We start from the raw sequence: 57,539 nt of genomic DNA on the forward strand, positions 1-57,539 counted from the left end.
GGTGGTGGACGGTCAACCGGGTAGTGCCGCCGCCCTGGCGGAGGACACCACCTCGGCGACCATCCAGGCGCTGTTGTCTGGAGTCTCGCGACTGGTCAAGGCTGGCGCAGGTTCCGGTGAGTCTGTCCCTGCGGCGATGGTCTGACGGCCACCACCAGCCCCAATCCGGACGAGCCGAGCCTCTTCCATGAAAAAAGCCGGCAAATGCCGGCTTTTTTACCATTGCCCGTGAGGGGCATGGGGCGGAAGTCCGCACATAACCTTACACCGGGGTTACGTTTTCCGCCTGAGGGCCCTTCGGCCCCTGAGTAACGGTGAACTGCACCTGCTGTCCTTCGGCCAGGGTGCGAAAACCGCTTGCGTTAATAGCGCTGTAATGAACGAAAACGTCACTACCGCCTTCCTGAGCAATGAAACCAAAACCCTTGGCTTCGTTAAACCACTTCACGTGGCCAGTTTTTGTGTCAGACATCGATCTTTCCTGTATATCCGAAATGTATGCCCTCACGGGACCGTCCTATATTCCTTGCGGAATATGCGATGCTGAGAAATCCAGAGAGTACCGAGGAAGGAGCAACGAATCGCTTGCCAGCAGGACGTTGTAACGCTTTCACACAGACCGCTGTATTTTCACAGCAAATTCAGTATAGACCGAGATCGGAGGGCGTCAACGCCTTTTTTTTAACCAATTCGGTCATTTTTACAGATAAAAAACAACATCTTGTCATCGGGCTGTCACCGGCCGGCCCGCTTTTGCGATTTTTTCGAGGACCTGACGAGGGGTCAGCGAAACTGCCCCTCGATTTCCTCCAGGATGGTTGGATCGTCGATGGTGCTCGGTACGGTATAAGACTGGCCATCGGCAATCTGGCGGATGACCCGGCGCAGGATCTTGCCGGAGCGGGTCTTGGGAAGCCGCTCCACGACCATGGCCTGCCTGAAACAGGCGATGGCACCAATGCGTTCCCGCACCATCTCCACCAGTTCGTCCTCCAGTTCGTCGTGGGCGATGGTGGCACCGTCCTTGATCAGCACCAGGCCAATGGGAACCTGGCCCTTGAGATCGTCGTGGGCGCCCACCACGCAACATTCCGCCACCGCCGGGTGGGACGCGATGATCTCTTCCATCTCGCCGGTGGACAGCCGGTGGCCAGCCACATTAATCACATCGTCGGTTCGGCCCATGATGAAGACATAGCCCTCCTCATCCACGAAACCACCGTCCCCGGAGCTGTAATAACCCGGCAACGGAGCCAGGTAGGTCTTGCGAAAACGCTCGTCATCCCCCCACACCGTGGTCAGGCACCCGGGAGGCAGGGGCAGTCTGACGGCAATCTGCCCCTGCTCACCGGCAGGCAGGACGTGGCCTGCGGAATCGACCACCTGAACGTTGAAGCCCGGGGAGGGAAAGGTGGCCGAGCCCGGTTTGGGGTTGACCATTTCCAGGCCCACCGGGTTGCAGCAGATGGCCCAGCCGGTTTCGGTTTGCCACCAGTGGTCCAGGATGGGCAGATGGGTGTGTTCACTGAGCCATTCATAGGTGGGCGGGTCCAGTCGCTCGCCCGCCAGGAAAATCCGTTTCAGTGCGCTGATGTTGTATTTGCTGAGTTGGTCCGCCTCCGGATCCTCCTTGCGCACCGCACGGAATGCGGTGGGGGCGGTGAACAGCAAGTTGACCCGATGGTCCTGACAGACCCGCCAGAAGGCCCCGGCGTCCGGGGTGCGCACCGGCTTACCTTCGTAGAGTACGGTGGTACAGCCGGAAATCAGCGGCGCGTAGACGATGTAGCTGTGGCCAACCACCCAGCCCACGTCCGAGGCGGCCCAGAAAACGTCGCCGGGCTTGGCGTCGTAGACCAGCGACATGCTGTAGCGCATGGCAACCGCGTGACCACCGTTGTCGCGAACAACACCCTTGGGTTTGCCGGTGGTGCCCGAGGTGTAAAGGATATAGAGCGGGTCTGTCGCCTGCACTGGGGTGGGGTCGGCGGGGGCGGCGCCGGCGATCAGATCCTGCCAGTCCAGATCCCGGCCCTCGATCAGCTTGGCCTGCGCCTGGGGGCGCTGGTAAACGATGCAGCGCCCGGGTTTGTGTCTGGCTTCGGCAATAGCGCTGTCGACCAGTGGCTTGTACTCGATGATCCGGTCGATTTCGAGGCCGCAGGAGGCGGTGACAATGGCTTTGGGCTGGGCATCGTCGATCCTTACGGCCAGCTCGTGGGGGGCAAAGCCCCCAAAGACCACGGAGTGGATGGCTCCGAGACGGGCGCAGGCGAGCATCGCGATCACCGCCTGCGGGATCATCGGCATGTAGATGATGACCCGGTCGCCTTTGCCGATGCCCTGGCTGTCGAGGGCGCCGGCGAACAGCGCAACGTCCCGCGTGAGCTGATCGAAGGTAAAGGTCTGTTGGCTGTGGGTGACTGGAGAATCGTAGATCAGGGCGGCCTGGCTGCCTCGCCCGGCGCGGATGTTGGCGTCGAGGGCCAGGTCGGAGGTGTTCAGGACGCCATCGGGGAACCAGCGTCCATGGCCGTTGTCCGTCGCCTGCCAGATTGTCCGGGGAAACTGCAGCCAGTCAATCTGTTGGGCTTGCTCGCGCCAGAAATCCTCTGGCTGTTCCATCGAGCGTTTGAACTCAGTGTGGTAGATCATAAGCTCACCTAGTTCCCCATAACCGTTGTGATTGTTGTTTTGAGGGAGTCCCTGAAGAACCCCCTAACAGACTGTAGGCGCTCTGATGGTTTGCACCACTAGACCATCGGCTAAGAATCAGCCGGCAGCCTTTGCGTGCGATGAAGGCCGGAGACGAGCCGGTCATCGTTCGGGGTTCCTCGGGACGTAAGGGCCTGGGGGAAGAGGGTTGGGCTGGTGGGGGCTCAGTCGAAGCTGCTGTCGACGGTCGCCTTAATGGTGCCGCGGGCAAGTCGCGCCGTGATGTTGTCACCGGCGCTCAGTTCGCCGGCCTGTCGGACGATGTTCTGCCGGTCGTCCTGCACGATGGCGTAGCCGCGGCCCAGCGTGGCCAGGGGGCTGACCACATGCAGTGTCTGACCCAGGTGGGCCAGTTGGTCCTGACGCCGCTGAAGCTGTTTGACCATGCTGTGTTGGAGTCGCTCCTGCAGTTGTTGGATCAGGGTCTGGTACTGGCTCAGCTGACGGGTCGGGGACTGCAGAAGGAGTCGATTGGCCAGGTGGTCGAGGCGCGTCACCTCGGTCTTGGAGCGTTGGGCGATGGCGGCTTTTAGGCGGAGTTCCAGGTCGTCCAGACGCTGACCTTTGTCCTGCAGCTCCCGGCGCGGGTCCCGCAGACGGGCGGTCAGGTGCTCAAGCGAGGTTTTCTGGCGTCGGGTCTGGCGGAGTACCGCTTGGTGAAGTCGTAGGCGGAGCTCGTCGAGGCGCCGGAGCCACTCCTGCTGGTCTGGCGAAATTTTCTCGGCAGCCGCGGAGGGCGTAGGTGCACGCAGGTCGGCCACAAAATCGGCAATGGTGATGTCCACTTCATGGCCGACCGCACTGACGGTAGGAATTCGGCACTGGGCAATGGCCCGCGCCACCTTTTCCTCGTTGAAGCACCAGAGGTCTTCCAGGGAGCCGCCGCCGCGACCGATAATCAGTACATCGGCCTGGTTGTGGTGTTGGGCCGCTGCTATGGCCCGCACGATGTCGTCGGTCGCCGCCTGGCCCTGGACGGCCGTCGGGTAGAGGGTGACGGGCACCGCTGGGCAGCGTCGGGCCAACACCGTCAGGATGTCGTGAATGGCGGCGCCGGTGGGGGAAGTCACCACGCCGATATGGCGGGGCGGAAACGGAATCGGCCGTTTGTTGGCGGCATCGAACAGGCCTTCCGCACCCAGTTTCTGCTTGAGGGCCTCGAACGCCTGCTGCAGGGCGCCTAACCCTGCCGGCTCAATGTGTTCGACGATGATTTGGTAGTCGCCCCGGTTTTCATAGAGGCTGACCTTGCCGCGAATGCGTACCTGGTCGCCTTCCTTCGGTAAGGGGCGTATCCGCTGGTTATAGCCTCGGAACATGGCGCAGCGAACCTGGCACTTGCGGTCCTTGAGGGTGAAATACCAGTGCCCGGAGGAAGGGCGGGAGAAGCTGGACAGTTCACCCTCGACCCAGGCCTGCATGAAACTGGTTTCCAGCAGGTGGCGAACCTGGTGGTTGAGTTCGCTGACGGTCAACGCCCGGGGGCGGCTCGGCGTAATGAAATTATCCATGTAATCCTGAGACTTGTGTGGCCTTTTATACGTGAAACCCGAAAAAGCGCGGGGGTAAAAATAACGGAATTTCAAAAAGATGCAATGAAGAGTTCAGATCGGTGCAGTTTACTGTCCGTGCGCACGGTTTTATAATAGATCGATTAAGGATTTTGCTTTCGAGTGAATGCCGGTCTGTGCGATGCTGAATCGGCGGCAAATCCTCAACTTAGCACGTTCAAAAGGCGGGTCCCAATGCTGCGTATTGCCGAAGAAGCCCTCACATTTGATGATGTCCTGCTCGTCCCTGGACACTCCGAAGTTCTGCCCAAAGACGTCAGTCTGCAAACTCAGCTGACCAAAGACATCACCCTGAATATCCCGCTGGTCTCCGCTGCCATGGATACCGTCACTGAGGCCGATCTGGCCATCGCCATGGCTCAGGAAGGCGGTATCGGTATCATGCACAAGAACATGACCGTTGAGCAACAGGCAGCTGCAGTCCGCAAGGTGAAGAAGTTTGAAAGCGGGGTGGTCAAGGACCCCATCACCGTGACCCCGGACACCACGGTGCGTGAACTGGTGGACATCACCATGGCCAATAACATTTCCGGCCTGCCGGTGGTCGATGGCAAGGATCTGGTTGGCATCGTGACCGGTCGTGACATCCGCTTTGAAAGCCGTCTGGATACCCCGGTGTCCGAAATCATGACGCCCAAGGAAAAGCTGGTGACCGTTCAGGAAGGCGCCGACCTGGACGTGGTCAAGGAGCTGCTGCACAAGAACCGTATCGAGAAGGTGCTGGTGGTTAATGAGAATTACGAGCTTCGTGGTCTGATCACGGTCAAGGATATCCAGAAGGCCAAGGATTATCCCCTGGCCTGCAAGGATGAGCAAGGGCGGCTGCGAGTGGGTGCTGCGGTCGGTACCGGCGGCGACACCGAAGCCCGCGTGACGGCCCTGGTGGAAGCGGGTGTGGATGTGATCGTGGTGGATACCGCCCACGGCCATTCCAGCGGGGTGATTGACCGGGTTCGCTGGGTAAAGCAATCCTACCCGCAGGTGCAGGTGGTCGGTGGTAACATCGCCACCGCCGAGGCGGCCCTGGCTCTGGCCGACGCCGGTGCCGACGCGGTCAAGGTGGGCATCGGCCCGGGCTCAATCTGTACCACCCGTATCGTCGCGGGCATTGGCGTGCCTCAGATCACCGCCGTGTCCAACGTCGCCGCCGCCCTGAAAGATCGCGGCATTCCGCTGATCGCCGATGGCGGTGTCCGCTTCTCCGGTGACATCTCCAAGGCCATCGCAGCGGGCGCCTATTGCGTCATGGTGGGCAGCCTGCTGGCCGGGACCGATGAGGCACCGGGTGAGGTGGAGCTGTACCAGGGGCGTAGCTACAAGGCCTACCGTGGCATGGGGTCGCTGGGCGCCATGGGGCAGGGCTCCAGTGACCGTTACTTCCAGGATGCCAGTGAGGGAGTCGAGAAGCTGGTGCCGGAAGGGATCGAAGGTCGTGTTGCCTGCAAGGGCCCGATGCGGAACATTGTCCATCAACTGATGGGCGGACTGCGGGCATCCATGGGTTACACCGGCAGCGCCACCATGGAAGACATGCGCACCAAGCCCCAGTTTGTGCGGATCACCAACGCGGGCATGCGCGAAAGCCATGTGCACGACGTCACCATTACCAAGGAAGCCCCCAACTACCGCATCGGTTAATCCCCGCTGTTTCTGACCCGGGCTGGTCCAGGCCCGGGTCCCTTACTTCTGATTTGAGGCACTCATGGTTCAGAACATTCACGACCACCGCATCCTGATTCTTGATTTTGGCTCCCAGTATACCCAGCTGATCGCCCGCCGTGTCCGGGAAATCGGCGTGTACTGCGAGATTCGCGCGTTCGATATCACCCGTGACGAGATCAATGAATTCAGACCCAAGGGCATCATTCTGGCCGGTGGACCTGAATCGGTGACCCAGCTGGGCGGCCCCCGTGCTCCGGAAGGCCTGTTTGAAACCGGTATCCCCGTGCTGGGGATCTGCTATGGCATGCAGACCATGGCGGAGCAACTGGGCGGCAAGGTGGCCAGTTCCGACAAGCGGGAATTTGGCTATGCCCAGGTCAAGGTTCGGGCGGACGGGCCTTTGTTGGCCGATATCAAGGATCACCTGACCGCCAACGGCGAGTCCCTGCTGGATGTTTGGATGAGCCATGGCGACAAAGTGGTCACCCTGCCCGAGGGATTCGAGCTGTTGGCCTCCACCGAAAGCGCGCCGATTGCGGCCATGCAGGATGTCAGTCGTAACCTTTACGGCGTCCAGTTCCACCCGGAAGTGACCCACACCCTCCAGGGCAAGCGGATTCTGGAGCATTTTGCCCTGAACATTTGTGGCTGTGAGGCGCTGTGGACTCCGGCGAAGATCGTCGATGATGCCGTCAGGCAGATTCAGGAGCAGGTGGGCGACCAGAAGGTGCTGCTGGGGCTGTCCGGCGGCGTGGATTCCTCGGTAACCGCGGCGCTGCTGCACAGGGCCATTGGGGGCCAGCTCACCTGTGTGTTTGTCGACAACGGGCTGTTGCGGCTGAATGAGGGCGAACAGGTCATGGACATGTTCGCCCGTAACATGGGCGTGAAGGTCATCCGGGCCGATGCCGAAGAGCTGTTCCTCTCCCGGTTGTCCGGGGTTGAGGACCCGGAGCAGAAGCGCAAGATCATCGGCAACACCTTTATCGAGGTGTTCGATGACGAGGCGGCCCGTATCACCGACGTCAACTGGCTGGCCCAGGGCACCATCTATCCGGACGTGATCGAGTCCGCCGCCTCCAAGACCGGTAAGGCGCATGTCATCAAGTCCCACCACAATGTGGGCGGGTTGCCGGAGACCATGAAGCTTAAGCTGGTGGAGCCGCTGCGGGAGCTGTTCAAGGACGAGGTTCGCAAGATCGGGCTCGAGCTGGGGCTGCCTTACGATATGGTTTACCGTCATCCTTTCCCGGGGCCGGGACTGGGCGTGCGGATCCTGGGTGAGGTCAAGAAGGAGTATGCGGACATCCTCCGTCGTGCCGACGCAATTTTCCTGGAGGAATTGCACCGGGCGGATCTGTACCACAAGACCAGTCAGGCGTTTGCTGTGTTCCTGCCGGTCAAGTCGGTGGGGGTGGTGGGCGATGCCCGTCGCTACGAGTACGTCATTGCCCTGCGGGCAGTGGAAACCGTGGATTTCATGACCGCGCGCTGGGCGCACCTGCCTTACGAGTTGCTGGAAACCGCGTCCAACCGCATCATCAATGAGATCTCAGGGGTGTCCCGGGTAACCTACGACATTTCCTCCAAGCCGCCTGCAACCATTGAGTGGGAATAAGCCGGACCGGATTCCTGATATGCCGCCCATAACGGATGACGAACGATGGATGGGGCGGGCGCTTCAGCTGGCCGAGGCGGCCGCCGGCCGTGGCGAAGTGCCGGTGGGCGCGGTCCTCGTTCGTGACGGGCGGGAGATTGGGGCAGGCTCCAATTCCCCCATTGGAGGCTGCGACCCCACCGCCCATGCCGAGATCTGTGCACTCCGGGACGCCGCCAGGCGAACCGGCAATTACCGGTTGTCTGGCGCCACGCTTTACGTCACATTGGAGCCTTGCACCATGTGTGTTGGCGCCATTGTCCACAGCCGGGTGTCGCGAGTGGTGTTTGGCGCCCGGGAGCCCAAGGCCGGCGCCATCGTCTCAACCCGCCGCACTCTGGACGAGCCGTCTCTGAACTGGCGTGTTGAGGCGGAAGGTGGGGTATTGGCCGCTGACTGCAGTGCATTGATCAGTGGTTTCTTTGCGCGGCGTCGTGCGACGATTCGTCGTCAACGCCGGCAACAATCAGGGAAGGAGCAAAACGTATTATGAAAGTACTGGTAACCGGTGGGGCGGGATATATTGGTAGCCACGTGGTCCGGCAGCTGGGTGCGGCGGGTCACGAGGTGGTGGTGTTCGACAACCTCTCCACCGGGTATCGTTGGGCCGTCACCCACGGCGAGCTGGTGGTGGGGGATCTGGCCGATGAACAGGCCATCGAGGCGGTCTTCCAGGGCCATGGGTTTGAGGCCGTGCTGCACTTTGCGGCCAATATCGTGGTGCCGGAATCCGTTGCCAATCCGCTGAAATACTACAGTAACAATACCCGTAATACCCTCAACCTGTTGAAAGCCATCGAGCGTCACAGGGTGCCCAACCTGGTGTTCTCATCCACGGCCGCCGTTTATGGCATGCCGGCTCAGACCATGCTGACCGAGGAAATGCCGCTGGTGCCCATCAATCCCTACGGCGCCTCCAAGATGATGAGCGAGCGGATGATCATGGACCTGGCCGCAGCGTCGTCACTCAACTACGTCATCCTGCGCTATTTCAATGTGGCTGGGGCGAATCCGGACGGCCTGCTGGGGCAGGCCACGCCAGAGGCTACCCACCTGATCAAGGTGGCCTGCGAGTGCGTTACCGGTGCCCGCGACGGGATGAGCGTGTTCGGAACCGACTACGACACCCGCGATGGCACCTGCATCCGTGACTACATTCACGTCGAGGATCTGGCCAAGGCCCATGTGATGGCGCTGGATCATATGGCCCGCGGTGGCGGTTCGGACGTGTTCAACTGCGGTTATGGTCGCGGTTTCACGGTGCGGGAAGTGATCGATGTGGTGCGTGAGCAGTCAGGGGTGGCGTTTCCGGTGACCGAGACCGGACGTCGGGCCGGCGATCCCGCGGCGCTGATGGCGGACAACCAGCGTATAACAGAGAAACTGGGTTGGACTCCGGATTACGACAGCCTGGACGTCATCGTCCGCACCGCGCTGAACTGGGAGCGCATATGGCAGCAAAAGCGGGCTGGTGAGTAAATTGCGGTTCTTGATGAAACAGGGAAATTCAGAATGAAAATCACGATCTTCGGCACAGGTTATGTGGGCTTGGTAACGGGTGCCTGTCTGGCGGATGTGGGCCACGATGTGCTGTGCATGGACGTCGATCAGAATAAGATTGATCAGCTCAACAATGGCCAGATCCCCATCTATGAGCCGGGCCTGGAGTCGATCGTCACGCACAATGCCGGTGCGGGGCGCCTGGCTTTCACCACCGATGCCGCGCAGGCGGTCGAACACGGTGTCCTGCAGTTCATTGCCGTGGGCACCCCACCGGACGAAGACGGCTCCGCCGACCTGCAGTACGTGACGGCGGTTGCCCGCACCATCGGCCAGCACATGAACGACTACAAGGTGATTGTCGACAAGTCGACGGTGCCGGTCGGTACCGCAGACAAGGTTCGGGACGCGGCCCGGGCGGAACTCGACCGGCGGGACCTGGAGCTGGAGTTCGACGTGGTCTCCAACCCGGAGTTCCTCAAGGAGGGGGCTGCTGTTAACGATTTCATGAAGCCTGACCGCATCGTGGTGGGTACCGACAGCCAGCGGGCTCAGGAGCTGTTGCGCGAGGTGTACTACCCCTTCAATCGCAACCATGACCGGATGATTTTCATGGACGTGCGATCTGCGGAACTGACCAAGTACGCCGCCAATGCCATGCTGGCCACCAAGATCAGCTTCATGAACGAGATCGCCAACCTGGCGGAACGGCTGGGGGCCGATATTGAGGCGGTGCGTCGAGGTATCGGGTCGGATCCCCGTATCGGTTACCACTTCATCTATCCCGGATGTGGTTACGGTGGCTCCTGTTTTCCGAAGGACGTTCAGGCTCTTGCCCGTACCGCCCGCGGTTGTGATTACGAGGCCCGCCTGCTGAATGCGGTGGAAGAGGTGAACCGGGCGCAGAAGCATGTGCTGTTCGACAAGGTCAGCCATTACTTTCAGGGCCGGCTGCAAGGCAAGGTTGTGGCCCTGTGGGGGTTGGCGTTCAAGCCCAACACCGATGACATGCGCGAGGCGTCTTCTCGCACCCTGATGGAATCCCTGTGGAAGGGCGGCGCAACGGTGCAGGCGTTCGATCCCGAAGCGATGAAGGAGACCCAGCGGATCTATGGCGACCAGGAAGGCCTGACCCTCTGCGGCACCAAGGAACAGGCGCTGAAAGGGGCGGATGTGCTGGTCATCTGTACCGAATGGAAGGAATTCCGGTCACCCGATTTTGCCGGCATCGCCGAGGCCCTGCGTGAGCCGGTGATCTTCGATGGCCGGAACCTGTATGAGAACGAGATGCTCGACCGCTATGGCCTAATGTATTACGCCATCGGACGCGGCCGCAACCAGTTTCATTCGGGCTGAGCCATGTCCGGTTACCAGCTCCATCCGCGGTTGAGTGCCGATACCCGCTCCCTGGGAACCAGCAGGCTGTGCGATATCCGTTTAATGAACGATGTCGCCTGGCCGTGGGTGCTGCTGGTGCCCCGGCGATCGGGTGTTCGGGAGATCTATGAGCTCAGCGTGGACGACCAGGCGCAACTGTGGCGTGAGTCCGCCGTGCTGGGTGAGGGGATGATGCGGGTATTTGGTGGAGACAAGCTCAATGTCGCTGCCCTGGGAAACATGGTCCCCCAGCTGCACCTGCACCATATCGTTCGCCAGGTGGGCGATCCGGCATGGCCTGGCCCGGTTTGGGGCAGACAGCCGCCGACGCCCTATGAGCCCGCCGAGCTCGAGCATTGTCTGCAGGTGCTCGAGCCGGTTCTGGCTGCGGTGCGGCGCGTCTAGCGGCGTCCTGGCCTAACGGCAGGTTCGGCATTAAGTTTGTTCTCTAAGTCCATGTCTGGCGAGGGTTTGAGAGCCCAGGAGGATCATGCGTAGTTCGATCTTCAGCTTTTCCTTAAGGGCCTCTCGCTCTTTGGGCGTGGCATCCAGGGCCTCGGCACCCTGATTGAACACCAGGGTGACCATGGCCTCGGCCACCAGGCGCGCATCGGCGATGGGGCGACCTTGCTCCTCCGCGATGCGTCGCAAGTCGTCGGCCAGTTCGGTGACGAAGTGGTCGATTTCCGCCTTGATCGCTGTCCGAAAGGACTTCGAGACACCGGTGCGTTCTCGTAGCATCAGCCGGAACAGGTTGGCGTTGTTGCCCAGGTACTCCATGAAGGTCTCCACGGAAGTGCTGATGGCGCTGCCGTTGCGGGCGATGCGCTTGCGGGCCTGGCGCATCAACTGGCGCAGGGCGACACCGCCTTCGTCCACCAGTGCCAGGCCGAGTTCGTCAAGCTCCGAAAAATGGCGATAGAACGAGGTGGGGGCAATGCCTGCTTCCCGGGCCACTTCCCGCAAGCTGAGGCTGCCAAAGCCACGTTCTGCACTCAGCTGCGCCAGCGCGGCATCCATCAGCGCTCGACGGGTCTTCAGTTTCTGTTCGGCTCGGGACGACACTGGGTTGCTCCGGTCAGGGTCAGGTAGGCCCGCTATTCTAGCGGCCGTTGATCCCGTCGTCATCTTTGCCCCGGAGTGGACACGGAAGCCTGATTTTCCCCGGCATTGTGTTTATAATGTTCCGCTTTTCACGTAGGGTCCGCCAGAACCATCTGGTTAGCATGCAAAGCCTCCAGGCTCGCTGTTTCAGGGCGGTACCCGGCGATATGAGCAGGGCGGGTCCTCGCAGCACTGCGAGGGGTGCCGGTGTTGGTTATGTTGTGGGGTATTTGACGATGCCAATTTACGAATACGTATGTGACGCCTGTGGATTTGAGAAGGACGTTATTCAAAAGATGAGCGCTGAGCCGCTCAAGGATTGCCCAAGCTGTCAGGCGTCAGCGTTCCGCAAGCGGATATCCGCGGCCGGATTCCGCCTGGCCGGTAGTGGCTGGTACGAAACCGATTTCAAGACCGGTAGCAAGAAGAACCTGGTGGACAAGGGGCAATCCCCGAAGACCGAGTCAGCGGCGGGCTGAACCAACAAATTTCGCACACACAGAAAGAACGGGAATGGGTATGCGCAGTCATTATTGCGGTGGAATCAACGAGTCTCACATTGATCAGGATGTAACCCTGTGTGGTTGGGTCCATCGTCGTCGAGATCACGGGGGCGTTATTTTTCTTGATCTGAGAGACCGGGATGGTATTTCCCAGGTGGTGTTTGATCCGGATACGCCCGACAGCTTTGCGCTGGCGGAGAAGGTGCGCAGTGAGTTCGTCATTCAGGTTACCGGCCGGGTGCGCCGTCGTCCGGCGGGGACCGAGAACGACGACATGCCCACCGGTCAGGTCGAACTGCTTGGCCGCGAGCTCACCATCCTGAATGCTGCCGCGACACCGCCGTTCCCGCTGGATGAGCACGTGGATGTGGGGGAAGATGTCCGGCTGCGTTACCGCTACATCGACCTGCGTCGTCCCGAGATGCTCCAGCGTCTGCGATTCCGTTCCAAGGTGACCAGCTACATCCGCAACTTCCTCGACCGTAACGAGTTCATGGACGTGGAGACGCCGATCCTGACCCGCGCCACACCGGAAGGGGCGCGGGACTACCTGGTGCCGAGCCGGACTCACGGCGGGTCGTTCTTCGCCCTGCCGCAGTCGCCGCAACTGTTCAAGCAGCTGCTGATGGTGTCCGGGTTTGACCGCTACTACCAGATTGCCAAGTGCTTCCGAGACGAGGATCTGCGGGCCGACCGTCAGCCGGAATTCACCCAGATCGACATCGAAGCGTCGTTCATCAATGAAGACGACCTGATGGAGCTGATGGAATCGATGATCCGCAATCTGTTCAAGGACGTGTTGCAGGTCGAACTGCCGGAATTCCCCCGCATGCCCTACGAAGAGGCCATGCGCCGCTTCGGCAGTGACAAGCCGGACCTGCGGATTCCGCTGGAGCTGGTGGATGTGGCGGATCTGGTGGCCGACGTGGACTTCAAGGTCTTTGCCGGTCCGGCCAAGGATGCCAAGGGTCGTGTTGCCGCACTGCGCGTGCCCAAGGGGGGCGAGCTGACCCGTAAGCAGATCGACGAGTACACCAAGTACGTCGGCATATACGGTGCCAAGGGCCTGGCCTACATCAAGGTGAACGACCTCAGCAAAGGGGCCGAGGGCCTGCAGTCGCCCATCGTGAAGTTCCTCGGGGACGAGGTGGCGATGGCGGTGATCGAGCGGGTTGGTGCCCAGGATGGCGACATCGTCTTCTTCGGTGCCGACAAGCGTACCGTGGTGGATGAGGCCCTGGGGGCGCTGCGAATCAAGGTTGGTCACGACATGAACATGCTGACCGCCGAGTGGGCGCCGCTGTGGGTGGTGGATTGGCCCATGTTTGAGGAGACCCCGGAGGGTGGCCTGACCGCGCTGCATCATCCGTTCACTGCGCCGTCCTGCTCAGCCGAGGAGTTGGCCGAGTCGCCCACCTCCGCCCTGTCCCGCGCCTACGACATGGTGCTCAATGGCACCGAGCTGGGTGGAGGCTCCATCCGTATCCACGACGAGGCCATGCAGGAAACGGTGTTCCGGGTTCTCGGCATTGACGAAGAGGAAGCCCGCAACAAGTTCGGCTTCCTGCTCGATGCCCTGCAGTATGGTTGTCCGCCCCACGGCGGCCTGGCATTCGGCCTGGATCGTCTGATCATGCTGATGACCGGCGCCACGTCCATCCGCGATGTCATTGCCTTCCCGAAAACCCAGAGTGCCACTTGTCTGCTGACCCAGGCGCCGGGTACCGTGGACAGCAAGCAGCTCAAGGAGCTGAAGATCCGACTGGCCTGATTGGCTGGTCGGGGCGGTCGGCCCATCATCGCGTGAGGAGGCGAGCACAGCCTGAGTGTTGCAGTAGCTAGACGGAGTGATGCATGGCAGGACATAGCAAGTGGTCCAACATCAAACACCGTAAGGCAGCCCAGGATGCCAAGCGGGGCAAGATCTTTACCAAGATCATCCGTGAACTGACGGTGGCCGCTCGCCAGGGCGGGGGAAATCCAGAGGACAACCCCCGTCTGCGAGCCGTGATCGACAAGGCCCTCACTGCCAACATGAAAAAGGACACCATCGAGCGCGCCATCGAGCGGGGCGCCGGCGGTGGGGATGACGGCAATTACGAAGAGCTGACCTACGAGGGATACGGCCCCGGGGGTGTCGCGATATTGGTGGAAGCGATGACCGACAACCGCAACCGGACGGTGGCGGAGGTTCGTCACGCCTTCAACAAGTTTGGCGGCAACCTGGGCACCGATGGCTCCGTCGCCTACCTGTTCAGCAAGCAGGGGCTGTTTACCTTCGGCCCGGGCGTGGATGAAGAGAAGCTCATGGAAGCCGCGTTGGAAGCGGGCGCCGAGGATGTCGGCGAGCAGGAAGACGGCTCGTTTGAGTTGGTAACGGCTCCCGAACAGTTTTTGGACGTCAAGCAGGCGCTGGTGGCTGCGGGGCTGACCCCCGACAGTGGCGAGGTCACCATGGTGCCGTCAACGACAGTAGAGCTTGACCGGGACGGTGGCGAGACCATCCTGAAGCTGATCGATATGCTGGAAGACCTGGACGATGTCCAGAATGTGTACTCTAACGCGGATTTTCCCGCCGAGGTCATGGATGAGCTGGCCGGTTAACCCTTGGTCGCAGGAGGCCGGGTGGCAATCGTTCTAGGCGTGGACCCTGGCTCTCGGATTACCGGCTATGGCATTGTCCGTACCGAGGGGCGGCAGCTGGAATACCTCGATAGCGGGTGCATCCGTCTGGGTGAAAAGCCCCTGGCGGAGCGGTTGCAAGTGATATTTCACAGTCTGGCGACCCTGATCGGGGAGTACCGACCCGATGAGTTCGCCATCGAGCAGGTCTTCATGGCCCGCAACCCGGATTCCGCCCTGAAGCTGGGCCAGGCCCGGGGGGCTGCCATCGTCAGCGCCGCCAACAGTGGTTTGCCGGTCTTCGAGTATTCCGCCCGCCAGGTGAAGCAGGCCGTGGTGGGTAAGGGCGGTGCCGACAAGGCCCAGGTGCAGCACATGGTGCAGGCATTGCTGGGGTTGTCGCGCAAGCCCCAGGCGGATGCGGCCGATGCCCTGGCGATCGCGTTGTGCCACGCCCACATGAACCAAAGTATGGTGCGGGTTGGTACCGGGGCAGTAATGACAGGGGCAGGTGCCCGCGGCAAAGTGCGAGGCGGGCGTATCCGCTGACAACAATAATCGGCCAGGAGCCAGAGGAGACATCCCTTGATCGGTCGAATCCGAGGCGTGCTCATAGACAAGTCACCGGCCCAGGTCCTGGTAGAGTGTTCCGGACTGGGCTACGAGGTGGATATTCCCTTTACCACTTTCTTTCACCTGCCCGAGCCGGGCGAAGAAGTCACCCTCCATACCCATTTTTCCGTGCGGGAAGATGCCCAGAGTCTGTTTGGCTTTGCCGCCCGAATCGATCGGGACCTGTTCCGCCTGCTGATCAAGGTGAATGGGGTGGGTCCAAAACTGGCGTTGGCGATCCTGTCGGGGCTGGATGCGGATCAGTTTATTCGTTGCGTGGAGGCCAAGGACGCCAACTCGCTGGTGAAGCTGCCCGGTGTGGGCAAGAAGACCGCGGAACGCCTGTTGATTGAAATGGCGGATCGGATCGGGCAGTTGGAGGGGCAGTTTGCCGTCGCCGAGGCTCGACCGGCTTCGCCGGGCGGCGGCTCGGTCGCCGAGCCGCGAGCGGAAGACGAGGCGGAATCGGCACTGGTCGCCCTGGGTTACAAGCCCCAGGAGGCGGCCAAGGTGGTCAGTCAGGTTGCCAGTGACGGCATGACTCGGGAGGAGCTGATTCGCCAGGCCCTCAAGAGCATGATTCCTGCCAGTGCCTGAGGCTGCCTAAGCCCTTGTCTGTAGGCAGGGTTCCTGACATGCGCGTAACGTGACAGCCATAAGCGCGTTAGTACAATAGGGGCGATTTACGGGTCTGGCAGGTTGGGACCTGAGCGCCCGATAAACAACAGGCAGGTACATGATTGAATCCGATCGTCTGATCTCCGCACAGGGCGGACCGCACGAGGAAGTGCATGATCGAGCCATACGGCCGACACTGCTCTCCGAATACGTCGGCCAGCCCACGGTCCGTGAGCAAATGGAAATCTTCATTTCCGCGGCCCGCAGCCGACGTGAGGCGCTCGACCATGTGCTGATCTTTGGCCCTCCCGGCCTGGGCAAGACCACCCTGGCCAACATTATTGCCAACGAGATGGGGGTTGCCATCAAGACCACCTCCGGGCCGGTGCTGGAGAAAGCGGGCGATCTGGCAGCGATGCTGACCAATCTGGAAGAGGGCGATGTGCTGTTCATCGATGAAATCCATCGCCTCAACGCCGCGGTGGAGGAAGTGCTCTATCCGGCGATGGAGGATTACCAGCTCGATATCATGATCGGCGAGGGGCCCGCCGCCCGCTCGATCAAGCTGGATCTGCCGCCCTTCACCCTGGTCGGCGCCACGACGCGCGCCGGCCTGCTGACCTCGCCGCTGAGGGATCGCTTTGGCATCGTCCAGCGTCTGGAGTTTTACAACACCCGGGACCTGACTCACATCATCAGCCGTTCCGCCGCGCTCTCTGGGGTCCGGATCGACGAGGCCGGCGCCTTTGAAATTGCCCGGCGTTCCCGGGGCACCCCCAGGATCGCCAACCGTTTGTTGCGGCGGGTCCGGGATTTTGCGGAGGTTCGCCACGATGGCCATATCAGTGCCGGGGTTTCCGACGATGCGCTGAACCTGTTGAAGGTGGATAGCGAAGGTTTTGACCACATGGACCGTCGCCTGCTGCTGGCGTTGATCGAGAAGTTTGACGGCGGTCCGGTGGGGGTGGAAAGCCTGGCTGCGGCCATCAGCGAGGAGCGGGGAACCATCGAGGATGTCATCGAACCGTTCCTGATTCAGCAGGGCTTTATGGTACGGACGCCCCGCGGACGGATGGCGACGTCCAAGGCTTACCTGCACTTTGGCGTTACGCCGTCCGGTAGCCAACAGGAGGATCTCCTTGACTGACAGATTGCCGCCAGAACCGGCTTTCGAACTGCCGCTGAGGGTGTACATCGAAGACACCGATGCGGGCGGAATCGTCTTTCACGCCAAATACCTGCACTACATGGAGCGCGCCCGCACCGAATGGGTGCGAAGCAACGGCGTCGAACTGCGCGCCGGGCTCCAGGAGAATGTCAGTTACGTGGTGCAACGATTGTCCATCCACTACAGTCTGCCGGCACGATTGGATGATCAGATTGTGGTCACTGCCGAGCCGGTGGGGCATGGTCGGGTCTGGATGGACTTCCGTCAGCGGGTATTGAAGCACCCGGAACGCACCCTGTTGGCCGAGGCCACCGTCCGGGTTGCCTGTGTTTCGCTGGATTCCGGTAAGCCCCGTCGACTGCCGGACAACCTGGCGGAGCTTTTGCAGAACCCTTTCAACTTTCATCACCCATCTGAGTAAACCAGGAGTACAACGTGGAGACAGAAGTTTCTGTATGGTCACTCATCGCCAATGCAGGCCCCTTGGTTCAATTGGTCATGCTGTTGCTGATGCTGGCTTCTGTGGTTTCCTGGGCGGTGATCTACCAGCGCCTGCAGGTGTTCAAGAAAGCCAAGGCGGCGCAACTGGCCTTCGAGGAGCGGTTCTGGTCGGGGATGGACCTGGGGCAGCTGTACCGTGACGTCAATGCCAATCCGACCCCGTTTTCCGGAATGGAAGCGGTATTTCGCGCTGGCTTCAAGGAGTTTTCCAGGCTGCGCCAGCAGAGTCGGGACGCCGACGCGGTGATGGAAGGCTCACAGCGGGCCATGCGGGTTGCCTTTTCCCGCGAACAGGAACGGCTCGAGCTGCACCTGCCGTTCCTGGCGACGGTGGGTTCCACCAGTCCCTACGTGGGGCTGTTCGGTACGGTGTGGGGCATCATGAATTCGTTCCGGGGGTTGGCGCAGGTTCAGCAGGCCACCTTGGCAACGGTGGCTCCAGGCATCTCGGAAGCGCTGATTGCCACCGCGATGGGGCTGTTCGCCGCCATCCCCGCGGTGATCGCCTATAACCGGTTTTCGTCCAAATCCGACGCACTGCTGAAGAATTATGAAACCTTCGCCGAGGAATTCTCCAGCATCCTCCATCGGCGGGTACACAGCAGTGAAAGCGCGGCCAAGGCCTGATCGAAACAGCGGGGGAGAGTGATCATGAAAGGCATGGGAATGATGCCCGTCACGCGACGGAAGCCGATGTCAGAGATCAATGTGGTGCCCTATATCGACGTCATGTTGGTGCTGCTGGTTATCTTCATGGTAACCGCCCCCATGCTGACTCAGGGGGTCAAGGTGGAGCTGCCGGATGCCGTGGCGGATCCGATTCAGGCGCAGAAGGACGTCGAGTCCATCATTGTGTCGGTGGACAGTACCGGAGCGTATTACCTGGAGATCGGTGACAAGGGCAGCGACCCGATGTCACTGCCGGAGGTCCGGCGGCAGGTTGCGAAGATACTTTCGGAACGCAGAGACCGGCAGATCCTGGTGCGCGGTGACGAACACGTGGAGTATGGCCGGGTGGTTCGCTTGATGGCGGAACTGCAGGTCGCCGGAGCGACCAGCGTGGGGCTGATTACCGAGGCGCCGGCGGACAGTGGCTAAGGCGGGTGTTGCGTGAAGGGACATGAACGGGATTACACCAGCACCGGCCAGCCACCGTGGAAATCGCCGCTGGCGTTCTCGCTGCTGCTGCATGGGGCGTTGATCCTGGTTGCGCTGGTGGGCTGGCACTGGACCACGCCCAGCGAGGAGCTCCCGCCCCGCAGTATTGCCGCGACGCTGGTGGTGCAACAGCCCCAGGCCCCGCAGCCTGAAGCCGTGCCCCAGCCCGACCCGGAAGACGTCCGCAGGCGGCAGGAAGAGCAACGCCGCGAGGCCGAGCGCAAGGCGGCGGAAGCCGAGCGCCAGCGCGCGGAGGCGGAGCGGCAACGACGGGAGCAGGAGCGTCAGGCGGCAGCCGAGCGGGAGCGTCAACGCCAGGCCCAGGCCCGTGAGGCTGCCCGGCTAAAGGCTGAAGCCGAAGCCAGGGAGCTGGCCCGGCAGAAAGCCGAAGAGGAAGAGCGGCGGCAACAGGAGGAGGCGCGGGCCGCCGAAGCGGAGCGGCGCCGTCGTGAAGCGGAAGAGCGGGCGCGTAGGGAACGGGAAGAACAGGAACGGCAGGCGGCCGAAGAACGCCGTCGGGAGCAGGAGCGTCAACTCCGCGAACAGCAATTGAAGGCGCTGGCGGAGCAGGCGGACCGAGAGCGGGAACAAGCCCGGCGGCGCCAGGCGGAAGCCGCGGCGGCTGCCCGGGCCCATGAGCAGCAAATGCTCTCCGACCGGGACAAGTATCACCTGCTGATCAAACAGCGGTTGAATCAGGCCTGGTACCGGCCGCCATCGGCGACCGAGGGGATGGTGGCCCGCCTAAGAATTACCTTGCTGCCCAACGGGGAGTTAGCGTCCGTTCAGCTGATCCAGGGCAGTGGCAACACGGCATTCGACAATTCGGCCCTCAGCGCTGTCCGTAGCATCAGTCGTTACCCATTGCCGGATGACCGGGATACGTTTGAGCGTTACTTCCGACAATTTACCATCGAATTTACGCCGCAAGAGCTAAGGTAGGGAACATGCTGGCCAATACAGTCTGTCGCAATCGCAACAACCTCCGCAGAGCGGCTCACGCCGGCCATGGGATGGTCTGGTCCCTGCTGCTGGTGTTGCTAGCAGCGATGCCGGCGCAGGCGGAGCTGCTGATCCGCATCACCGAAGGCGTGGAGTCTGCGATCCCGGTTGCGGTGGTGCCGTTCAAGGAGTCCGGCTCTCTGCCAGCGGGGGACAAGGTGAGTGACATCGTGCGGACCGATCTCAACATCAGCGGCGAGTTCTCAACCCTCGCGCCGGAAAAGATGCTGAGTCTCCCGTCGCGGGGCGATGAGGTCTACTTTCGCGACTGGCGCTTGTTGGGGCAGCGTTATCTGCTGGTCGGGGAGATCCGCCAACTGGCGGACCGGGCCAGTGTCCGGTTCGAACTGTTCGACGTGACCAGTGAGAAGCGGATCCTGGGGGAAACCGCCGGCGCGCCCCTGAATAACCTGCGAAGCCTTGCTCACCACATCAGTGACAAGGTCTATGAGGCGATCACCGGTGTACCCGGTGTTTTCTCCACTCGTCTGGCCTATGTCACCCTTCAGTCGGCCAATGGCAAGCCCCTCTACAAGCTCCAGGTCAGCGATGTGGACGGTAAGCGGTCTCGGGTCCGGCTGGAGAGTGATGAGCCAATCCTGTCACCAGCCTGGTCACCCGATGGTCGGCGGCTGGCCTATGTATCCTTCGAGACCGGTAAGCCGGCGGTGTACATCCACGAGCTGGCCTCCGGCCAGCGGACCCGGATCGCCTCGTTTCCGGGCCTGAACTCGGCCCCGGCCTGGTCGCCGGACGGGCGCTCCCTGCTGTTGACCCTGTCCAAGGATGGCAATGCCGAAATCTATAAGATGGACATTGCCAGTCGCAGCCTCTCGCGGTTGACCGAACACTGGTCCATCGATACCGAAGCCAGCTGGGCGGCGGATGGAGAGGGACTGTTCTTCACCTCCGACCGCTCTGGTGGCCCGCAAATCTATTACAAGGAAAGCGAGCGGGCCGAACCCCGGCGGATTACCTTCGGTAGCCGTTATAACGCCCGGCCCAGGCCCAGTGCCGATGGTAAGTTTGTCTATTATGTGCATCAGCATAACGGGGCCTTTCAGATTGCCCGGACCAACCTGGAAACTGGACAGGAGACGGTACTCACGCGCACCCAGCTGGATGAGTCCCCCAGCGTGTCACCGAACGGGCGAATGCTGATCTATGCCACCAAGCAGGGTGGTCAAAGTGTCTTGACCGTAATCTCTTCCGAGAGCGGAGCGAGTTACACTCTGCCCGCGTCAGAAGGGGATGTGCGTGAACCTGCCTGGTCGCCGATCATTCGCTAAATACCATGTCCCCGAACGAAGTTAATGACAACAGAAGGAAATTGATATGAACATCTCCATGCATCACAAAGCATTCGCCCTGGTTTTGTCCCTGGGCCTGTTCGCCGGCTGTAGCTCTACCGGCGAAACGGTTCAGGATGAAGGTTACGGTACTGACGTTTCCACCGTAGACCAGACCGGTGGCAGCACCGTTTACGGTGGTGGAGAAGATGGTGGTGTGTCTTCCTCAGCGTTGACCGAGGCGGAACGTCAGCAGGCGCTTCTGGAGGCGGAGCAGGCGGCCGAAGCCGCGAAGCGCGACATTACCACCTTCTACTTCGATTTCGACACCTCCGAAATCAAGCCGGAAGCCCGCGAAGTGCTGATTGCCCACGCCCGTTACCTGGCCACCAACCCGGGTCAGAAGGTGCGCCTGGAAGGACACGCTGACGAACGGGGTACCAAGGAATACAACCTGGCCCTGGGTGAGCGCCGTGCCAATGCGGTGCAGCGTTTCCTGATCGTTAACGGCGCTTCCCGCGGCCAGCTGGAAACCGTGAGCTATGGCGAGGAAAAGCCGGCGGTTATGGGGTCTTCCGAGAGCTCCTGGGCACAGAACCGACGTGTTGAACTGATTTTCAAGTAATACAATACTGAAGATTATTTCAAGCAGGATGACCCATGAGACACTTACTCATGGCGACTGTCGCACTATCGCTTGCCGGTAGTGCGATGGCGCAATCGAGTTCAGCCGTATACCAGGACAATCGCTCGCAGGCACAGCGAGCGGCTGGCGGAAGTCAGGCCAATGCCGAGCTCTTCTACATGATTGAGCAACTGCAGGGGGAGGTTCGACAGCTTCGTGGGGAGCTGGAGGAGCAGCGAAATCAGCTGGAACGCCTCTCTCAGCAGTCCCGCAGTCGCTACATCGACCTGGACCAGCGGATTCTGAGTCTGTCGGAGTCCATCAACAGGCCCGCCGACACTTCGCCTGCGCCGGCCAGTGACGAACCGGAGGCAACACCCAGGCCGACCACCCGGGAATACCGCCAACCGACCGCCGAAGAGCGCCAGGCCTATCAGACGATTCAGAAACTGATACGGGAAGACAAGGATTACGACGCTGCCATCGGGGCGATTTACGATTTTATTGGCGAGTACCCGGAAGGGGACTTGACCGTAAACGCCTACTACTGGCTGGGAGAGGTTTATTTGGTCAAGCCACAGCTCGAGCAGGCCAAGCAGGCATTCACCATCGTGGCCAGCCGGTACCCGGATCATCGCAAGGCGCCGGATGCGGTGTACAAGCTAGGGGTTACCCTGGACAAGCTGGGAGAAGCCGAAGGGGCCCGGCAGCGGATGAACACCGTGGTGCGGGACTATCCGGAGTCTGATGCCGCCACACTGGCGCGACAGTTTCTGGGCTCTGAATAAATTCTGAAAATATTGCTGAAAAGGGGTTGAACGGCGCAAAAATATCAGTACTATATGCGCCTCGCTTGGGTCGTTAGCTCAGTTGGTAGAGCAGTTGGCTTTTAACCAATTGGTCGATGGTTCGAATCCATCACGACCCACCATCTTTCAGGGTGATGCGCTGTGAGCGGTTGCGTCATCCGGTGGGGTCACCAAGGCAGCCGGTGAGGTCCACAGACCGTTTACGGGTCGTTAGCTCAGTTGGTAGAGCAGTTGGCTTTTAACCAATTGGTCGATGGTTCGAATCCATCACGACCCACCAACAGGATCGGGCGCCGCAATCGGAGCCCGATCGGAAAAAAGAGCCTTCGGGCTCTTTTTTTTTGCCTGGGCGTCCATACCTATACCACAACGGAGCCTCAGGAATTGTTCAGATACTTCTGGCGAAGTCTTTTGTTAGCAGGTCCCTGTGACCTCCCCGTGAAAGCAGGGGGGCAAGTGGTATACTGAGGCCGGACCGATAAACGATGAGATGTAGGTAATGACACGATCTGTAGACCGTATCCTGGTTCAGGAGCATCTGGCCCATGAGGCTGAGCCCAAGGAATTGAGCGCGGACGAAAAGGCCGCGTTGGAATCCCGAATCCGTCAGGCTCTGATCGAGCAAGATGCGGTTCTGGTGGCTCACTACTACACAGATGCAGACATTCAGCGTCTTGCCGAGGAGACGGGCGGCTGCGTGGCCGATTCACTGGAGATGGCTCGCTTTGGCAATCAGCATCCGGCCTCGACGGTGGTGGTGGCCGGCGTTCGCTTCATGGGCGAAACCGCCAAGATCCTCAACCCGGAAAAGCGAGTCCTGATGCCCACACTGGAGGCCACCTGTTCGTTGGATGTCGGCTGTCCCGCCGATGAGTTTGCCGACTTCTGCGACCAGCATCCGGACCGTACCGTGGTTGTGTATGCCAATACCTCTGCCGCAGTAAAAGCCCGTGCCGATTGGGTGGTGACTTCAAGCTGTGCCCAGGCCATTGTCGAGTCCCTGGATGCCCGGGGGGAGAAGATTTTGTGGGCGCCGGACAAACACCTGGGACACTATGTTCAGAAGACCACGGGCGCGGATATGCTGCTGTGGGACGGTTCGTGCATCGTCCACGAGGAGTTCAAGTATCGGGGTCTGGAGGACCTGAAGGTCCTGTACCCGGAGGCGGCGGTGCTGGTGCACCCGGAATCCCCGGATGCGGTGGTGGAGATGGCGGATGTGGTTGGTTCGACCTCCCAGCTGATTCATGCCGTGCAGACGCTGCCCAACGAACAGTTTATTGTGGCGACCGACAACGGCATCTTCTACAAGATGCAGCAGTTGGCACCCAACAAGACCCTTATCGAGGCGCCGACCGCCGGTAACGGGGCGACCTGCCGAAGCTGCGCCCATTGCCCCTGGATGGCCATGAACGGCCTGGAGAATCTGCTTCACGTGCTGGAAAGTGGTGACCAGGAGGTGCTGGTGGACGACGCCCTGCGTGAGCGAGCCCTCGCGCCACTGGAGCGGATGCTGGATTTCACCGCCGGCATGAACCTCAAAGCGGCGGGCAATGCCTAGCGCTGCCGTGACAGGGCATTGGAAACTGCGTGCAGGCGTTCGGTAACCGTCTGATGAACCGGGCTCCCAGGGGCAACCTTGTCCTGGGCCTCCAGTAACTGGCGGCGGGCCGCCTGCAGATCGCCCATCAGTATTTCGTACTCGGCCCGGGCCCGATGCACGCCCACAATGTTACGGGCCTGGCCTTCCGCTTCTGCCAGCCTCAGCCATAGTTGTTCCCGCTCTGGAAATTGCCGGGTCAGGGTTTTCAGTGCTGCCGCAGCCGCGTTGGCATCGCCGCTGGCCAGTTCAGTCTGCGCCAGCATGTCGGTGATCGGGTAATTGTCAGGATTGCGTTTCAACGCTTGTTGCATCAGCGCGTTGGCCTCCTGCGGCTGCCCCGTTTTCAGCAAAGCTTGCGCCAGGGTGACCTGAAAGGTGATCCGGCCCGGGTGCTCGCTAAGCAGGCCTTTCAGCTCTTTGGCCGCCGGTTCAGGTTGCTGGTCAGCAAGATAGGCGACGGCGAGGCCATAGCGAATCGCTGGATTGTGCTCGCCTTCCGGCCGCTGTCTCAGTTCCAGAAACTTGCCCACAGCAGTCGCCGGTGGAACGGTGTAGTGTGCCTGCATGCGCGCCCGAACAAGGTGATACTCCAGGCTGTCGGGGATCTCGTTGTCGGGATACTGTTCAACCCGCGCCCAGGTGTCGGCGACCCGACTCTGGGTGAGTGGGTGGGTTGAAAGGTATTCCGGGACGTAATTTCCCTGCAGCCGGTTTTGCTCCATCATCTGTTCGAACATGGCCGGCATGCCCCGGGGGTCAAGGCCCGCATCGGCCATGATCTGCATCCCGATGCGGTCGGCCTCCTGCTCGTGGGCGCGACTGTACTGCAGCATGTTCTGGATGCTCAGCGCCTGGGTCCCGGCAATCGCCGCAACCCCTATGTCTGACTTGGTCACCGCGGACAACACGATACCGGCAATCATCCCGGCCAGTGCCATTGGTGCGGCACTTTCCTGCTGCTCCAAACGCCGGGCGAAGTGGCGTTGGCTCAGGTGCGCCAGTTCGTGGGCCATCACCGAAGCGAACTGCTGCTCGCTGGTGGAACTCAGGAACAGGCCGCCGTTTATGCCCACAACGTTGCCTGGCACCGCAAAGGCGTTGAGATTGGGGCTGTCAATGAGGATCACCGTCAGATCCCGGTCCCGAAGAGGTACGGAGGGCAGTAGTCGGTGCATCAGGGTGTAAACGTAATCGGTGGTGAGCGGGTCGCGGATCTGGGGCGCTGAGCGTCGCAGGGATCTGAGGACCTGTTGTCCGATCTCGAGTTCCTGCTGTTCGGAAATCAGGCCGCCACCGGGCCCCCCAAACGTTGGCAGAGGCTGCTCATTGGCCGCCGCAGGCTGTACCGAGAGGGGAAGAAGAGACGCTGCAGCGACGCCTCTTGCCCAGCGGCGGAGTCGGTGTTTCACGGGAGAGTCGATCATAGGGTTCCGGCTTTAGGCTTCCGGCAGGTAGAATAGTTCCAACTTGCTGTTAATAAAACAGGTTTTGTACGTGTTGTGAAGATTCACGGTTTGGTGCAATCCGGCTTTGGCAACGGCATAATGCAGCAGTGAAACGACAGCAGCATTCGGGACCGGAATGACAGACACCACAAAAATCCTGGACGCATCGGGTCTCCAGTGCCCCATGCCTCTTTTGAAGACCAAGCTGGAGCTGAACGCCATGAAGCCTGGGCAGCTGCTCGAAGTGGTTGCCACCGACGCGGGGTCCGCTCGTGATATCCCGGCCTTTATCAAGTTGTCCTGCCACGAACTGGTCAGTTGTACGGAATCCGATGGCTGTTACCGATTCGTGATACGGTGCGGTCAGCCTTAAGTTCCGACGGAGTTGTTAATGGTTAGAATTCTACGCGGTCTTGCCGAGAAATACTTTTCAGATGACGAAGCTGTCATCCTGCTGTTGCTGCTGGTGGTCGCTACCCTGGCCGTTGTGTTTTTCGGCGCCATGTTGGCCCCGGTGATCGCCGCCGTTATTGTTGCCTTCATCCTGCAGGGGCTCGTTGGCAAGCTCACGGGCTGGGGGATTCCGGAGTCCCTGGCCATCGTCGGGGTGTTCCTGGTGTTCCTGGGGGTCCTGGTTGGCTTCCTGTTCGGCCTGTTGCCGCTGGTGTGGACGCAGGTGACCTCGCTGGCCGGGGAGGCGCCGCGAATCTTCCGTGAGATGCAGAGTTATCTGGAACTCCTGCCCGAGCAATACCCCAGCCTGGTGTCCATTGAAGCGGTCAATACCGTATACCAGGAGGTCACCAGTGAGGCCGCCCGGATGACTCAGTGGCTGGTATCCTTCTCCCTGTCCAGTATCCCGGACCTGGTGGCTATCCTGATATACATGGTCCTTCTGCCCATCCTGGTGTTTTTCTTCCTCAAGGACCGAGCGTTGCTACTGGCCTCCATCGGCCGCTTGCTGCCCCATCAGCGACCGCTGATGGCCCATATCTGGGAAGAGGTTAACCTGCAGTGTGCCAACTATGTGCGCGGCAAGGCGGTGGAAATCCTGATCGTGGGCGGCTCGACCTACATCGCCTTCAAGCTGCTGGGGATGCCTTACGCGGCCCTGCTGTCCCTGCTGGTGGGGCTCAGTGTGGTGATCCCGTACATCGGGGCGGCGGTGGTCACCATCCCCGTGGCCATGATTGCCCTGTTTGCCTTTGGCTGGGGCAGTCAGTTCATCTGGGTAATGGTGGTCTACGGGGTGATCCAGGGTCTGGACGGCAACGTGCTGGTACCGGTGTTGTTCTCGGAAGTGAACAATTTGCACCCGGTGGTCATCATTGTGGCGGTGTTGTTCTTTGGCGGCATCTGGGGGTTGTGGGGCGTCTTCTTCGCGATCCCACTGGCCACCATGCTGAAAGCGATCTTCTCCGCGTGGCCGGTGAAGGAGGACCTTCCTCCACCGCCCAGGGCGGAGGAAGGCTGAGTTCAGGCAGTTGGGGAGAGTTCTACAGGCTGTTCACCGCTTCCAGCACCTCGTCCACATGGCCCTTGACCTTCACGGAGCGCCATTCCCGCCGTAGCACACCTTCCTTGTCGATCAGGAAGGTGCTACGGTCGATGCCCATGTATTCCTTGCCGTAGAGTTTCTTGAGCTTGATGACGTCAAAGTGCTTGCAAAGCGTCTCGTCCGGATCGGAAATAAGCTGAAACGGGAACTCGTGCTTGGCGCGGAAGTTGGTGTGCACCCTCAGGCTGTCCCGGGATACGCCAAAGATAACGGTGTCGTTGGCTTCAAATTCACTGATCCGGTCCCGGAAATCCTGGCCTTCGGTGGTGCAGCCGGGGGTGTTGTCCTTGGGGTAGAAGTAGATCACCAGATTTTTCTTGCCCTTGAAATCGGATAGCCGGACGGTTTGGTCCTCGGTGGCCTCGGCCTCGAAATCGGGGACGGGTTTATTCAGCTCTACTGCGGACATGGGTTCTCCTCTATTTCCCTTGTGTCAGTTCGCACCCAACATTACCATATCCGTTTTATTCGGACGGAGTCTTTATGATTACTGGTAGCCTCGTCGCTCTGGTGACGCCCATGCATCCGGATGGCAGCATCCACTGGGAGCATCTGGACGCACTGGTGGACTTTCATATCGAGAACGGGACCGACGGCATCGTGGCGGTGGGTACCACCGGAGAATCCGCCACTTTGGACCCGGAAGAACATTGCCAGACGATTGGCCACATCATCAAGCGGGTCAATGGTCGCATTCCGGTGATCGCCGGTACCGGTGCCAACAGTACCCGCGAGGCCATCGAGTTGACCCGTGAAGCTCACAAGCTGGGTGCGGACGCCTGCCTGCTGGTGGTGCCTTACTACAACAAGCCGAGCCAGGAGGGGCTGTATCAGCACTTTCGCGCCATCGCCGAGGCCGTTCCGGTGGACCAGCTCCTGTATAACGTCCCGGGCCGGACCGCCTGCGACATGCTCAATGAGACCGTGGAGCGGTTGGCCGACATCCCCAACATTGTGGGGATCAAGGATGCCACCGGCAATATCCCGCGCGGCACCGAGCTCATTGAGGCGGTCAAGGGCCGCCTGGCGGTCTACTCCGGCGACGACGCAACCGCGGCGGACCTGATGTTGGCCGGTGCCAAGGGGAATGTCTCCGTCACCGCCAATGTGGCCCCTCGTGGCATGGCGGAGCTTTGCCGCGCGGCCATTGCGGGTGACCGGGACGAAACCGCCCGTCTGAACGACCTGTTGATGCCGTTGAATCGCAAGCTGTTCCTGGAAGCAAACCCGATCCCGGTCAAGTGGGCGCTCAACCGGATGGGGCTGATCGGCGAGGGTATTCGGCTTCCGCTGACCGTGCTCAACGACAAGTTCCATGCCGAAGTTGAAGATGCGCTCAAGGCTGCCGGTGTTCTCTGAGGCCTTATCCCACTTGATTGACTGGAGAGCTCCAATGGAAGCCGAATCGTCCGCCAGACAGGGGCGTCGACGCCGTTCTTCCCGGTGTATGGCGGGGCTGGTCCTGACCGTCGCGGTGACTGGCTGCGGAATGATGGAAGACCGTTCCCTGCGGTACGTCGATGCGCCGGAAGGCGAGCCGCTCAACACCCTTGGCGAACGGCAGCGTGACCGAATGGGCAGTGCTTACCCGATCCGGGATCTGGAGAGTAGCGAGGGTGGCCGTATGTACGCCGAGGAGTTGCCCCCGCCACCGGACATGACCGCCGAGATCCTCGAGCAGAACTACCTGATCGAACAGCTGGACGACCAGGCCTGGTTGTTGATCAATGAGCTGCCCGGTCAGGTCTGGCCGGGGGTCACCGCCTATCTCAATGATCGCGGTTTCGGGGTGGCTTACGATAGTCCCCAACTGGGGCTGGTGCAGAGCGACCTGGTCAACTACAGCCGCCGGGCCCGGGAGTTGGTGGGGCTGGGCGATGACGGTGGCCAGGAGCCGAAGCTGCTGGTGCAGGCCAGGGTGGCGCCCGGGGTACGGCGCAAGACCTCGGAAGTCCAGTTGCGGCTTCGCGAGGTGCAGGGCCGTCCGGAACAGTTGATGTCCTGGCAGTCCTCAGCCGACCGCCTGGAGGCGGAGAAGGCGTTGCTCGAGGACCTGTCGAATTTCCTGCAGGCTCGGGCGGACACCAAGTCCTATTCGCGAGCGGCCTTGGGCATCACCTCCGAGCCCCGCGTGCGGCTGGTCTCAGAGGACGACCAGCCGGTGGCCATACGTCTGGATCTGGCATTCGACCGGTCCTGGGGGGAGGTAAAACGGGCATTGGATGAGGCAGGTGTCCAGGTGGTGGACCTGGACCGGAGTGCAGGCCGGTTCTATGTGGACTTCCGCTCCCGGAGCGAGATGGACACCGGCTGGTTCAACTGGTTTTCCGACGAGCCGGAACCGGTCTACACCTTCCACGTCCAGCTCCAGCGCCTCGAAGACGGCATCCTGGTAACGACTGGGCGAGCGCCGGATCATCAGGGCATTGACCGGTCCACGATGCTGTTGAGCCGACTTTTCGAATACCTGTATTAATCAGTAAAGACGGTCGCGGGCCGTTTTCGGAGAAATTAGATGGAAAAGCGTGAAGAGCTTTACGCAGGCAAAGCCAAATCGGTGTATCGGACCGATGACCCCGACCGGTTCGTGCTGGAGTTCCGGGACGACACCTCCGCCTTCGACGGCGAGAAAAAGGAACAGCTGAACCGCAAGGGGATGGTTAATAACCGCTTCAATGCCTTTATCATGCAAAGGTTGGAAGATGCGGGTGTGCCCACGCATTTCGAGGGTCTGCTGTCGCCCATGGAATCGCTGGTGAAGAACCTGGATATGATCCCGGTGGAGTGTGTGGTGCGGAATATTTCGGCGGGCAGCCTGTGCCGCCGCCTGGGCGTTGAGGAAGGCCAGACCCTGAATCCGCCGACCTACGAGCTATTCCTGAAGAACGACGCCTTGCATGACCCCATGGTCAACGAGTCCCTGGCGATCAGCTTCGGCTGGGCGACGGAAGCGGAATTGACCCGAATGAAGGAGCTGACCTACAAGGTCAACGACGTGCTCAAGAGCCTCTTTGACGATGCCGGCATGTTGCTGGTGGATTACAAGCTGGAGTTTGGTCGCGCTGGTGGCGAAGTCGTCCTGGGCGACGAATTCAGCCCCGATGGTTGCCGGATCTGGGATAAGGAAACCCGCAAGAAAATGGACAAGGACCGGTTCCGTCAGGGGCTGGGCAGCGTGATCGAGACCTACGAAGAAGTGGGGCGCCGATTAGGCATCGAGTTTGATTGATTAAGACCGAAAACAACAAACCTGGAAGGGTAATCTATGCGCAAATCTATATTGATGGTAGGCGGCACTCTGGCGCTGCTGGGTTCCTGGGCTCATGCGGATATAGTGGGTGTTGGTGCCAACATCAGCTACTGGAATTCCGACGTGTCCGGTGATGCCGCAACCAACGGCGATGCGGTGGATCTGGAGAACGACCTGGATCTGTCCAGCGACGACAATGCCAATATCAGCCTGTATGTCGAGCATCCGGTACCTTTGTTGCCGAACGTACGGGTCAACTACACCTCCCTGGAGATGGATGGTGAGGGGCAACTGAGCGCAAACTTCGACGGCATCGCCTTGGGGACAACCGTCCAGTCAGATCTGGAGTTGGATCAGCTCGACCTGACCCTGTACTACGAGGTGCTGGACAACTGGGTCAATCTGGACCTGGGGCTGACCGCCCGTGACCTGGATGGCGAACTGACAGTGCGTGATACCGCGGGCGTCTTCGCGGTCAGCGAGACCGAGATCGACGCCGTAGTGCCCCTGGCCTATGCGGCGGCACGCTTCGACCTGCCATTCACCGGCGTGTCTGTGGGCGGTGACATCAACGGCATTGCCTATGGCGGCGATGCCATCTACGACCTCACTGCCTACGGCCAGTACGAGCTGTCCCTGCTGCAACTGCGGGCCGGCTACCGTCAGATCACCATCGATTACGAGGATGGCGATGACACCCTGGATCTGGATATCGGTGGTCCCTTCATCAGTGCCGGTCTGGTGTTCTGACCCCTTCTCGGCCGTGAAGCCTTAAAAAGCGCCCGCTTGGGCGCTTTTTTTGTGGTCGCCGGACCGCCTTTGCCGGTACCTCCGCTGGCCAGGATTCGATACACTGGATGGACCCTATCTGGTTCCGTGGATTATGGAGATAAGACCTTGAAAATATTGGTGACAGGGACTGCAGGCTTTATCGGATCACACCTGGCGCAACGCCTGCTGGATCGTGGCGACGAAGTCATCGGTGTCGACAATGTGAATGACTACTACGACGTGGCCCTGAAAGAGGCACGCCTGCAGCGTTTGACGGATAAGCCCGGCTTCACGGAGATTCGCGAGGATGTGGCGAACCGCGAAGCCATGGAGGCGGTTTTCCGGGAGCATCGCCCGGAGCGGGTGGTGCATCTGGCGGCCCAGGCCGGGGTGCGATATTCCATTGAGAACCCCCACGCCTACGTCGACGCTAACCTGGTTGGTTTCATGAACATCCTGGAAGGGTGCCGGCACAATGAGGTCAAGCACCTGGTGTACGCCTCCAGCAGTTCGGTATACGGCGCCAACGAGGCCATGCCGTTCTCGGTGCATGACAACGTCGATCATCCCGTCAGCCTCTACGCGGCGTCCAAGAAGGCCAACGAACTGATGGCTCACACCTACAGCCATCTGTACAACCTGCCCACCACCGGCCTGCGTTTCTTCACCGTGTACGGCCCCTGGGGCCGGCCGGACATGGCGCTTTTCATCTTTACCCGCAAGATCCTCGCCGGCGAGCCCATCGATGTGTTCAACCACGGCCACCACAAGCGCGATTTCACCTACATCGACGACATCGTTGAAGGGGTGGTGAGAACCCTGGATCGTGTTGCCGAGCCCAATGGTCAGTGGTCCGGCGGGTGTCCCGATCCCGGTACCAGCAAGGCCCCGTACCGGATCTACAACATCGGTAGCAACAATCCCGTGGAGTTGTCCCGGTTTATTGAAATTATCGAAGACAAGCTGGGGCGGAAGGCAGAGAAGAACCTGTTGCCGATGCAGGCGGGCGATGTGCCGGCCACCTATGCGGATGTGGATGCCTTGATTGACGACGTGGGCTACAAACCCGAGACCACGGTGGAGGAGGGGATATCCCGCTTTGTGGACTGGTATCGGGAGTTTTATCAGGTCTGATAGAGCGTGAGATCTGTTTGCTGGTTCGGGGGCGGTGATGGCTGCCCCTGTATTGCGGGTCTGACGATGTCTGACGACTGGGCATAAAAAAAGCCAGTTCTCACGTCATCCGTAAGTAACTGACTTTCTTGGCAGGATTGGTAGGACCACCCAGATTCGAACTGGGGACCTCTACCATGTCAAGGTAGCGCTCTAACCAACTGAGCTATGGTCCTGTCCTGCAACGGGGACGTAATTTACTGATAACCGAGGGGCAGGTCAAGCAATTTTTCTCAACCAGTTTCGCAGGGCCTTACTGAGGGTTCCCCAGCGATTAACCAGTAGCGCGGTAAAGATCAGGCCGCAGCCCCCCAGCTGGGCTGGAGACATGGTTTCCTGAAACCATCCGGCGGCAAATACCGCCACCCAAACCGGCTCCAGCACCAGGATTACCACGCCATGGCTGTGGGAGGACAGGCTCTGGGCGTAGGTCTGCAATAAAAAGCGCCCCGCAGTGCCGATGGTGGCGCTGGCGATGACCCACCAGGCCAGGGGCCAGGACAAAGAGGCCAGGGTAGGGAGCCAGGGTTCGAGTATGAGGGATTCCGCCAGGGTGACGAGGCCCACGGTCAATAGCGTCAGCGTGCATAGAGGTAGCGCAGGAATTTTTTCCAGCCGGACCTGGGTGCCGTCTTTGCCACTAACCTCACGATGGTTTGCCGCGTGCGTGTTCATCAGGAAGAATAGGGCGAAGATGGCGGCGGCTGCCACGAAGAAAAGTTGTCCGGGCTCGGGGCGGAAGCCGTTCTTCAGGGACAGCAGTGCCAGGCCGGCGACCGCCACTGGAATCGCCAGCCAGGTACTCAGGGGTTGAGGCTCGCGAAACAGTGCTCTGGCCATGATGGGGACAATGACCACGCCCAGACTGGTGAGGAATGCGCCCTCGCCGACATGGCTGCCATGGTGCAGGCCCATGATCCAGAAACTCATGGCGATGCCGAACACCAGACCGACGCTCATGCCCCGTCGGATCTGCTGGCGCGACAGGCTCCGCAGTGAGCGTCGGGCGGCGAAGGCCAGAATTGTCCCGGCCATGAGAAAGCGCAGGGCCATGAACAGCAAGGGGGGCATCAGCAGTACTGCCTCCTTGGAGAACATCCAGCTGATGGCAGCAAGCAGGGTTACACAGACCAGCAGCAGGTCGGATTTGTGGGTGTTGGACAGTGTCATGGATACCTTGGCAGGGATTCAGAAGCCGTATGAAATGCCTGGCTGTATACCGGGCAAGCCGACGAGCATAGCATGGTTGGGCCCGGCATAGAGTCGTTGCCCGACTATTGTGTAGGGTGCAAACTAGTTTTGATGCCTGGCTCGATGATTGCGCCCTGAAATTGAAACGGCGAGATGCGATGATGGCGATTGCTGCGATCTGCCGTTGCCAGTGATGGATAACCGGGTTGTAATTGGGCGTTGGCTAACTACCCTGGGGGAGTTCTCCGATTATGCGTTATATGCAGTCTCTGAACCGGCGTCTGAGGTTGATTCGCGAGGACCGGAAGTTATCCGTGTCCGACCTGGCCCGGCTTTGTGGGGTGGACGAACGGCGCGTCGAGGCCTGGGAGTCTGGCGACCCCCGCCGCCGGGAATACCCCAGCGTCGAAGAGCTGATGGATCTCTGCTTCAAGACCGATTCGTCCCTCGATGAATTGCTGGACCTGGCCGATGGTCAGGAAGCGGGGCAATTGGAACTCCCCGGGCTGGCATTCAGCAACGGCAATGACCTGGCCCAGGCATTGACCGAATTGGAGAGTTTGCTTGCGAAGGTTCAGCCAAGAGGGGATGAGGTGGAGCTACTGGCCGCATTCCGCGAGGCCTCGTCGAAGACCCGCCGCATGGTGATGCGGACACTGGGGTTGTAGCGGATTGAGGCGAGCGGCCGGCTCCAGGGGGAGTCGGCCGCTGTGGCCTTACTTCCCTTTCTTGTAGATATGTTCGTAGACGTGGTTGGTCGCTTCCACGAACCCGTCGATACTGCCGCAGTCGAAACGCTGTCCCTTGAACTGGTAGGCGAGTACACAGCCATTTCGGGCCTGCTCCAGCAGAGCATCGGTAATCTGGACTTCGCCGTTTTTGCCCGGTGGTGTGCGTTCGATAATCTCGAAAATATCCGGTGTCAGGATGTAGCGGCCGATAATCGCCAGATTGCTGGGGGCGTCTTCCGGAGCCGGTTTCTCGACCATGTCGGTAATCCGGTAGAGACCGTCTTTCATTGACTCGCCAGCAATCACCCCGTACTTGTGGGTCTCGTCCTGGGGGACCTCTTCGATTGCTACGATGGAGCAGCGGAACTGGTTATAGAGCTTCACCATCTGGGCCAGTACGCCGTCTTCTCCCTCATCAACCACACAGAAATCGTCCGCCAATACCACCGCGAAGGGGTTGTCGCCCACCAGGTTACGGCCGGTCAGAATGGCGTGGCCCAGGCCCTTCATCTCGTTCTGACGAGTAAAGGCAAAGGTGTTGTTGTCGATTAGGTCCCGAATGGACGTCAGCAGGTCTTCCTTGCCGGTACCGGCAATCTGGTGTTCCAGCTCGTAGCTGATGTCGAAATGATCCTCAATGGCACGTTTGCCCCGTCCGGTGACAAAGCCGAATTCGTTGATGCCTGCTTCGTGGGCTTCCTCGACGCCGTACTGAACGAGGGGCTTGTTCACGATGGGCAGGATTTCTTTCGGCATGGCTTTGGTGGCCGGAAGGAATCGTGTTCCGTAACCGGCGACTGGAAAGAGGCACTTCTTGATCATCATTTCGTCCTTTCGAGTGTTATTACAGGTCCTGTGCTTTGGCAGATGCCTTCACCTGACGGCAGGGCTTAATAGTGATTAGCATAAAGTTTGCCAAGTGTAACCAAACTGTCTGTGGTTACAACTGACTTGGCATCGGGGTTTATATCACAGTTGTGTGGAGTAACGATGGCAGTCACTCGGCCTCAAGGGCGCGAGTCGCTGTGTTGAAATCTGGTGTGGTGGCATAGAGTCGCATGGCTGCGCGGCGCAGGGCTGGGCCGGCCAACGAGTCGCAGAGCGTGGATAGGTGCCATTAGTGTTTGCTAGAACCGGGTTGGCCAAGAGATTGTTAACAAAACCGGCTTTGTTGACATCCCGTTGATCTCGTACCTGACGCATTGTTGACAAAATCGCCTTTCAGGCGTAGATTCGCCGAAAACAACTGGTATTTTGTCAACAAAAATGCTCGATTCCCTTCCTCAAACCCAAACCCGTGCCGATGAGGCCTTCGATTGTCTGCAAACGGCGATCGTCAAAGGCGAGCTGGCGCCTGGCGAGAAGATCGGCGAGCTGGAACTCTGCGAACGCTTCCAGTTAACCCGCGGGCCATTGCGCGAAGCCTTGGGGCGACTCGAGTCCCGGGGTCTTCTGGTGCGGCGGCCCCATGCCGGTGTGAAGGTGGTCTCCGTCAGTGCCGGTGAGTTGCTGGAGCTGTATCGCATTCGTGAAGTCATGGAAGGGCTGGCGGCCCGTCAGGCGGCGGAACGGATGACCGATCAGGAGATTGCCGATCTCCAGACCACCCTCGACACCCACGAAGCCATGATCGAACAGGCCCAGGGCCAGGCCTACTATCAGGCCGAAGGGGATTACGACTTCCATCACCGGATCGCCACCGGCAGTCGCAACACCAAACTGGCACAAATGCTGTTGGGCGACCTGTATTACATGGTGCGCATGTATCGCTACCGATTGAGCACCTCCGCCGGGCGCCCGCACATGGCGCTGGGAGAGCATCGTCGTATTGTCGAAGCCATTGCCCAGCGTGATGGTGAACTTGCGGAATTCCTGATGAAGCGGCACATCAATGCCGCTCGCCGAAATATTGAACAGAAAATTGAAGAAGGTCTTTTAACATTCTGAATTTATTGGAGTCACTTTGCCGGCTCCATGAGGTACAACGCAGCTAGCCCATTGGCTAAGGAGAGATCATGTCCACAACCTTGTCCCCGGGTGCCCGTTTCCGTCAGGCACTGAAAGAAAACCAACCCCTGCAGATTGTTGGCACCATCAACGCCTACGCGGCCATGATGGCGGAGAAGGTGGGCCACCAGGCAATCTATCTCTCCGGCGGTGGCGTCGCCAATGCGTCCTATGGTCTGCCGGACCTCGGTATGACCAGCATGAACGACGTGGTCGAGGACGTACGGCGCATTACCGGCGCTTCCAGCCTGCCGCTGCTGGTGGATATCGACACCGGGTGGGGTGGGGCGTTCAATATCAGCCGTACCATCAAGGAAATGGAACGTGCCGGCGCGGCGGCGGTCCACATTGAAGATCAGGTGGCCCAGAAGCGTTGCGGCCACCGTCCCAATAAAGAAATTGTCTCCAAGGAGGAGATGGTGGATCGCATCAAGGCCTGTGTGGATGCACGCCAGGACGATGATTTCTTTATCATGGCTCGTACCGATGCGTTCCAGCAGGAAGGGCTGGAAGCGGCGATCGACCGGGCCCAGGCCTGCATTGAAGCCGGCGCCGACGGTATTTTCGCGGAGGCTGTAACCGAGCTGGAGCATTACAAGGCGTTTTCCGAGGCGCTGGATGTGCCCATCCTGGCGAACATTACCGAGTTTGGTGCCACGCCGCTGTATAACCGCCAGGAACTGGCCGAAGCTGGTGCCGGCATGGTGCTGTACCCGCTGAGTGCCTTCCGTGCCATGAACAAGGCCGCGCTGGCGGTGTACGAAAACATCCTGGCCAAGGGCGACCAGAAAGACGTGGTCGATTCGATGCAGACCCGGATGGAACTGTACGATTTCCTGAACTACCACGAGTTCGAACAAAAGCTGGACGCCCTGTTCAAGCAGCAGAAAGACAAGTAAAGAGGAGAGAGTCATGGTTGATAAGAAAATCGGTGGCGCTGGCCTGCGTGGCCAGGTAGCAGGTGAAACCGCACTGTGCACGGTGGGTAAAACCGGTGCCGGCCTGACCTACCGCGGTTACGACATCGCCGAGCTGGCGGAGAAGGCCCAGTTCGAGGAAGTGGCGTATCTGCTGCTGCGTGGCAAGCTCCCTAACCAGCAGGAACTGGACGCCTATAAAGAAAAGCTGCGTGGCTTGCGGACCCTGCCGGATGCCCTCAAACTGACCCTGGAGCAGATTCCCAAGGACGCCCACCCGATGGACGTCATGCGCACCGGCTGCTCCATGCTGGGCAACCTGGAAACCGAACAGGATTTCAGTGAGCAGGACGACAAGATCGACCGCATGTTGGCGGTGTTCCCGTCTATCATCACCTATTGGTACCGCTTTGCCCACGAAGGCGTACGGATCGACACCGACAGCGACTGCGACTCCATCGGCGGCCACTTCCTCGCGCTGCTCCATGGCAAGAAGCCCAGCGAGCTGCATGAACGCGTGATGAACGTGTCGCTGATTCTCTACGCCGAGCACGAGTTCAACGCCTCCACCTTCACCGCGAGGGTGTGCGCCTCCACGCTGTCTGACATCCACAGTTGCGTGACCGGCGCCATCGGCTCCCTGCGCGGTCCGCTGCACGGCGGTGCCAACGAGGCAGCCATGGAACTGATCCAGAAATTCAAGTCTGCCGATGAGGCCGAGCAGGGCCTGCTGGGCATGCTCGAGCGCAAGGAAAAGATCATGGGCTTCGGTCACGCCATTTACCGCGAATCCGACCCGCGTAACGCCATCATCAAGAAATGGTCGGAGAAGCTGGCCGAGCAAGTGGGCGATACCGTGCTGTATCCGGTGTCTGTGCGCTGCGAAGAGGTCATGTGGCGGGAGAAGAAGCTGTTCTGTAACGCCGATTTCTTCCACGCCTCTGCCTATCACTTCATGGGCATCCCGACCGAACTGTTTACGCCGATTTTCGTGATGTCCCGGGTCTCCGGCTGGACCGCTCACGTCAAGGAACAGCGGGCCAACAACCGGATCATCCGTCCGAGCGCCGAGTACACCGGTCCCGAGCATTCCGAGTGGGTGCCGATCGAAAACCGCTGATTGGTACGGAGGCACCGGCTCTATCCGGTGCCTTCCTTTGTTGCCCCTTCCAAGAATTCCTGATGAGTGTGACCAATGAACAGCAACTACCGTAAATCGCTTCCCGGCTCCGAGCTGGACTACTTTGACACCCGCGCGGCGGTCAATGAGATCCAGGCCGGCGCCTATGAAAAACTGCCGTACACCTCCCGCATCCTGGCGGAGCAGCTGGTCCGTCGTTGTGATCCGGACCTATTGACCGATGCCCTGAAACAGTTGATCGAACGCAAGCGCGACCTGGATTTCCCCTGGTACCCGGCCCGGGTCGTGTGCCATGACATCCTGGGCCAGACCGCCCTGGTGGACCTGGCGGGGCTGCGGGATGCCATCGCCGAAAAGGGCGGGGATCCGGCCAAGGTCAATCCCGTGGTGCCGACCCAGCTGATCGTGGACCACTCGCTGGCGGTGGAGCACGGCGGTTTCGAGAAGGACGCGTTCGAGAAGAACCGGGCCATCGAGGACCGTCGTAACGACGACCGCTTCCACTTCATCAACTGGACCAAGACCGCCTTCGAAAACGTGGACGTAATCCCTCCGGGTAACGGCATCATGCACCAGATCAACCTGGAGAAGATGTCACCGGTGGTACAGGTCCGCAACGGCGTGGCGTTCCCGGATACCTGCGTGGGCACCGACAGCCATACCCCGATGGTGGACGCGCTGGGCGTGATTTCCGTGGGTGTGGGTGGTCTGGAAGCCGAGAGCGTCATGCTGGGCCGTGCCTCCATGATGCGCCTGCCGGACATCGTGGGTGTCGAGCTCACCGGCAAGCTGCAGCCGGGCATCACCGGTACCGATATGGTCCTGGCGCTGACCGAGTTCTTGCGCAAGGAACGGGTGGTGGGCGCCTACCTGGAATTCTTCGGGGAGGGGGCGGACAGCCTGACGGTGGGCGACCGCGCCACCATCTCCAACATGACGCCGGAATACGGTGCCACTGCCGCCATGTTCTTCATCGATGGCCAGACCATCGATTACCTCAAGCTGACCGGCCGTGACGACGACCAGGTGGCCCTGGTGGAGAAGTACGCCAAGGAAACCGGACTGTGGGCCGACAGCCTGAAGGGCGTAGAATACGAGCGGGTGCTGAAGTTTGACCTGTCCAAGGTGGTCCGAACCCTGGCCGGACCATCCAACCCCCACGCCCATCTGCCCACCTCCGAGTTGGCCACCCTTGGCATTGCCGGCGAGTGGACCGAGGAAGAAGGCAAGATGCCGGACGGCGCGGTGATCATCGCGGCCATTACCAGCTGTACCAACACCTCCAACCCCCGCAACATGGTGGCGGCGGGACTGATTGCCCGAAACGCCAACAAGCTGGGGCTGACCCGCAAGCCCTGGGTGAAGAGCTCCCTGGCCCCCGGGTCCAAGACCGTGAAGATGTATCTGGAAGATGCCGAGTTGATGCCGGAGCTGGAGCAGCTGGGCTTTGGCGTGGTGGCCTTTGCCTGCACCACCTGTAACGGCATGAGCGGTGCCCTGGATCCGAAGATCCAGCAGGAAATCATCGACCGGGACCTGTACTCCACCGCGGTGCTGTCCGGTAACCGGAACTTCGATGGCCGAATCCACCCCTACGCCAAACAGGCGTTCCTGGCCTCGCCGCCGCTGGTGGTCGCCTACGCCATTGCCGGCACCATCCGCTTCGACATCGAGAAGGATGCCTTGGGGCACGACAAGGATGGCAACCCCATCATGCTGAAGGACATCTGGCCCAGCGACGAGGAGATCGATGCCATCGTCAAGCAGGCGGTGAAACCGGAGCAGTTCCGGGAAACCTACATCCCGATGTTCGACATCACCAAACGCGAGCAGGCCAAGTCCAACCCGCAGTACGACTGGCGCGAGATGAGCACTTACATTCGCCGTCCGCCCTACTGGGAAGGCGCCCTGGCGGGTAAGAAGGCCCTCAAGGGCATGCGCCCGCTGGCGGTGCTGGGTGACAACATCACCACCGACCACCTGTCACCGTCCAACGCTATCCTGGCCTCCAGCGCCGCCGGTGAATACCTGGCCAAGATGGGCCTGCCGGAGGAGGACTTCAACTCCTACGCGACCCACCGGGGCGACCACCTGACGGCCCAGCGGGCCACCCTGGCCAACCCCAAGCTGTTCAACGAAATGGTGCGGGATGAGAACGGCGAAGTGAAGCAGGGCTCCCTGGCGCGGGTCGAGCCGGAAGGCAAGGTGACCCGTATGTGGGAAGCCATCGAGACCTACATGGACCGCAAACAGCCACTGATCATCGTGGCGGGTGCCGACTATGGTCAGGGCTCTTCCCGTGACTGGGCGGCCAAGGGTGTGGCCCTGGCCGGTGTCGAGGCCATCGTGGCCGAGGGCTTCGAGCGTATCCACCGCACCAACCTGATCGGCATGGGGGTGATGCCGCTGCAGTTCGAAGAGGGCACCACCCGCAAGACCCTGGGCATCGATGGCACCGAAACCTTTGACGTGGAAGGCACGCCGGAGCCTCGCGCCACGCTGACCCTGGTCATTCATCGTCAAAACGGCGACGTGGACCGGGTGCCGGTGATCTGCCGCCTGGATACCGCCGAGGAAGTGTCCATCTACTCCGCCGGTGGTGTGCTGCAGCGCTTTGCCCAGGACTTCCTGGAAGCGGAGGGGGCGGCATGAGTTTCGCGCCCCAGATCAAAGTTCCCGCCACCTACATGCGTGGCGGCACCAGCAAGGGCGTGTTCTTCCGGCTGCAGGACCTGCCGGAAGCCGCCCAGGTCCCGGGCGAGGCCCGGGACAAGTTGCTGTTGCGGGTGATTGGCAGCCCGGACCCCTACCAGAAGCAGATTGATGGCATGGGCGGTGCCACCTCCAGTACCAGCAAAACGGTCATCCTCAGTAAGAGTGAGAGCCCGGACCACGACGTGGATTACCTGTTCGGTCAGGTGTCCATCGACAAGCCGTTTGTCGACTGGAGTGGCAACTGTGGCAACCTGACAGCTGCCGTTGGCGCCTTTGCCATCAACAGCGGTTTCGTGGCGTCGGATCGTATTCCGCAGAACGGTCTATGCACCGTCCGCATATGGCAGGCGAACATCGAGAAAACCATTGTCGCCCACGTGCCTATCACCGATGGACAGGTGCAGGAGACCGGGGATTTCGAGCTGGACGGGGTGACCTTCCCGGCCGCCGAGGTCGCGATCGAGTTCATGGACCCGGCCGACGGTGCCGGGGCCATGTTCCCGACCGGTAACCTGGTGGATGAGCTGGACGTGCCCGGTGTCGGTAAGCTCCAGGCCACCATGATCAACGCTGGCATCCCGACCATTTTCGTCAATGCCGAGGACATCGGTTACGAGGGGACCGAGTTGCAGGAAGCGATCAACGGTGATGCCGAAGCGCTGGCCCGGTTCGAGACCATTCGGGCCTACGGCGCTGTTCGCATGGGCCTGATCCAGAGCATCGAGGAAGCGGCTGGACGCCAACACACCCCCAAGGTAGCGTTTGTTGCCAAACCCCAGGATTACGTCTCTTCCAGTGGCAAAGCAATCCAGGCCGGTGATGTCGACCTGTTGGTGCGCGCTCTGTCGATGGGCAAGCTCCACCATGCCATGATGGGTACCGCGGCCGTGGCCATCGGAACCGCGGCCGCCATCCCCGGTACGCTGGTGAACCTGGCTGCCGGCGGGGGCGAGCGGAATGCGGTGCGCTTCGGCCATCCCTCGGGCACCTTGCGGGTGGGAGCCGAGGCCAGTCAGGTTGACGGCGAATGGACGGCCACCAAGGCCATTATGAGCCGCAGTGCCCGAATCCTCATGGAGGGTTGGGTCAGGGTGCCACCGGTACAACCGTAGTGGGATGCGTGAAGGGACAGACTGCTTGGCAGGAAGGCCAGGCAGTCCGTTGGGGCTATCGCACATAGCCTCAAAGGTCTTATGACAATGAGTGTATGAGGACTCGCGAGAGCGCTGTAAAGCAGGCCATACGCTTACACAACTGATCCAAATTGAATCAATGGAGTGATTTTGGATACCGGCACAGCTCGTTTAAAGGGACTTGATGGGCTTCGCGGCGTAGCGGCTACTTGGGTGGTGTTGTTCCATCTCTGGGGCGCAATACAGCGAAGGGATAGTGACTGGGTGCCCTCTGCAATACAGTCTTTCCTCGAGTTTGGTTTCTTGGGTGTCGACATCTTCTTCGTCTTGAGTGGGTTCGTCATCAGCTACAGTGTCCTGAATACACAGCCCAGCGGTTTCTTCATTCCAAGGTTTATCCTCCGACGCTCCATACGTATCGACCCGCCCTATTGGGCGACCATCGCGTTGGCCATCCTGTTCATCGTTTCCAAGAACGTGCTGTTTCCAGAGCATGCCGAACCATTGCCCACCCCTGCGGCCTTAGCTGCCCACATGTTCTATCTACAGGATCTCATGAGCTATGCGCCAATTTCGTCGATATTCTGGACGCTATGCCTGGAATTCCAATTCTATGTTGGTTTCGCCACCGTGGTGTATTTGGCGAATCGATTGAAAGTGTCAGACCATGACATCTTGGCGTTGGCCCTGACCGGAGCGGCGTTCCTGGTCCTCCTTGCCTCGCCATACCTCAGGTTTTCCGAAGTCGGATTTCCCATTCCCGGGACCATCTTTCCGTATTTGAATGAGTTTGTTCTCGGGATTGCGGGATGCCAATACCTCAAGGGACGGATTCAGTTGTCCACGCTGGTCGCAATGGCCCTCATTTCCCTGTGGCTGGTCAGCCATCTCAAATCCGCTGTCTACGGAGTAGTGCCTGCCCTTACACTCGGCATTATCGTTCTGTCGGCACGAAAACCCGTGTGGACTCACTGGTTGAGCGCAAAGCCTCTGCAGTTCCTGGGCAGGATCTCCTACAGCCTGTACCTGACCCACGCCATTGTCGGGTGGACCTCAGTGAGTTTGCTGATACGGCTGGCGAACGGGTATTCCTCGCCCCTGCTAACAACGTTTATCTTCCTGGCTGGATTGGCGATTAGCGTGATCTTCGCCTATGTGTTCTACCACGTACTTGAAAAGTACTTCATCGAATTAAGTAGAAAACTTAAGACCTAGTGAGCGTCGTCGAGGTGGGGATATGGTCGCTAACGTGGATAGCAATAGACGGCCTGATTACGATGAGGTCCTTCAAACCCTTGCCGACTATGTGCGGAACTATCGGGTGGCAAGTAAAGAAGCGCTCGACACGGCCCGTTTATGCCTGATGGATACTCTCGGCTGTGGACTGCTTGCCCTGCGTTTTCCAGAATGTACGAAGTTACTTGGTCCCACAGTTCCCGGCACCGTCGTGCCCCACGGCGCCAGGGTGCCAGGTACGACTTACCGCCTGGATCCCGTCCAGGCCGCGTGGAACATCGGCTGTATGGTGCGTTGGCTGGACTACAATGACACCTGGCTGGCGGCGGAGTGGGGGCATCCTTCCGACAACCTCGGGGCCATCCTTGCCCTCTCGGATTACCTTTCCCAGCGGCGCCTGGCTTTGGGCAAGGCGCCACTCGCCGTCCGTGACCTACTTGAATCAATGATCATCGCCCACGAAATCCAGGGGGTGCTGGCCCTGGAAAACTCGTTTAACCGGGTTGGGCTGGATCATGTAGTCCTCGTTAAAGTCGCATCCACCGCAGTTGCCGCCAAGTTGCTGGGAGCCAGCCAGGAGCAGATGCTGGCGGCATTATCCCACGCCTGGGTGGACGGCCAGGCATTGCGTACCTATCGGCACGCTCCGAATGTTGGATCCAGGAAGTCCTGGGCGGCCGGCGATGCCAGCGCCCGTGGCTTGCAACTGGCGTTGATTGCGATGAAAGGGGAAATGGGAATCCCCGGGGTTCTTACCGCGCCCCAATGGGGCTTTTACGACGTACTGTTCAGCAAGACCTGCAGCGACCAGGCGATAAAGCCCGCCAAGCAACGGAAATTCTCTTTACCCCAGCCGTTCGGCTGCTACGTGATGGAGAACATACTGTTCAAGGTTTCCTTTCCGGCGGAATTCCATGCGCAAACGGCCGCTGAGGCAGCAGTCTTGCTGCACCCCAGGGTAAAAGGCCGGCTTGGTGAGATTGAGCGGGTGGTCATCACCACCCATGAATCGGCAATCCGGATCATCTCCAAAGCGGGTGCGCTGGATAATGCCGCGGACCGGGATCACTGTCTGCAGTACATGACGGCGGTGCCTTTGATCTTCGGCGATCTCCGGGCGGAGTATTATGAGGATGCCTTCCACGCCGCCCATCCCGAAATCGATGAACTACGGACGCGAATGGAGGTGAAGGAAAACCCGGAATACAGTCGTGATTACCTGGAACCCGGAAAACGGTCCATAGCCAATGCGGTGGAAGTGTTCTTTCGCGGCGGTGAAAGCACCGGCAGGGTGGAAGTGGAGTACCCACTCGGTCACCGGCGTCGGCGGAAGGAAGCCATTCCGTTGCTGGAAGAGAAATTTCTCAGCAATCTAGCCACTTGTTTTCCTGCCAGGCGTTGCAACGAAATTGTCAATCTGTTTCAGGCACCGCAGGCCCTGGCGTGTGCCTCGGTTAACGAATTGGCCGAATTATTGGCACTGTGACCTCCAGGCTCATTGAACTTTCACGCAGATCCACTACAATTTGTTACAAAAATACACCTTCAATCCCGAGGCAATGGATGCGCGGGGTTCTTATGTGTGCGAACCACAAGGAGTTGGCGTGGCTCACGTCAGATTGTTCAGACACTATTTGCACCTGCCTTTCCTGCTGCTCGGGCTGATTGATTTTCTCGTCCTGATTTTTTCATTCTGCTTCGTCGTCTTTTTCCGCTACTTCGGCGAGATGAGCTTTTTCCTGGCCAATCTGGCCTATGCGCTCCCTTCAGCGGTTGTTTTTGCCGTCATGAGTCTGTTGGTGATGACCGCCATCGGCGTCCACCAGTCCCGGTTGGAGGAAGGGATGTCCGGCATGATGTTGCGTACTATCATGGCGTTGATCATCAGTCTCCCGCTATCCGGCATGGCCTATGTGCTGGCCGGAGAATGGCTCTGGTACCTGGGGGGCAGCAGTGTCATGACGACGTCGGCGGTGCTGGCTGTTCTGTTGCTGGGTATAGCCCGCACCATCTTCTACGCATTGATGGGCAAAGATACCTTCAAGCGAAAGGTGTTGGTGCTCGGTTCCGGAGAGCGCGCCAGACAACTGCTCGACGACTTGAGAACCCCCTTCAACCGGAAGGGCTTTACACTTGCTGGCTTTGTGCCGCTGCCGGGCGAAAAATCTGTGGTGCCGGAAGACCAGCTTCTGCACCTTCCCTACAGCCTTTACCAGCATGTTCAGTCCCACCCCGTCAGTGAGATCGTGGTGGCGGTGGACGACCGACGCAAGGGGTTACCGATGGAAGACCTCCTGGAATGCAAAATGGAGGGCATTGGAATCGTGGACGGTGTGGCGTTTTACGAAAGGGAGTCCCGCAAAGTAGCCCTGGAGATGATTACCCAGGGGTGGCTGGTATTCACCGACGGATTCACTGTGTCATCGGTTTCAGGCCTGGGCAAACGCGCTCTGGATATCCTTGCCTCGGCGACCCTCCTGCTGGCGGCCTTGCCTGTGATGGCTCTTACCGCGCTGGCCATTAAGATTGAGGACGGATTGAAGGCGCCCATTTTCTACAGCCAGGAACGGGTGGGCTTGGATGGTCGCATCTTCAAGGTGCATAAATTTCGCTCCATGCGAACCGATGCGGAGAAGAACGGTGCGATGTGGGCACAGAAGAACGACACCCGGGTTACCCGGGTGGGGGCGTTTATACGCAAGGTAAGGATCGATGAACTACCCCAGGTATTCAACGTCCTCAACGGAACCATGGCCTTTGTCGGCCCCAGGCCCGAACGGCCAATGTTCGTCGAACAACTGACGGAATCCATTCCGTTTTACAACGAACGGCACCGGGTCAAGCCCGGGATCACGGGATGGGCCCAGTTGTGCTTTGCCTATGCGGAAAGCGAAGAGGATACCCGGGAAAAGCTCCGCTACGACCTCTATTACATAAAGAACCAGAGCCTGCTTTTGGATCTGCTCATCATCATCCAGACGGTGGAGGTGGTGTTGTTTAAAAAAGGGTCCAGGTGAGCTTGAATTGGTGCAGTTATTGGACAACGCTAAGTATTGACCAGTTGACGAGAGGATAAACGATGTCGTGGGTGGTTCGTTTTTTACGTCGTACAGTAGTTTTGATTTCTGTGATTGTGATGACTGGTTGTGTGGGACCTATTTCCTCTCCTCCTGACAAGATTGCCCAGGCACTCAATATGGGGGCGGCGGAGGCTCCAGGTGAGTATGTGATCGGTGCAACCGATGAAATTTCGGTGTCTGTCTGGCGCAACCCCGATTTGAGCATCACCGTGCCGGTTCGACCGGATGGCATGATTTCAGTGCCGTTGGTGGGGGATGTGAGAGCAAGCGGTAAAACTCCGGAAAGACTTGCCGACGACATTGAAGCCATCCTCGATGAGTACATCCGGGAGCCTCAGGTCAGTGTGGTTGTAACCTCGATGAACAGTCATGAGTATACCGATCGGGTGCGGGTCACCGGAGCGGTGGAACAGCCCATGTCGATGGCTCACCGTTCTGGTATGACCGTTCTTGACATGGTGCTTAGCGCTGGCGGAATCAATCCTTTTGCCGCTCCAAACAATGCCATGCTCTATCGGGTAGTGGACAACGAGGTGGTCGCCATTCCGGTCAAGCTTGGCGATATTTTGAACAATGGTGATATTCGCACCAATTACTCGCTCCGGGCCGGTGATATTTTGACCGTGCCAGAACGCGGATTCTAGTCCGGCCAATTCGTATCCATGTATCACATAAGCTTCAAGCTAGGACGCAGTCATGGCTCTTCCGATATCCCAGTTTCCAGGTGAAGTAATCCGCGAAGTCCGGGCGCGGAAATGGTTGGCCTTTCTCCTGTTCACTGGCGTTAGTTTTGCGGTATTGGCGGCCGGGTTTATCTGGCCCTACAAATACAGCTCTGAAGTGATCATCTTTGTGGATGATCAGAATATTATCCGCCCTCTGATGGAAGGAAGTGCGGTTACGACGGAAATCAATGAACGGGCCTCGGCGGCAAAAGAGTTGTTGTGGAGCCGGAAAATTCTGGAGGAGATTGCCAAGGATCCCGCGGTTTTTGGGGAGGAAGCCAGCAGGATTACCCCAGAGAAGCTTGAAGGCCGTATCGGATGGCTGAGGGCAAACCTGGGTGTCGGCACCCGGGGGGACCGCTATTTTAGCATCGCTTTCCGGGCAGAATCGCCCTTGCTCGCCTTTACCGTTGCGCAGAGGTTGGGACAGGCGTTCATCGAAGAAAATAACCGGCGAAAACGTGAAGAAAGTCGGGGCGCGTATGAATTTATCGACAAGCAGGTGCGCAGCTATGAACAGCAGATCGCGCAGGTTGAGGAGCGGTTGAAGCAGTTTCTGTCTGAGAATGTGGATGGAACAGAAGCCGAAGCGAATGCGCGAATGGCCAACCTGCGTAGCCAACTGGAGTTGGCCCAGCTGGAGAAGGCTCAGTTGGTGACTCGCGCTCAAACGCTGGAAGTTGAGCTCAGCCGCGTATCTCCCACCCTAGTGCAGGGACGGGCTACGGATATATTTCAGGAACGCATTCGATCCAAGGAAGAGCAGTTGGATGAGCTGCGTCTCCAGTATCACGACACCTACCCGGATATTGTCATTCTGCAGGAACAGTTGGAAGAGTTGCGCCGTCAACAGCGGCGGGCGCAGGAAGATCCTGGCTCGGTCAGAATGGTTGAAGGCGAAAGTATCGCGAACCCGGTTTATCAGGAGATCCGCTCAGCGTTGGCAACAACGAGGGCAGACATCGAGACTGCGGAGACCCGAATCCGCTCCATCCGTGCATTGATGAATGAGCAGACCGAGCGAATGGAGCGCATCCAGGAAAACAAGGCACAGTACTCGGAGCTCACCCGGGATATGGAAGTGAATCGACAGATCTACGATGACCTTCTCAAGCGCAGGGAAAAAGCGAGAGTCTCGATGCATCTGGATATTGAGGGACAGGGGTTGAACTACCGGATCAATGAAAGTGCCCAGTATCCACTGGGGCCGGATGGGCTCAAGTTCCCCATGTTTGCGGTAGCCGGTCTCCTCTTGGGGGTGGCCGCACCCTTTGGTGCTGCTATGGGGATGCTGCAGATTGACCCGCGAATCCGCACCCGGGAGCAGATGGAGGAAGAACTCGAACTGGTGGTTCTGGAAACCATCCCGCCGATACGCACACCCTTTGAAGTTCGCAGGGACCGTCGGGTAACGACCATAGTGATGCTAAGTTCAGTCATTGTCGCGGTTCTGTATATTGCGGTTGCTGCGTCGGCAATTCTGGAGGTGCTGTAATGAATGACTCCGGAAACAGGCATGACCGCAACATGTCTGGAGAGAATGACCTTGAGGATACCAGCAACCACCCTGGAACCGGGGCTGACGGCGATCAAAACCAGCAGGATCGGAATGTTAACGGCGAAGATTACAGGGACTGGGATGATTCCCGTTTACTGGTTCCCAGTTCACTGGAACTGGGCCAGGGGGCGGTAGACCGATATGTGAACAGTCGGCAGATCGTGCGGATGAAAGAACCCCGCACCTTCACCAACGACGATCTCGACGAGCGTCGTATCATTTACCCCGAGTCTGTCAACCGGAAACTGGTCAATCATTTTCGCAACCTCAGGACGAAGTTGATCGAGATTTCCGCCGGAAACAACTTCACTCTGGTGGTAACCGGTGCCGCAGAAGGGGCTGGTTCGTCGTTTGTGGCGCTGAACCTGGCGGCGGCATTTGCTTTCGATCAGTCAAAAACTGCTCTGGTGATTGACTGTAATCTCCGAGAGCCGTCTCTTCATTCAACCCTGGACATCATGCCGGAAATGGGACTGACGGATTTTCTGGATGAACCGGACTACGACATCGCCAGGATACTGTATCCGACCGGAATACCTAGGTTGCGGTTGATTCCGGCAGGCAGCCGGCGCGAGACGCCAGCGGAGTTCTTCACCTCCTTCAGGATGAAGCAGTTTTTGCAGGCGGTACGGAGACGATATCCGGATCGGTTTATCATTCTGGATACGGCGCCAATTTCGGACTCCCCGGATGCCCGGATTCTCTCTGAACTCTGTGATTACACGATGCTGGTGGTTCCACACGGCAGGCTGACACCGATCAGTATTGAACAGGCCGTAACGTCATTCAGCGAGGACAAGTTTGTCGGAGCCGTGATTAATGGATAGAAAAAGGTTGTTACCGGGTGACATTCCTTCCGTAAACCGTTTCGTCCTGTTTTTAACGATGGTTCTGTCCCAAACAGCCTTGGCTGAACCGCCCAATCTCACCCTGGGGTTGGTAAACCGGTACAGCGACAATGCCACTCGAGTTCCCGAGAACGCGGAAGACGATGTGGAAACCCGGGTAACCGTTCGATTTGACCACCAAACCGATCCTGGGGCCTGCAGCGCTCAAACAGCGGCGGATTTTGGATATGGGGTGTGGGCGGACGACAGCTTTGACCCTGAGACCTACACCGAGCTGGCCTTCCTGGGGGATTGCTCCCTGACCGACAACCTTAGGTGGGAGCTGGCCGATAACATGCAGGACGTCGTCCAGAACGGGCAAAGTGTGGATACGCCAGACAACCGAACCCGAAAGAATGTATTCAGAACGGGGCCCGTGGTTTCGGCCAGGGTAAGTCAGGTGGATCTGATTGAGCTTTCTGGGCAGTACGAAAAAACAACGTTTGAAGAGAACAGCGATATAGACAGCGATCGATTGGTGGGCTCGGTCTGGCTAAATCACACCTTTAGCCGGGCAACGGAATTGGGTATTCAATTTGTCGCCGACCGGGCCGAGCTGGAGACTGATGAAGAGATTGACCGGGATACACTCAGCCTGACCTTCAATCAAACCTGGAGCGCGACGCGTCTCGTTGGTTCGGTAGGGTACTCGGAGTACGAAAGCCGGTTTATGGATACGATGGTCGAAAGTGACGCGGTGGTCGGTGAAATGTCCCTCGAACGTGATGTATCGGCTTCAACCGTCTTTTTTCTCAGCGCTTCGCATCAACTTACCGACCAGACAGCTGCATTCGATGTGCAGCTAGGTGATATCACTGTCGATCTCCAGGAGACCATTGGCGTTGAAGTCACCACCGTGCGAACAGGCCTGCAGACGATCTACAGCGACCGCTCTCGGTTAGAGATCGCCGCCTTCCTCAATAAATCGGACTACCTGCAGACGGATGACGAGGAAGACAGCCGAGGTGTGGATATGAACGTCCGTTTTCCCGTTGTCACCCGACTGGACGGTTTACTGGGGGCAAGGCTTGAACGACGCGCTTTTGAACCCGAGGATCAGGATGACACCATCGTTGACGTCGACGTTGGGCTTTCCTATCAGGCAACCCGGAAGCTTGATGTCATTGGGCGAGCGGGACGCTCCAGCCGTGACAGCAATTTCCCAAACAATGAATACGAAGATAACTGGTTTGAGCTCGCTCTGGAGTACAGGCTGCTGTAGGCAGATCCAGGATTAGCTTGGGCAAGTGAGGCGGATTTAGTGCACATGGACGAAAAAGCCAACGCCCTGACCATTGATGTGGAAGACTACTTCCAGGTGGCGGCCCTGGCCGAGGCCGTGAGTCGGGATGACTGGCCCAGTATGGAATATCGAGTCGAAGCCAACACGGCAAAGCTTCTGGATAGGCTGTCGGAGGCGGGTACCCGCGCGACATTCTTCACCTTGGGATGGGTGGCGGAGCGCTCGCCCGGGCTGGTGCGGCAGATTCGACAGGCCGGCCATGAGATCGCCAGTCACGGCTATAGCCATCAGCTCATCTATAAACAGTCGCCACAAACGTTTCGGGAAGAGACGCGAAAGTCGAAGCGGATTCTCGAGGACATTATTGGTGAGCCGGTCAATGGCTACCGCGCAGCGAGTTATTCCATAACTCAACAGTCCCGGTGGGCGCTCGACATTCTTTGCGAGGAAGGTTTCACCTGGGATTCCTCAATTTTTCCGGTGCATCATGACCGTTATGGTATGCCCGGTACGCCGCGGTGGCCCCATCGGCTGGAGACCGAAACGGGGCTTGAGCTTGCCGAGTTCCCGTTAAGCACACTAAAGCTGCCTGGGTACGTCCTGCCGATTGCCGGAGGCGGCTACTTCCGCCTGTTCCCGTATTGGTTCACCCAGTGGGGCTTGGGGCAGATCAATCGCCAGGGGCACCCCTTTGTCTTTTACCTGCATCCCTGGGAGGTGGACCCGGGCCAACCGCGCCTGGAAGTGCGGTGGTTATCCCGGTTCCGACACTACAACAACCTGGAGCGATGCGAGGGGCGTTTAACCCGATTGCTGCAACGTTTTCATTTCACCACAGTCAGCGACGTGCTGATTCAGGAGGGGGTTCTGGATCCGGGGCAAGCCGGCAACGGACAACGTACGGCGGGCGATCGTCATGGTAGGGCCGCAGCGGTTCCTGCAAAAACGCAGAATTCAGGCGCTTGAGACCTACGTAATTGGCTTAGGAACCCCAAGATCATGGCAACACTCCTTTTTTGGCTATCACTGATACTTCTGTTCTACATCTACCTGGGTTATCCACTGCTGGTCCGGATTCTTGCCCTCTACTACGGGTGTCCGATCCGGCAGGCGGATAGTTTTGCCCCAAGTGTCAGCATACTCATTGCGGCCTATAACGAGGCCCAGGACATCCGTTCAACGTTGGAAAACAAGCTTGCGCAGGATTATCCGAAAGACCGGTTGGAAATTCTTGTGGTGTCGGATGAGTCGGACGATGGAACCGATGGCATCGTCAAGGAGCTGGCAGTCGATTCCGAGGTCCCTATCAAGCTCGTTCGCCAAGAACCGCGTCAGGGCAAGACCGCGGGCCTCAACGCACTGGTTCCCCAGGCCGCTGGCGACATTTTGCTGTTCTCGGATGCTAATTCCGAGTGGGACGTTTCGGCGGTCAAACGCCTTGTGAGGAACTTTTCAGACCCTGATGTCGGTTACGTGACCGGGAAGATGATCTATGTGAACCCGGATGGCAGCCTGGTTGGAGACGGCTGCAGTGCCTACATGAAATTTGAGAACTGGTTGCGTACCCAGGAGACCGCCATTGGATCGGTAGTTGGCGTCGATGGTGGAATTGATGGGATGCGACGATCCCTCTATCAGCCTCTCAGGGCCGATCAACTCCCGGATTTTGTGCAACCGCTGAAGGTTGTTGAGCAGGGCTTTCGGGTGGTTTATGAGGATGACGCGCTGCTACGGGAACATGCGCTCAGTGAAGGGCAGAGTGAATTCAAGATGCGTGTTCGGGTAAGCCTTCGGGCGTTGTGGGCGCTCAAGGATATGCGTCATCTTATGAACCCTCTTAGATATGGCTTCTTTAGCCTGCAATTGGTATCCCACAAGCTGCTGCGTTACCTGGCATTCATTCCGCTGTTCCTGATGACGGTCTCGGGACTGTTGCTGGTTGGACACGGGAGGTTCTACGGCCTGGCCGTTCTGGGGTTGCTGCTTTTTTACGGCCTGTCCTGGGTTGGCTTGAGGAATGAAAAGAACAATGTGGCCAGCCCGGTGTTCTGCGCTATCCCGTATTACTTCATGTTGCTGAACATTGCCTCGTTCAAGGCATGCCTGGCGTTCGCCAGAGGGGAGAAAAAAGTTACCTGGACGCCCAGGAAAGGCTAATGAAAGTTTTGCACCTGATCGATAGCGGGGGACTTTACGGCGCAGAGCAGGTCTTGCTTACGCTGGTGTCGGAGCAGATGAAGGCGGGCCTCTCTCCAATGATTATCAGCGCTGGTCTTCCCGATGAGGAAGAAAAGCCCCTGGAAAGGGCGGCAAAGAATCAGGGATTACCAGTCACGCCTTGGCGGATGGCGGCCGGATTTAACCTGGAGGGCGCAAGAGAGCTGGTGCGTTGGGCCAGGGCTGATCACTATGACCTGCTTCATTCCCATGGCTACAAGTTCAATGTTTTGATGGGGTTGTGGCCATCAAGGTACCGGGGGGTACCGCTGGTTGCCACGTTGCATGGCTATATCAGGGCCCCCAGATTCACCAAGGGCTGGTGTTACGAAAGGTTGGATCGGCTGGTCCTGGGCCGCATGGATCATGTGGTGTTGGTTTCCGAGGCGATGAGGTCGCAGTTGCCGGCACGTATCGGACATTCCGACAACAGTTCGGTGATCGCCAACGGGATCAACACTGCCCGCGTGCAAGCGGCCGCCGCGGCAGAGATACCGGATGACTTGAGTGCCTTCGTTTCTGGAAACCGGCCCCTGATCCTCGGTGTGGGTCGGCTATCCCATGAAAAAGGCTTCGACCGCTTACTTGAGGCCCTCTCTATCCTGGCGGAGACGTTCCCGAATGCCGGGTTACTGATTATCGGGGAGGGACCCGCTCGGGCCGGCCTGGAAGCGCAGGCCACTGCGCTGGGGCTGTCAGGGAGGGTTCGGATGCCGGGTTATGTAGACGCGGTACCCGCCGTAATGGCAAACGCCGATGTACTGTGCATGCCCTCGCGCACAGAAGGCCTTCCCATAACGTTATTGGAGGCCATGTGTGTTGGTCTCCCGGTGGTGGCAAGCCGGGTGGGAGACATGCCTGCAGTCATGGGGGATGGCAGGGGCGGCCGGCTGTTGGACAGCGGATCGCCGGTCGAGCTGGCCAAAGCCCTGTCGACTCGGTTGGGCCGGTCGGAGGAGGTTCGAAGGGCGGTTGAGTGGTCCCGGCTGCAGGTGGCTGAGCACTATTCGGAATCCGCCATGATGCGGGAGTACGAGACGGTCTATAGGAAGGTGTTGGCTTGAAGCTCAGTATTGTCATGGACCAGTACAACAACCCCTACGCGGGTACCGAAAGCCAGGTGCTCAAGCTCGTGAGGGGGTTGCTGGAGCGGGGCTGGGAGGTCCGTTTCGCGGTGTTGCGGGGTACCGACTATTCGCGGAATGGTGATTTCCCGGTTCCCATAGATGAACTGGGTGTTGGCAGCCTGGCTGGGGCTCAGAGTTGGTTGCGAGTTCTGCGCTATGCCCGCCAACTTAAGGTGGAGGGCTATTGCCTGGTGCACGTGTTTTTTAATGACGCATCGATTATTTGCCCGCCCATCATGAGGCTCGTGGGGCTGCGGACATTGATTTCGCGTCGGGATATGGGGTTCTGGTATACCCGTGCTTACCTGATGGCGCTCCGGGTGACGGGACGCTTTGTCAGCGGGGCGGTTTGTAACAGCCGGGCGGTTGCGGAATACACCAAGCAGATGGAGCGTCTACCTGCTGGCAAGCTGCACGTGATCTACAACGGCTATACTCACATTGAGTCCGACGGCCGCACTGGCCCGGTCGCAGAAAATCCACCTCATCGCCCGGTGGTGGGTATCGTTGCGAATTTAAGGCCCATAAAACGGATAGATGACTTGATTCGGGCTACCGCGATTCTGGTCAATCAGGGCCGGGATATAGAGCTGCGGATAGTCGGTGGAGGAGACCCCGTTCCGTACCAAAAGCTCGTTGACAATTTAGAGCTGACTCGGAACGTCTGTCTCACCGGTAGCGTGCAGGCTCCAGAGCAGGAAATTAATAACTTTGATGTAGCGGTGCTGTGCTCGGAATCGGAAGGGTTCTCGAATGCCGTCATCGAATACATGCGGGCCGGAAAGCCAGTTGTCTGTACCCGTACCGGAGGTAATCCCGAGATAGTCGCTGACGGGGTGAATGGTTTTCTGGTCGAAGTGGGGGATACCGGGTCGTTAGCCAATCGTATTGCTCAGGTACTGGATGACAGGGAGTTGGGACGAAGGATGGGAGAGGCAGGCATGGACAGGCTGGCCAATAAATACTCGCTGGACACGATGCTGCGACGGCATATCGATCTGTACCAGTCGATTACACAGGGAGCGGATACTGAATGATTGCAGCGCTATCCAAGTATGTGTTTCACCCGCTCTGGGATCTGAAAGAGGGTAGCCAGAGGCTAACGGAATGGCGACGTTTGGAATCCATGCAGTGGTGGGATGAAGCAGAGCTCCGCAATTACCAAACGCAGCGGCTAAAGGCGATGGTCGGGTATTCGGCCAAACACAGTTGGTATTACCGCAACTTGTTCAAGTCCAATGGACTGAGTTTTACGGATGACAACTTCAGTCTCGAAGACTTCAAAAAGGTACCTGTTACCACCAAGAAGGAGGTCCGAAACTTCCTGCCACAGTTCATCAGTGAGCAGTTCCAAAGGGACAATCTGGTTCAGGCAAAGACCGGCGGTTCCACCGGGGTTTCCCTAGAACTCTACTTCGACAAGACCTGTCAGGAATACAGAAACGCCGCCCAGTTAATGGCAGACCGCTGGTCCGGTTGGGATATCGGGCAGGCAAAAGCCGCGGTTTGGGGCAATCCGCCAACGCCTGTCGGGCTCAAACAGGTTCTTCGCCATCATCTCCATGACCGGACAATCTATTTGGACACCATGGACCTGAACCCTGACTCCATGAACGAATTCGTGGCCCATTGGCGAAGGGTGAAGCCCGAAGCGGTGTTCGGTCATGCCCATTCCATTTTTATTTTCGCCAAGTACCTCGTTGACAATCAGATAGGCGATCTTCGGCCTCGAGGCATCGTGGCGACTTCTATGATGTTGCTGGATCACGAAAGAAAATTGATCGAACAGGCATTCGAATGTCCGGTGACCAACCGATATGGTTGTGAAGAGGTCGGTCTGATTGCCTGTGAATGTGAAGAGCATGATGGCATGCATATCAATACGCCCCATGTTTTTGTTGAACTCCTGGACAGTAATGATCAACCCGTGAAGCCGGGTGAGCCTGGGAAAATTGTACTAACTGATCTGAACAATTACGGAATGCCACTGATCCGTTACCGGGTGGAGGATGTTGGGGTCTACAGTGAACGTAGTTGTCGTTGCGGTAGGGGGTTACCCATCCTGGAAAGGCTGGAAGGAAGGGTGGCCGATTTTCTGGTGCTGCCAAGCGGCGGGCAGGTGGCCGGTATCTCCCTGATAGAGCGTACGCTCTCCAGGATCCCGGGGATTGAGCAAATGCAGCTGGTGCAGGAGTCGATCGACCTGATCACGATTAACCGGGTTAAAGGCCACGATTACGACGCGAATACGGACCCGGGGCTGATCCAGGCGATGCGAGAAACCTTTGACGAGTCTGTCCGTATAGAAATCAACGATGTGGGGGCTATCGCTCAGGAACCATCAGGGAAGTATCGGTTTTCAATATGCAAGGTGTAGCAAATGAATGAACAACCAATGGTAAGCGTAGTCATCGCTTCCTACAACATGGCGCAATATGTCGCCGATGCTGTGCAGTCCGTGTTGGATCAGACATGGCAAAATCTCGAGGTTATCGTTATCGATGATGGCTCAACCGATAACACCGAAGCTGTGATGGAGCGGTTCCAAGGAAACGAGCGCGTTCGTTATTTCAAGACCGAGAATCGTGGACAGACGAAGGCAAAAAACCTCGGATTGAAGAAAGCTCGGGGCGATTTCATGGCATTTTGCGATGGGGATGACCTATGGCGCTCCGAAAAGCTGTCGGTGCAAATGGTGTACTTCGAAGATCCGAAAGTCGGCGTGGTATACAGCGATGGGTCCTGCATGGATGGAGATGGCCGCGAATTCTACAAACCTCAGGCCTACGAGTGCCATAGTGGATTAATCACAGACCAGCTGGTGGTAAAGAACTTTATTCCCTTCGGTACCGCTGTATTTCGAAGGACTTGCCTGGAACGTAACGGATATTTTGACGAAGAATTACCAATGGGCATTGATTGGGACCTTTGGCTCAGATACTCCGTGGATTGGAAGTTCCATTATGTTGACGAAAAAACATTCATATACCGGGTTTGGCCCGGGCAAATGTCGAATAACTATCGTAAGCGTTACGACAATGCGTTCGTGATACTCCGTAAATTTCTTAAGAACAATCCGAACGTAATCTCGGACAAAGTCATCGCCCGGGCCTGGTCAGATATGTACGTTTGCCGGGGTGTAGCCATTGCCAGTGCCGAAAAGACCCTGCTGGAACCACTACTGGATATCTTCAGGGGGCTAAGACGGGACTTTTTCTATACCTCGGCGTGGGTGTCGATGATCAAGATCCTGCTGCGGCGGGTTTAACCACGTGATCCGTAGGGAGGGTGGTATGAACGTCAAAGGGATGATGTATCGAGTCGCTCGACCGTTTGGG

At 59.1% G+C, this 57,539-nt stretch carries 56 protein-coding genes and 3 tRNA genes (2 of these 59 running past the window's edge); 50 read left to right on the forward strand and 9 right to left on the reverse strand.

The window, feature by feature from the left end:
- Positions 1-145: the 3' end of a 2-isopropylmalate synthase gene (gene leuA / locus R3175_RS02100; protein WP_318942042.1), read on the forward strand. Its footprint begins 1,550 nt before the window's first position; the window shows 145 of its 1,695 coding nt (coding positions 1,551-1,695); its start codon lies off the left edge, out of view; the stop codon is at positions 143-145.
- A 117-nt stretch (positions 146-262) separates the two neighbouring features.
- On the opposite strand, the gene R3175_RS02105 is transcribed toward leuA, so the two are convergent.
- The 3 genes from R3175_RS02105 to xseA all read right to left on the reverse strand — a co-directional run bounded on the left by R3175_RS02105 (position 263) and on the right by xseA (position 4,226).
- Positions 263-472, reverse strand: coding sequence for a cold-shock protein (locus R3175_RS02105; RefSeq protein ID WP_318942044.1), 210 nt, complete (start codon positions 470-472; stop codon positions 263-265).
- A 311-nt stretch (positions 473-783) separates the two neighbouring features.
- Positions 784-2,655, reverse strand: coding sequence for a propionyl-CoA synthetase (locus tag R3175_RS02110; protein ID WP_318942046.1), 1,872 nt, complete (start codon positions 2,653-2,655; stop codon positions 784-786).
- A 224-nt stretch (positions 2,656-2,879) separates the two neighbouring features.
- Positions 2,880-4,226: an exodeoxyribonuclease VII large subunit gene (gene xseA / locus R3175_RS02115; protein ID WP_318942048.1), complete on the reverse strand. Its 1,347-nt coding sequence runs from the start codon at positions 4,224-4,226 to the stop codon at positions 2,880-2,882.
- Positions 4,227-4,460: 234 nt separating this feature from the next.
- On the opposite strand from xseA, the gene guaB reads away from it, so the two are divergent.
- From guaB to R3175_RS02145, 6 genes are all read left to right on the forward strand, one after another.
- A complete protein-coding gene (gene guaB, locus R3175_RS02120; RefSeq protein ID WP_318942049.1) occupies positions 4,461-5,924 on the forward strand; it encodes an IMP dehydrogenase in 1,464 nt (487 codons plus the stop codon).
- A 64-nt stretch (positions 5,925-5,988) separates the two neighbouring features.
- Positions 5,989-7,566, forward strand: coding sequence for a glutamine-hydrolyzing GMP synthase (guaA, locus tag R3175_RS02125; protein ID WP_318942050.1), 1,578 nt, complete (start codon positions 5,989-5,991; stop codon positions 7,564-7,566).
- Positions 7,567-7,585: 19 nt separating this feature from the next.
- Complete coding sequence (tadA, locus tag R3175_RS02130; protein ID WP_318942051.1) at positions 7,586-8,098, forward strand: tRNA adenosine(34) deaminase TadA; 513 nt, start codon at positions 7,586-7,588, stop codon at positions 8,096-8,098.
- On the forward strand, positions 8,095-9,084 hold the full coding sequence (galE, locus tag R3175_RS02135) for a UDP-glucose 4-epimerase GalE (RefSeq protein WP_318942053.1): 990 nt from the start codon (positions 8,095-8,097) through the stop codon (positions 9,082-9,084). The genes tadA and galE overlap by 4 nt, the downstream gene beginning before the upstream one ends.
- Positions 9,085-9,117: 33 nt before the next feature.
- Positions 9,118-10,461: a UDP-glucose/GDP-mannose dehydrogenase family protein gene (locus R3175_RS02140; protein ID WP_318942054.1), complete on the forward strand. Its 1,344-nt coding sequence runs from the start codon at positions 9,118-9,120 to the stop codon at positions 10,459-10,461.
- A 3-nt stretch (positions 10,462-10,464) separates the two neighbouring features.
- Positions 10,465-10,887, forward strand: coding sequence for an HIT family protein (locus R3175_RS02145; RefSeq protein ID WP_318942056.1), 423 nt, complete (start codon positions 10,465-10,467; stop codon positions 10,885-10,887).
- Positions 10,888-10,917: 30 nt separating this feature from the next.
- On the opposite strand, the gene fabR is transcribed toward R3175_RS02145, so the two are convergent.
- Entirely contained in the window at positions 10,918-11,547 is a 630-nt protein-coding gene (fabR, locus tag R3175_RS02150) for an HTH-type transcriptional repressor FabR (RefSeq protein WP_318942057.1), read from the reverse strand.
- A gap of 275 nt (positions 11,548-11,822) precedes the next feature.
- Here fabR and R3175_RS02155 point away from each other — a divergent pair, with 275 nt between their 5' ends.
- The 16 genes from R3175_RS02155 (at position 11,823) to nadA (ending at position 24,054) form a co-directional block, all read left to right on the forward strand.
- Positions 11,823-12,065 carry a zinc ribbon domain-containing protein gene (locus tag R3175_RS02155; protein WP_318942058.1) on the forward strand — a complete coding sequence of 81 codons (243 nt, stop codon included), beginning with the start codon at positions 11,823-11,825 and terminating at the stop codon, positions 12,063-12,065.
- A gap of 40 nt (positions 12,066-12,105) precedes the next feature.
- Positions 12,106-13,860: an aspartate--tRNA ligase gene (aspS, locus tag R3175_RS02160; RefSeq protein ID WP_318942060.1), complete on the forward strand. Its 1,755-nt coding sequence runs from the start codon at positions 12,106-12,108 to the stop codon at positions 13,858-13,860.
- A gap of 83 nt (positions 13,861-13,943) precedes the next feature.
- Complete coding sequence (locus tag R3175_RS02165; protein ID WP_318942061.1) at positions 13,944-14,693, forward strand: YebC/PmpR family DNA-binding transcriptional regulator; 750 nt, start codon at positions 13,944-13,946, stop codon at positions 14,691-14,693.
- 21 nt (positions 14,694-14,714) lie between these two features.
- Positions 14,715-15,260: a crossover junction endodeoxyribonuclease RuvC gene (gene ruvC, locus R3175_RS02170; RefSeq protein WP_318942062.1), complete on the forward strand. Its 546-nt coding sequence runs from the start codon at positions 14,715-14,717 to the stop codon at positions 15,258-15,260.
- Between the two features lie 36 nt (positions 15,261-15,296).
- On the forward strand, positions 15,297-15,920 hold the full coding sequence (gene ruvA, locus R3175_RS02175; protein WP_318942064.1) for a Holliday junction branch migration protein RuvA: 624 nt from the start codon (positions 15,297-15,299) through the stop codon (positions 15,918-15,920).
- A gap of 139 nt (positions 15,921-16,059) precedes the next feature.
- A complete protein-coding gene (gene ruvB, locus R3175_RS02180; RefSeq protein WP_318942065.1) occupies positions 16,060-17,088 on the forward strand; it encodes a Holliday junction branch migration DNA helicase RuvB in 1,029 nt (342 codons plus the stop codon).
- Positions 17,081-17,530 carry a YbgC/FadM family acyl-CoA thioesterase gene (locus R3175_RS02185; RefSeq protein WP_318942067.1) on the forward strand — a complete coding sequence of 150 codons (450 nt, stop codon included), beginning with the start codon at positions 17,081-17,083 and terminating at the stop codon, positions 17,528-17,530. The genes ruvB and R3175_RS02185 overlap by 8 nt, the downstream gene beginning before the upstream one ends.
- A gap of 14 nt (positions 17,531-17,544) precedes the next feature.
- Positions 17,545-18,237, forward strand: coding sequence for a protein TolQ (gene tolQ, locus R3175_RS02190; RefSeq protein WP_318942068.1), 693 nt, complete (start codon positions 17,545-17,547; stop codon positions 18,235-18,237).
- Between the two features lie 24 nt (positions 18,238-18,261).
- A complete protein-coding gene (gene tolR / locus R3175_RS02195) occupies positions 18,262-18,708 on the forward strand; it encodes a protein TolR (RefSeq protein ID WP_318942069.1) in 447 nt (148 codons plus the stop codon).
- A 12-nt stretch (positions 18,709-18,720) separates the two neighbouring features.
- Entirely contained in the window at positions 18,721-19,710 is a 990-nt protein-coding gene (gene tolA, locus R3175_RS02200; RefSeq protein WP_318942070.1) for a cell envelope integrity protein TolA, read from the forward strand.
- A gap of 71 nt (positions 19,711-19,781) precedes the next feature.
- Complete coding sequence (tolB, locus tag R3175_RS02205; RefSeq protein WP_318942473.1) at positions 19,782-21,059, forward strand: Tol-Pal system beta propeller repeat protein TolB; 1,278 nt, start codon at positions 19,782-19,784, stop codon at positions 21,057-21,059.
- Between the two features lie 46 nt (positions 21,060-21,105).
- Positions 21,106-21,684: a peptidoglycan-associated lipoprotein Pal gene (gene pal, locus R3175_RS02210; RefSeq protein WP_318942072.1), complete on the forward strand. Its 579-nt coding sequence runs from the start codon at positions 21,106-21,108 to the stop codon at positions 21,682-21,684.
- A 35-nt stretch (positions 21,685-21,719) separates the two neighbouring features.
- Complete coding sequence (ybgF, locus tag R3175_RS02215; protein ID WP_318942074.1) at positions 21,720-22,472, forward strand: tol-pal system protein YbgF; 753 nt, start codon at positions 21,720-21,722, stop codon at positions 22,470-22,472.
- A gap of 67 nt (positions 22,473-22,539) precedes the next feature.
- Positions 22,540-22,615 (forward strand) — tRNA-Lys (locus R3175_RS02220).
- Between the two features lie 82 nt (positions 22,616-22,697).
- Positions 22,698-22,773: transfer RNA gene (locus tag R3175_RS02225), tRNA-Lys, on the forward strand.
- Positions 22,774-22,992: 219 nt separating this feature from the next.
- The gene (gene nadA, locus R3175_RS02230; RefSeq protein ID WP_318942075.1) at positions 22,993-24,054 is read left to right on the forward strand and encodes a quinolinate synthase NadA; all 1,062 of its coding nucleotides are present in this window, start codon (positions 22,993-22,995) and stop codon (positions 24,052-24,054) included.
- On the opposite strand, the gene R3175_RS02235 is transcribed toward nadA, so the two are convergent.
- Positions 24,051-25,505 carry a M48 family metalloprotease gene (locus tag R3175_RS02235; protein ID WP_318942077.1) on the reverse strand — a complete coding sequence of 485 codons (1,455 nt, stop codon included), beginning with the start codon at positions 25,503-25,505 and terminating at the stop codon, positions 24,051-24,053. The two genes, nadA and R3175_RS02235, sit on opposite strands and share 4 nt — an antisense overlap.
- A gap of 172 nt (positions 25,506-25,677) precedes the next feature.
- Between R3175_RS02235 and R3175_RS02240 the strand changes: the two genes are divergently transcribed.
- Positions 25,678-25,914: a sulfurtransferase TusA family protein gene (locus R3175_RS02240; protein ID WP_318942078.1), complete on the forward strand. Its 237-nt coding sequence runs from the start codon at positions 25,678-25,680 to the stop codon at positions 25,912-25,914.
- 18 nt (positions 25,915-25,932) lie between these two features.
- Positions 25,933-27,015, forward strand: coding sequence for an AI-2E family transporter (locus R3175_RS02245; RefSeq protein WP_318942080.1), 1,083 nt, complete (start codon positions 25,933-25,935; stop codon positions 27,013-27,015).
- A gap of 22 nt (positions 27,016-27,037) precedes the next feature.
- Here the strand turns inward: R3175_RS02245 and R3175_RS02250 are convergent, their stop codons facing one another.
- Entirely contained in the window at positions 27,038-27,508 is a 471-nt protein-coding gene (locus tag R3175_RS02250) for a peroxiredoxin (protein ID WP_318942082.1), read from the reverse strand.
- Positions 27,509-27,582: 74 nt separating this feature from the next.
- Between R3175_RS02250 and dapA the strand changes: the two genes are divergently transcribed.
- From dapA to R3175_RS02275, 5 genes are all read left to right on the forward strand, one after another.
- Positions 27,583-28,458 (forward strand): 4-hydroxy-tetrahydrodipicolinate synthase, encoded by an 876-nt coding sequence (gene dapA / locus R3175_RS02255; RefSeq protein WP_318942083.1) that lies wholly within the window; start codon positions 27,583-27,585, stop codon positions 28,456-28,458.
- A gap of 34 nt (positions 28,459-28,492) precedes the next feature.
- Positions 28,493-29,575: an outer membrane protein assembly factor BamC gene (bamC, locus tag R3175_RS02260; protein ID WP_318942085.1), complete on the forward strand. Its 1,083-nt coding sequence runs from the start codon at positions 28,493-28,495 to the stop codon at positions 29,573-29,575.
- Between the two features lie 39 nt (positions 29,576-29,614).
- Positions 29,615-30,328 (forward strand): phosphoribosylaminoimidazolesuccinocarboxamide synthase, encoded by a 714-nt coding sequence (purC, locus tag R3175_RS02265; protein WP_318942087.1) that lies wholly within the window; start codon positions 29,615-29,617, stop codon positions 30,326-30,328.
- Positions 30,329-30,364: 36 nt separating this feature from the next.
- The gene (locus tag R3175_RS02270) at positions 30,365-31,099 is read left to right on the forward strand and encodes a TIGR04219 family outer membrane beta-barrel protein (RefSeq protein ID WP_318942088.1); all 735 of its coding nucleotides are present in this window, start codon (positions 30,365-30,367) and stop codon (positions 31,097-31,099) included.
- 147 nt (positions 31,100-31,246) lie between these two features.
- Entirely contained in the window at positions 31,247-32,254 is a 1,008-nt protein-coding gene (locus tag R3175_RS02275; protein ID WP_318942090.1) for an NAD-dependent epimerase, read from the forward strand.
- A gap of 138 nt (positions 32,255-32,392) precedes the next feature.
- Here the strand turns inward: R3175_RS02275 and R3175_RS02280 are convergent.
- Together R3175_RS02280 and R3175_RS02285 are read right to left on the reverse strand one after the other, a co-directional pair.
- Positions 32,393-32,469 (reverse strand) — tRNA-Val (locus R3175_RS02280).
- 43 nt (positions 32,470-32,512) lie between these two features.
- A complete protein-coding gene (locus tag R3175_RS02285) occupies positions 32,513-33,457 on the reverse strand; it encodes a DMT family transporter (RefSeq protein ID WP_318942474.1) in 945 nt (314 codons plus the stop codon).
- Between the two features lie 278 nt (positions 33,458-33,735).
- Here R3175_RS02285 and R3175_RS02290 point away from each other — a divergent pair, with 278 nt between their 5' ends.
- Positions 33,736-34,152, forward strand: coding sequence for a helix-turn-helix transcriptional regulator (locus R3175_RS02290; protein WP_318942092.1), 417 nt, complete (start codon positions 33,736-33,738; stop codon positions 34,150-34,152).
- A 48-nt stretch (positions 34,153-34,200) separates the two neighbouring features.
- On the opposite strand, the gene galU is transcribed toward R3175_RS02290, so the two are convergent.
- Positions 34,201-35,037: a UTP--glucose-1-phosphate uridylyltransferase GalU gene (gene galU / locus R3175_RS02295; protein ID WP_318942093.1), complete on the reverse strand. Its 837-nt coding sequence runs from the start codon at positions 35,035-35,037 to the stop codon at positions 34,201-34,203.
- Positions 35,038-35,481: 444 nt separating this feature from the next.
- On the opposite strand from galU, the gene R3175_RS02300 reads away from it, so the two are divergent.
- The 19 genes from R3175_RS02300 to R3175_RS02390 form a co-directional block, all read left to right on the forward strand.
- Positions 35,482-36,162 (forward strand): GntR family transcriptional regulator, encoded by a 681-nt coding sequence (locus R3175_RS02300; RefSeq protein WP_318942095.1) that lies wholly within the window; start codon positions 35,482-35,484, stop codon positions 36,160-36,162.
- A 68-nt stretch (positions 36,163-36,230) separates the two neighbouring features.
- Complete coding sequence (gene prpB, locus R3175_RS02305) at positions 36,231-37,121, forward strand: methylisocitrate lyase (RefSeq protein WP_318942097.1); 891 nt, start codon at positions 36,231-36,233, stop codon at positions 37,119-37,121.
- Positions 37,122-37,134: 13 nt separating this feature from the next.
- Positions 37,135-38,259 (forward strand): 2-methylcitrate synthase, encoded by a 1,125-nt coding sequence (gene prpC / locus R3175_RS02310; RefSeq protein WP_318942098.1) that lies wholly within the window; start codon positions 37,135-37,137, stop codon positions 38,257-38,259.
- Positions 38,260-38,334: 75 nt separating this feature from the next.
- Positions 38,335-40,932, forward strand: a complete 2,598-nt coding sequence (acnD, locus tag R3175_RS02315) for a Fe/S-dependent 2-methylisocitrate dehydratase AcnD (RefSeq protein WP_318942099.1) — start codon at positions 38,335-38,337, stop codon at positions 40,930-40,932.
- Positions 40,929-42,107 carry a 2-methylaconitate cis-trans isomerase PrpF gene (gene prpF / locus R3175_RS02320; protein WP_318942102.1) on the forward strand — a complete coding sequence of 393 codons (1,179 nt, stop codon included), beginning with the start codon at positions 40,929-40,931 and terminating at the stop codon, positions 42,105-42,107. Before acnD ends, prpF begins: the two co-directional genes overlap by 4 nt.
- Positions 42,108-42,278: 171 nt before the next feature.
- Positions 42,279-43,343: an acyltransferase gene (locus tag R3175_RS02325; protein WP_318942104.1), complete on the forward strand. Its 1,065-nt coding sequence runs from the start codon at positions 42,279-42,281 to the stop codon at positions 43,341-43,343.
- 22 nt (positions 43,344-43,365) lie between these two features.
- On the forward strand, positions 43,366-44,850 hold the full coding sequence (locus R3175_RS02330) for a bifunctional 2-methylcitrate dehydratase/aconitate hydratase (protein WP_318942106.1): 1,485 nt from the start codon (positions 43,366-43,368) through the stop codon (positions 44,848-44,850).
- Between the two features lie 118 nt (positions 44,851-44,968).
- Positions 44,969-46,381, forward strand: coding sequence for a TIGR03013 family XrtA/PEP-CTERM system glycosyltransferase (locus tag R3175_RS02335; RefSeq protein WP_318942108.1), 1,413 nt, complete (start codon positions 44,969-44,971; stop codon positions 46,379-46,381).
- Positions 46,382-46,443: 62 nt separating this feature from the next.
- The gene (locus tag R3175_RS02340; RefSeq protein ID WP_318942110.1) at positions 46,444-47,088 is read left to right on the forward strand and encodes an XrtA/PEP-CTERM system exopolysaccharide export protein; all 645 of its coding nucleotides are present in this window, start codon (positions 46,444-46,446) and stop codon (positions 47,086-47,088) included.
- A 52-nt stretch (positions 47,089-47,140) separates the two neighbouring features.
- The gene (locus R3175_RS02345) at positions 47,141-48,664 is read left to right on the forward strand and encodes an XrtA system polysaccharide chain length determinant (protein WP_318942112.1); all 1,524 of its coding nucleotides are present in this window, start codon (positions 47,141-47,143) and stop codon (positions 48,662-48,664) included.
- A complete protein-coding gene (locus R3175_RS02350) occupies positions 48,664-49,554 on the forward strand; it encodes a polysaccharide biosynthesis protein (RefSeq protein WP_318942114.1) in 891 nt (296 codons plus the stop codon). The genes R3175_RS02345 and R3175_RS02350 overlap by 1 nt, the downstream gene beginning before the upstream one ends.
- Entirely contained in the window at positions 49,547-50,836 is a 1,290-nt protein-coding gene (locus R3175_RS02355; RefSeq protein ID WP_318942116.1) for an outer membrane beta-barrel protein, read from the forward strand. The genes R3175_RS02350 and R3175_RS02355 overlap by 8 nt, the downstream gene beginning before the upstream one ends.
- Positions 50,837-50,881: 45 nt before the next feature.
- Positions 50,882-51,823 (forward strand): XrtA system polysaccharide deacetylase, encoded by a 942-nt coding sequence (locus tag R3175_RS02360; RefSeq protein WP_318942117.1) that lies wholly within the window; start codon positions 50,882-50,884, stop codon positions 51,821-51,823.
- A gap of 33 nt (positions 51,824-51,856) precedes the next feature.
- A complete protein-coding gene (locus tag R3175_RS02365; protein WP_318942119.1) occupies positions 51,857-53,014 on the forward strand; it encodes a glycosyltransferase family 2 protein in 1,158 nt (385 codons plus the stop codon).
- The gene (locus R3175_RS02370; protein ID WP_318942120.1) at positions 53,014-54,138 is read left to right on the forward strand and encodes a glycosyltransferase; all 1,125 of its coding nucleotides are present in this window, start codon (positions 53,014-53,016) and stop codon (positions 54,136-54,138) included. The genes R3175_RS02365 and R3175_RS02370 overlap by 1 nt, the downstream gene beginning before the upstream one ends.
- Positions 54,135-55,238 carry a glycosyltransferase family 4 protein gene (locus R3175_RS02375; RefSeq protein WP_318942122.1) on the forward strand — a complete coding sequence of 368 codons (1,104 nt, stop codon included), beginning with the start codon at positions 54,135-54,137 and terminating at the stop codon, positions 55,236-55,238. Before R3175_RS02370 ends, R3175_RS02375 begins: the two co-directional genes overlap by 4 nt.
- Positions 55,235-56,578, forward strand: a complete 1,344-nt coding sequence (locus tag R3175_RS02380) for a hypothetical protein (RefSeq protein WP_318942124.1) — start codon at positions 55,235-55,237, stop codon at positions 56,576-56,578. Before R3175_RS02375 ends, R3175_RS02380 begins: the two co-directional genes overlap by 4 nt.
- 3 nt (positions 56,579-56,581) lie before the next feature.
- Complete coding sequence (locus tag R3175_RS02385) at positions 56,582-57,469, forward strand: glycosyltransferase family 2 protein (protein ID WP_318942126.1); 888 nt, start codon at positions 56,582-56,584, stop codon at positions 57,467-57,469.
- A 25-nt stretch (positions 57,470-57,494) separates the two neighbouring features.
- Positions 57,495-57,539: the 5' end (the start) of a polysaccharide deacetylase family protein gene (locus tag R3175_RS02390; protein WP_318942128.1), read on the forward strand. The gene runs 924 nt beyond the window's last position; the window shows 45 of its 969 coding nt (coding positions 1-45); the start codon lies at positions 57,495-57,497; the stop codon falls past the right edge of the window.

This window comes from Marinobacter sp. (assembly GCF_033722735.1).
GTDB lineage: Bacteria > Pseudomonadota > Gammaproteobacteria > Pseudomonadales > Oleiphilaceae > Marinobacter.

Coding starts and splice junctions, on each gene's coding strand:
- R3175_RS02105 (WP_318942044.1), bottom strand. CDS start 472: ATGTCTGACACAAAAACTGGCCACGTGAAGTGGTTTAACGAAGCCAAG.
- R3175_RS02110 (WP_318942046.1), bottom strand. CDS start 2,655: ATGATCTACCACACTGAGTTCAAACGCTCGATGGAACAGCCAGAGGAT.
- xseA (WP_318942048.1), bottom strand. CDS start 4,226: ATGGATAATTTCATTACGCCGAGCCGCCCCCGGGCGTTGACCGTCAGC.
- guaB (WP_318942049.1), top strand. CDS start 4,461: ATGCTGCGTATTGCCGAAGAAGCCCTCACATTTGATGATGTCCTGCTC.
- guaA (WP_318942050.1), top strand. CDS start 5,989: ATGGTTCAGAACATTCACGACCACCGCATCCTGATTCTTGATTTTGGC.
- tadA (WP_318942051.1), top strand. CDS start 7,586: ATGCCGCCCATAACGGATGACGAACGATGGATGGGGCGGGCGCTTCAG.
- galE (WP_318942053.1), top strand. CDS start 8,095: ATGAAAGTACTGGTAACCGGTGGGGCGGGATATATTGGTAGCCACGTG.
- R3175_RS02140 (WP_318942054.1), top strand. CDS start 9,118: ATGAAAATCACGATCTTCGGCACAGGTTATGTGGGCTTGGTAACGGGT.
- R3175_RS02145 (WP_318942056.1), top strand. CDS start 10,465: ATGTCCGGTTACCAGCTCCATCCGCGGTTGAGTGCCGATACCCGCTCC.
- R3175_RS02155 (WP_318942058.1), top strand. CDS start 11,823: ATGCCAATTTACGAATACGTATGTGACGCCTGTGGATTTGAGAAGGAC.
- aspS (WP_318942060.1), top strand. CDS start 12,106: ATGCGCAGTCATTATTGCGGTGGAATCAACGAGTCTCACATTGATCAG.
- R3175_RS02165 (WP_318942061.1), top strand. CDS start 13,944: ATGGCAGGACATAGCAAGTGGTCCAACATCAAACACCGTAAGGCAGCC.
- ruvB (WP_318942065.1), top strand. CDS start 16,060: ATGATTGAATCCGATCGTCTGATCTCCGCACAGGGCGGACCGCACGAG.
- tolR (WP_318942069.1), top strand. CDS start 18,262: ATGAAAGGCATGGGAATGATGCCCGTCACGCGACGGAAGCCGATGTCA.
- tolB (WP_318942473.1), top strand. CDS start 19,782: ATGGTCTGGTCCCTGCTGCTGGTGTTGCTAGCAGCGATGCCGGCGCAG.
- pal (WP_318942072.1), top strand. CDS start 21,106: ATGAACATCTCCATGCATCACAAAGCATTCGCCCTGGTTTTGTCCCTG.
- ybgF (WP_318942074.1), top strand. CDS start 21,720: ATGAGACACTTACTCATGGCGACTGTCGCACTATCGCTTGCCGGTAGT.
- nadA (WP_318942075.1), top strand. CDS start 22,993: ATGACACGATCTGTAGACCGTATCCTGGTTCAGGAGCATCTGGCCCAT.
- R3175_RS02240 (WP_318942078.1), top strand. CDS start 25,678: ATGACAGACACCACAAAAATCCTGGACGCATCGGGTCTCCAGTGCCCC.
- R3175_RS02245 (WP_318942080.1), top strand. CDS start 25,933: ATGGTTAGAATTCTACGCGGTCTTGCCGAGAAATACTTTTCAGATGAC.
- R3175_RS02250 (WP_318942082.1), bottom strand. CDS start 27,508: ATGTCCGCAGTAGAGCTGAATAAACCCGTCCCCGATTTCGAGGCCGAG.
- dapA (WP_318942083.1), top strand. CDS start 27,583: ATGATTACTGGTAGCCTCGTCGCTCTGGTGACGCCCATGCATCCGGAT.
- bamC (WP_318942085.1), top strand. CDS start 28,493: ATGGAAGCCGAATCGTCCGCCAGACAGGGGCGTCGACGCCGTTCTTCC.
- purC (WP_318942087.1), top strand. CDS start 29,615: ATGGAAAAGCGTGAAGAGCTTTACGCAGGCAAAGCCAAATCGGTGTAT.
- R3175_RS02270 (WP_318942088.1), top strand. CDS start 30,365: ATGCGCAAATCTATATTGATGGTAGGCGGCACTCTGGCGCTGCTGGGT.
- R3175_RS02290 (WP_318942092.1), top strand. CDS start 33,736: ATGCGTTATATGCAGTCTCTGAACCGGCGTCTGAGGTTGATTCGCGAG.
- galU (WP_318942093.1), bottom strand. CDS start 35,037: ATGATCAAGAAGTGCCTCTTTCCAGTCGCCGGTTACGGAACACGATTC.
- R3175_RS02300 (WP_318942095.1), top strand. CDS start 35,482: ATGCTCGATTCCCTTCCTCAAACCCAAACCCGTGCCGATGAGGCCTTC.
- prpB (WP_318942097.1), top strand. CDS start 36,231: ATGTCCACAACCTTGTCCCCGGGTGCCCGTTTCCGTCAGGCACTGAAA.
- prpC (WP_318942098.1), top strand. CDS start 37,135: ATGGTTGATAAGAAAATCGGTGGCGCTGGCCTGCGTGGCCAGGTAGCA.
- acnD (WP_318942099.1), top strand. CDS start 38,335: ATGAACAGCAACTACCGTAAATCGCTTCCCGGCTCCGAGCTGGACTAC.
- prpF (WP_318942102.1), top strand. CDS start 40,929: ATGAGTTTCGCGCCCCAGATCAAAGTTCCCGCCACCTACATGCGTGGC.
- R3175_RS02330 (WP_318942106.1), top strand. CDS start 43,366: ATGGTCGCTAACGTGGATAGCAATAGACGGCCTGATTACGATGAGGTC.
- R3175_RS02340 (WP_318942110.1), top strand. CDS start 46,444: ATGTCGTGGGTGGTTCGTTTTTTACGTCGTACAGTAGTTTTGATTTCT.
- R3175_RS02345 (WP_318942112.1), top strand. CDS start 47,141: ATGGCTCTTCCGATATCCCAGTTTCCAGGTGAAGTAATCCGCGAAGTC.
- R3175_RS02350 (WP_318942114.1), top strand. CDS start 48,664: ATGAATGACTCCGGAAACAGGCATGACCGCAACATGTCTGGAGAGAAT.
- R3175_RS02355 (WP_318942116.1), top strand. CDS start 49,547: ATGGATAGAAAAAGGTTGTTACCGGGTGACATTCCTTCCGTAAACCGT.
- R3175_RS02360 (WP_318942117.1), top strand. CDS start 50,882: ATGGACGAAAAAGCCAACGCCCTGACCATTGATGTGGAAGACTACTTC.
- R3175_RS02365 (WP_318942119.1), top strand. CDS start 51,857: ATGGCAACACTCCTTTTTTGGCTATCACTGATACTTCTGTTCTACATC.
- R3175_RS02370 (WP_318942120.1), top strand. CDS start 53,014: ATGAAAGTTTTGCACCTGATCGATAGCGGGGGACTTTACGGCGCAGAG.
- R3175_RS02380 (WP_318942124.1), top strand. CDS start 55,235: ATGATTGCAGCGCTATCCAAGTATGTGTTTCACCCGCTCTGGGATCTG.
- R3175_RS02385 (WP_318942126.1), top strand. CDS start 56,582: ATGAATGAACAACCAATGGTAAGCGTAGTCATCGCTTCCTACAACATG.